Raw genomic sequence first — 55,358 nt, 5'->3', positions numbered from 1 at the left:
CTGGTAACGTCCGCCGGCGGTAATTTAACCGATAGCTGATGACTTTTGCCGCTGGTCTTGCTAAGTCCGCGACACTCTTTTGCAACAGATTAAAGTCCTTATCCCATGCCCGATCTTCTGCTTGAACTTCGCTCCGAGGAAATCCCCGCACGCATGCAGCGTAAGGCGGCGGGCGATCTGAAGAAACTCGTCACTGACGCCTTGGTGGAGAGAGGGCTGACCTATGAGGGTGCGCGCGAATATTGGACGCCGCGCCGCCTGACGCTGGATATTCGGGGCCTCAACGCCCGCTCCGCCGATGTGCGTGAGGAAAAGAAGGGTCCGCGCACCGATGCCAACGAAAAGGCGATTGAGGGCTTTCTGCGCGGCGCTGGCCTTAATGATGTCTCCGAGGCTCAGGTCGTTTCCGATCCGAAGAAAGGCGATTTCTACATCGCCATCATCAACAAGCCCGGCCGCCCGGCGGAAGAGATTATCGCCGAGGTGATGCCCGGCATCATCCGCTCCTTCCCCTGGCCGAAATCCATGCGCTCCGGCCCGGCCTCCATGCCGAAGGGTTCCAGCTATGCCGGCATCGAAGGCAAGGGCTCGGAGAGCCTGCGCTGGGTGCGCCCGCTGCAATCCATCGTCTGCCTGTTCGGCCCCGAACATGACGAAACCCAGGTCATTCCCTTTGTCATCGACGGCATCGTCGCTGGCAACGTCACCTATGGCCACCGTTTCCATGCGCCGGGTCCGATCACCGTGCGCCGTTTCGAGGATTATGTCTCCAGCCTTGAAAAGGCGAAGGTCATTCTCGATGCCGACCGCCGCAAGGATATCATCCTGCACGATGCCAAGGATCTGGCATTTGCCAACGGCCTTGAGCTGGTGGAAGACGAAGGCCTGCTGGAAGAAGTCTCCGGCCTTGTTGAATGGCCGCAGGTGCTGATGGGCACTTTCGAGGAGGATTACCTGCAAATCCCGGCGGAAATCATCCGGCTGACCATCAAGACCAACCAGAAGTGTTTCGTCACCCGCAATCAGGGTGCGGAAGAGGGTCTTTCCAACCGCTTCATCCTGATCTCGAACATCGAGGCAAGCGACGGCGGCAAGGAAATCATCCATGGCAACGGCAAGGTCGTCCGCGCCCGCCTGTCGGATGCCCGCCATTTCTGGAACCGTGACCAGGGCGATCTGCCCGATCTGGAGACGCTCAAGGATTCGGCTGCGAAATTTGGCCTCGATCTCAAGAAGCCGCTCGACCAGCGCATGGCCAAGCTCGATGCGCTGAACGTTACCTTCCATGCCAAGCTCGGCACTCAAGGGCAGCGTGTGGCCCGCATTCGCGAACTGGCCAAGGCTCTGGCCCCCGTCGTCGGTGCCGATGCTGCTCTGGTGGACCGCGCCGTGGTGCTGGCGAAAGCCGACCTGCGCACCGAAGCTGTCGGCGAATTCCCCGAGCTTCAGGGCCTGATGGGCCGAAAATACGCAACCTTGCAGGGCGAAAACGAAAGTGTCGCCGCGGCGATCGAGGATCACTACAAGCCGCAGGGTCCCTCCGACCGCCTGCCCGCCGACAAGGTGGCGATCACGGTTGCTCTCGCCGACAAACTCGACACGCTCGTCGGCTTCTGGGCCATCGATGAAAAGCCTACCGGTTCGAAGGACCCCTTCGCGCTTCGCCGTGCGGCGCTGGGCGTGGTTCGCATTCTGCTTGAAAAGAACGTGCGCCTGTCGCTCTTGAGCGTCGCGAAGGATACTGACCTCCTCTCCTTCTTCCACGACCGCCTGAAAGTCTATCTGCGCGACCTCGGCGCCCGTTACGATCTGATCGACGCCGTCCTGACGCCGGAATCCGACGACCTGCTGATGATCGCCCGCCGTGTCGAGGCGCTGACCGCCTTCATCACCGGCGAAGATGGCCGGAACCTGCTGGCCGGTGCAAAGCGCGCCACCCAGCTTCTGGCCGCAGAGGAAAAGAAGGGCACCGTGGTTGCGAACAGCGTTTCAGAAGAACTGCTGAAGCTCGACGCCGAAAAGGCGCTTTACGCGGCGATCAAGACCGCTTCCGCCGATGCCGCAAAGGCCGTCGAGACGGAAGATTTCCGCTCCGCCATGCAGGCGCTCTCGACGCTTCGCGCGCCCGTCGACAAGTTTTTCGAGGATGTTCTCGTCAACGATGAGGACGCGGCCATCCGCGCAAACCGTCTGGCGCTGTTGAAGGCCATTCGTGAAGCCACCGGAACGGTTGCGGATTTCTCGAAGATTACCGGCTGAGACAGGCTTGCCAATGGTAATGTTTATGTTACCATTGGCCCATGAAGGTCGTTGAATATCTGGACCCGAACGGATCGAGCCCATTTGGGCGATGGTTCGTAAAGATCGAGGCGCTTGCCGCGTCGAAGGTAACGATTGCCGTGACCCGGATGGGGCAGGGCAATCTCTCCAACGTAAAATCCGTTGGCTCCGGTGTTCTCGAATACCGGATCGATTATGGTCCCGGATATCGTGTCTATTTCGGTCGTGACGGCGATGAGCTGGTGATCCTGCTGATTGGCGGAACCAAGGCCCGGCAGCAGAACGACATCGAAGCGGCCAAGGCCTTCTGGCAGGATTATAAATCCAGAAAGGGCGCCCGAAAGGGTGCCGGGACGGGTGAGTGACATGGCGCTAACGCGGGAATTCAAACAGACAGTCAAGGCGAGGGCGGAAAAAGACCCAGCCTTCCGGGCGGCTCTCTTGTCGGATGCTGTGGAACTGTTGCTGGAGGGAGATGTCGAAACCGGCAAGTCGGTATTGCGAGATTTCATCAACGCCACGATCGGTTTCGAGACTTTATCCAAACACGTGGATGTGCCTGCGAAAAGCCTGATGCGCATGTTCGGCCCGAAGGGAAATCCCCGGGCCGATAATCTGTTTAGTGTCATTCAAGCGCTTCAGAAGAACTCGGGTATACATCTCGCTGTCGCAGCGGCCTGATGATCACCAAAATCCTAATCAGCGCCTGCCTTCTCGGCCACCCGGTCAGATATGACGGCAAGGGCAAACCTCTCGTACACCCGGCGATAGACCGCTGGCGGGATGAAGGCAGGCTGGTGGCGATCTGTCCGGAAATGGCGGGCGGCATGTCCGTGCCGCGCCCGCCGGCGGAAATTGAGAATAGCGCTTCCGGTCTCGATGTGCTGGAAGGCCGCGCCCGGGTGCTGGAAGTAACCGGCGGCGATGTCACGGCGGAATTTATTGCCGGTGCGGAAAAGGCGTTGGCCCTTGCTAAAGCCAATGGCTGCACGCACGCGCTGTTGATCGACGGCAGCCCGTCCTGCGGATCGGTCGCGATCTATGACGGCTCGTTCTCCGGCATCAAACATGCGGGCAATGGCGTGACGGCGGCACTGCTTGAAAGAGCGGGAATTACGGTCTTTTCGCCTGCCGATATCGACCGGCTGGATACTCTGACACGTTGAAACAAAAAACGCCGGAGTTTCCTCCGGCGTTTTCGTTTATCCATCACCTCAGCGTCTATCACCCCGCCATGCGCATCTGCTCTGCCATGCCGTGGAATTGGTTGCCGGAGGAGACGCGGAAGCCGCGGATGAGGTTCAGCAGCTCTTCGGTATCGACGGCCAGCGCTTCCGCCGAAGCCGTAGTCTCTTCCGCCATCGCCGCATTGTGCTGGGTGGCGACGTCGAGCTGGTTGAGCGATGTGGAGATAGAGCGCAGCGTCGTGTCCTGTTCGGCCGCCGAATGGGCGATCTTGCCGACGATCTCGTTGGCGGATTTGATCTGGTCCGAGATGCGTTTCAGCGCGTCACCGGCTTCGCCGACAAGACGCACGCCGTTTTCCACCTGGTTGGAAGAGCGGGCGATCTGGTCCTTGATCTCCTTGGCGGCGGCGGCAGATTTCTGCGCCAGTTCGCGCACTTCCTGTGCCACCACGGCAAAGCCCTTGCCCGCTTCCCCGGCACGCGCCGCTTCCACGCCCGCATTCAGTGCCAGAAGATTGGTCTGGAAAGCGATATCGTCGATCACGCCGATGATGTTCGAAATCTGATCGGAAGATTGTTCGATGCCGCTCATCGCCGCAATCGCTTCTTCCACCACCCGGTCGCTGCGCATCGCTTCGGAACTGACTGTCGTGACGCGCTTGGCGGCGTCGGCTGCACCTTCAGCCGTCTGGCGTACCGCAACCGTCAACTCGTCGAGCGCGGCAGAGGTTTCCTCTAGATTTGCCGCCTGTCGTTCGGTGCGCTGCGAAAGCTCGTTGGAGGCCTTGCGGATTTCTTCCTTCGAGCCGCCGATATCGATGCTCTTGGAATTCACCTTGGCCATGGCGGCGTCGAGATGGGTCAATGCCTCGTTGAAATTGTCGCGCAGCGCGGCGTAACGGTTGCCGAGATCGGCGCAACGCACGGTCAGATCACCGCCGGCGAGTTTTTCCAGCGCCTCGCCAATGGTGGTGACGACACGCGCCTGCAATGCGGCCTCGTCGCGCTGCATGTCGAGGTTGTTCTGGCGCTCGGCGTTGAGCTGCTGCTGCTGTTCTTCCTCCCGGCGCTGCATGGCGTGGCGCTCCCGCACCTTGTCCTGAAGCGAGGCCGTGGCCTTCGCCATCATGCCCACCTCGTTGGTCAGCCCGGTATGGGGTATGGTGAGCGAGACGTTCTCATTGGCGACTTCACCCAGCGCCCTGTGAATGTCGCCGAGCGGCTTCGAGATCCCCCGGATAACGTAGAAGGCGGCGGCAAGTGCCAGCACGAAGATGGCGGCACCGATGGACAGCGCCCTCATCACCTCGCCACGAACCTGGGCATTCAGATCATCGATGTAAACGCCGGTCACGACCACCACCTGCCAGGGCTCAAAAGCAAGGGCGTAGGAGCTTTTGGCGTAGTCATTGCCTTCCATGCCGGGCTTCGGACCGTAGAAATCCGTCTGGCCGCCGCCGTTGCGGCCAAGCCGTACGAGCTCGTCACGATACTGGAAGCCCTTGCTGTCCGGCTTGCCCTTGTAGTTCTCGCCGACACGCTTCGCGTCGGGATGGAATTTCATCGTCACGTCGTAGTCGTAACCGAACAGATAGCCATCCGGAGTGAATCGCATGGCGCTGACGGTGGCGAAGGCCTGCCTCATGGCGTCTTCGCGTGAAAGCGCCCCGGCCTTTTCCTTGTCGTGGAAGGATTGCAGGATGGAAATGGCGGATTGCACCTGTGTCCGCAGCATGCCGTAGCGTTCTTCATAGATCGCGTCGGTGGCAGATTTCAGCTGGTAAAACGTTGCTGCTGCGAAGGCGGCCATAAGGGCCACCACGAGCACGATCAGCTGACGGGAAATGGAAAGATTCTTCATGGGCGCTCACAAGCTTTTGCGTCGCGAGCCGGAAAAAGCCGCGCGCTGCCGAAGTTTCGAAAATGGGAAGGCGCCTGATGCGCTGTGATCAGCCTGAAAGCGAAAGTCCGCTCCAAGTCCTCATGTCGTGCTGCATCGCACTATGAGGTCACTTAGCGGCAAAAAATTTGAATAAATATTTAATTAGCAAAAGCTTTATGAGCGTGCTTGGCAGAATAATGGATGCATAATTTATTATTCACCGGATGGTTGCCGTGCACTTCGAAAAATGCAGCGATGACGCGATTATTTGACTTTTGTCATCAAAGACGCCGCCGACACTGTCGGTCAATTGCCGCGCAATTTGAAATCCTGGAAATCGGGTGTCGCTATTACTGATGCGCTTGACGGTGCCGTGGCATTGGCCGCCGAAATTGTCTTCGTCGCTGCCGTGGTCGCGGTCATGTCTATGCCTGCTGGCGTGGCTGCCGTTTCCTCGGCGGGAGTGCCAGCTTCACCCTCATCATACGTGGCAATTGCGGTGCCAGGGGTTTCCTGCGGCATCCAAGCGGGATTGGTGCTGACGAAGGTGACGGGCGCGCCGCCAAGCCAGGCCTCGGTGCGCACCAGCGTGCGCTTACCCTCGATTTCACGCATTTCCGTGTGCTGCGTGCCCGGCTCGATGGAGGGGATGGCAAAGCCCTCGGGGGCAGGGTTGTCCTTCACGGGCTGGCAGCGGGCGCAGTCGAGGCGAACGAAGCTGCCATTGCTGGTGTGGGTGCCGTTTACATATTCGATGGAAGACGCCATCGCAGACCCGCCGGTCAGCGCGACAACCGCTGTCAAAAGAAGACGACGCATCGAAAAACCCCCGAAATGACGGCGCAGCCTCACGATCGAGACAGAATGCGCCTTTCAATGTTCGGCAGATATTATCGGTCTTTCGTTTCCATCAGGTCAGCAAACTTGGTAAAAATTGAGCGAAATCTGCGCCCCGGCCGCTGTATGCCTTGAATGGTCAGACTTTTTCGCGCGCCACGGCCTGCCAGCCGATATCGCGACGGCAGAAGCCGTTTTCCCATTCCACCTTGGCCGCCAGCGCATAGGCGCGGGCCTGCGCTTCCGTCACGTTCTTGCCAAAGGCGGTGACATTCAGCACGCGTCCGCCCGTCGCCACCAGTCTGCCGTCCTTCAGCGCCGTCCCGGCATGGAACACCTTTGCCTCTTCGCTGGCATCGGGAATATGGGCGATGGGCGTGTTCTTGTCGTAGGCACCGGGGTAACCCTTGGAAGCTAGAACAACCGTCAGCGCCGCATCGTCGCGCCATTCCGCTTTTACCTTGTCCAGCGTGCCGGTAGCAGTGGCGTAGAGGATCGGCAGCAGGTCGCTCTTGAGGCGCATCATCAGCACCTGACATTCCGGATCGCCGAAACGCACATTGTATTCGATCAGCTCGGGGCCTTTGGCGGTGATCATCAGACCGGCGAAAAATACGCCGGAGAAGGGATTGCCGTCTTTCGCCATGCCAGAAATCGTCGGTTCGATGATTTCTTTCATGGTGCGCTCCACCATGGCTGGTGTCATCACCGGGGCGGGGGAATAGGCGCCCATGCCGCCGGTGTTGGGGCCGGTGTCGCCATCACCCACGCGCTTGTGGTCCTGGGCTGTTGCCAACGCCAGCGCGGTTTTGCCATCGGAAAGGCAGAAGAAACTGGCTTCCTCACCGTCGAGGAAAGCTTCCACCACAACCTCGGCGCCGGCAGCGCCAAAAGCGCCGTCGAAACAGTCGTCGATGGCGGCAAGCGCTTCCGCCTCGCTCATGGCAACCGTTACGCCCTTGCCGGCGGCAAGCCCGTCGGCCTTGATGACGATGGGTGCGCCCTGTTCACGGACATATTGCTTTGCGGGTTCGGCGGTCTTGAAACGCTGATAAGCCCCGGTTGGAATATCGTAACGGGCGCATAGATCCTTCGTGAACCCCTTGGAACCCTCAAGCTGAGCGGCTGCTTTCGAAGGCCCGAAGGTGGCAATACCAGCCGCACGCAGATCATCTGCCAGACCGGCAACCAGCGGCGCTTCCGGTCCGACGACGACGAAGTCAATCGCCTTTTCCCTGGCAAAGGCGATAACGGCGGCGTGGTCTTCCACGTCAAGCGAAACGAGTGTCGCATGGTCGGCGATGCCGGGATTGCCGGGAGCGGCATAAAGTTCATCGAGCAGGGGAGACTGGGCGATTTTCCACGCCAGCGCATGTTCGCGTCCGCCGGAACCGATCAACAGAACTTTCATGGTCAACACCCCTGCAAATTCGCCTGTAACCTTGTTTGAGGGGCGTTAAGGGCAGGGGGGCGAAAGGTCAAGGAGAAAGCGCCTCAAATGCCCGTCTTTCCCTCGAACTCAGCCTTTCCTGTGGAATCGTTGCCGCCTCTTGTTGTCACGCCACAATCAGACATTATGTTCGCCGCTCCAGATGTGACATCAGAGAACCCCATGACCGCAGATAATGCCCGCCTCGCCACGCTCATCGCCTCCGAAATCAACGCCCGCGCCGATCAGGTGAAGGCGGCAGTGGCGTTGCTGGACGAGGGAGCGACCGTGCCCTTCATCGCCCGTTACCGCAAGGAAGCGACGGGAGGGCTGGATGATACCCAGCTTCGAACGCTTGCCGAACGCCTCGTCTATCTGCGTGAACTCAATGCGCGCCGCGCCTCCATTGTGGATACCATCAACAGTCAGGGCAAGATGACGGACGCCCTGATGGTCAAGATCATGCAGGCGGGCACCAAGGCGGAGCTGGAAGACCTTTATCTGCCCTACAAGCCGAAGCGCCGCACCCGCGCCGAAATCGCCCGCGAGCGCGGTCTCGGTCCGCTGGCCGAAGCGATCTGGGCAAACCGCGCAGCCGATCCGGCAAAGCTTGGCGAAGCCTATGTGCAGGGCGAGGTGGCGGATGTGAAGGCAGCGCTTGAAGGCGCGCGCGACATCGTGGCGGAAACCATGACGGAAAACGCCGATCTTCTTGGACGCCTGCGCGACTATATGCGCCAGAACGCCATTTTCCGCGCCAAGGTGGTCGATGGCAAGCAGGCGGCAGGCGAAAAATTCTCCGATTATTTCGATCATTTCGAGCGCTGGGCGACGGTGCCGGGACACCGCGCGCTGGCCATGCTGCGCGGCTGGAACGAGGAGATTCTGACGCTGACCATCGATGTCGATGCGGATGATCCCTCTCCGGTCAAACCCGCGCAGCGTACCGTCGCGGCCGCCTTCGATATCCGCAATGCCGGCCCCGCCGATCAATGGTTGAAGGAAGTGGCAGGCTGGACCTGGCGGGTGAAGCTCTCCATGTCGCTTTCGCTCGATCTCATGCGCGAATTGCGCGAACGTGCGGAAGAAGAGGCGATCAATGTTTTCGCCCGCAATCTCAAGGATTTGCTGCTGGCCGCACCGGCGGGCTCACGCGCCACCATGGGGCTCGATCCGGGCATCCGCACCGGCGTCAAGGTGGCCGTGGTGGATGGCACCGGCAAGCTGCTCGACACCACGACGGTCTATCCCTTCCAGCCGAGGAACGACGTGCGCGGCGCGCAGGCGGAACTCGCCATGCTCATCCGCAAGCACAATGTCGAGCTGATCGCCATCGGCAACGGCACGGGCAGCCGTGAGACGGAAAAGCTGGTCGCCGATCTGCTGACACAGATGCCGGCTTCGGCTTCCGGCGCAAAGCCCACCAAGGTCATCGTTTCGGAGGCGGGCGCATCTGTCTATTCCGCGTCGGAACGGGCGGCGGCGGAATTCCCCAATCTCGACGTGTCCCTGCGTGGCGCGGTGTCCATCGCCCGCCGCCTTCAGGACCCGCTGGCCGAACTGGTGAAGATCGAGCCGAAATCCATAGGCGTCGGGCAGTATCAGCACGATGTCGATCAGGGCCGTCTCAGCCGTTCACTCGACGCGGTCGTGGAAGATGCGGTGAATGCCGTCGGTGTCGATCTCAATACCGCCTCCTCGCCGCTTCTGGCGCGGGTTTCCGGCCTCGGTGCTTCGATTGCCGATGCCATCGTCGCACACCGCGACCAGACCGGCCCCTTTGCCAGCCGCAAGGAGCTGTTGAAGGTGCCGCGCCTTGGCCAGCGCACCTTCGAGCAATGCGCCGGCTTTCTGCGTATTCCCAACGGCAAGGAACCGCTGGATTCGTCCTCCGTGCACCCCGAAGCCTATGGCGTTGCGAAAAAGATCGTTGCCGCCTGCGGTCGCGACCTGCGCACGCTGATGGGTGACAGCGCCACGCTGAAGGGGCTGGATCCGAAGCGCTTCATCGACGAGCAATTCGGCCTGCCCACCGTCAAGGACATCATCGCCGAACTGGAAAAGCCCGGCCGAGACCCGCGCCCAAGCTTCAAGACGGCGACCTTTGCTGACGGCGTGGACGAGATCACCGATCTGAAACCGGGCATGTTGCTGGAAGGTACCGTCACCAATGTCGCCGCCTTCGGCGCTTTCGTGGATATCGGTGTGCATCAGGACGGGCTCGTGCATGTCTCGCAGCTGGCCGACCGTTTCGTGAAAGACCCGCATGAGGTCGTGAAAGCGGGTGATGTCGTCAAGGTCCGTGTCGTGGAAGTGGATGTGAAGCGCAAGCGTATTGCCCTCACCATGCGCAAGGACGGCGGCGAGGCGGCACCCCAGCCAATGCGCGAAAAGGGCAATGCGGGCGCCATGCGCCACGCGAATTCCAAACCGCAGGGACACAACGAAGGGTCGCAATCCGGTGGTGCTCTTGCTGCGGCTCTGGCCGAAGCGATGAAGCGACGCTGACCTCCGGTTGAAATGATTTCTATGGAAAAGCCCTGCCAGAAACACCGGTGGGGCTTTTTGCTTGATGAAATCGTTCAATTTTTTTGAAATAAGACTATCTTGAAACTTGTGCTGAAAGGAATACGGTCAGAAAAATTGATAAGTGAGACTTAGCAATTGGGGGTGCCATGGCGTCGTCTCTGCATGTTCTTCTCGAAAAGATAATCAAGAACGGTAATCTTGTCGTCAATAGCCCGGGTGGTAGCCGTACATTTGGTAACGGTACCGGAACAAGGGTGGTTCTGAATTTCACCGACGAAGCTGCCATGCAGGAGATCGCTGCCGATCCTGCGCTGAAACTCGCCGAAATTTATATGGAAGGCCGTATGCAGGTCGTCGAGGGCGACATCTACGACTTTCTGGCGCTGGTTAAAAGCAACACGCTAAGCGAGGCGCTGTCCTTCGGCATGGTGTGGCGTGGTATGGCCCGCATCATCGCCGCCCGCATCAGGATGCATCTGCCGGTAAACCACAACAAGAGCAACGTCGCCCATCACTATGATCTGAGCGCCAAGCTGTTCGACATCTTCCTTGATGAGGACTGGCAATATTCCTGCGCCTATTTCAATCCGCCGGGCATCAGCCTTTATGAGGCGCAGGTCGCCAAGAAGCGGCACATCGCCGCCAAGCTGATGACGGAGCCGGGCCAGAGCGTACTGGAGATCGGATCCGGCTGGGGCGGCATGGCGATGTATATTGCCGAAAGTGCAGGTGCCGATGTGACCGGGATCACGCTCAGCGAGGAGCAACTGCGCGTTTCCCGCGACCGTGCAGCAAAACGTGGGCTTGCCGGCAATGTTCGTTTCGAATTGCAGGACTACCGTTACCTGCCTGCCTCGAAGAAATTCGACCGTATCGTCTCGGTCGGCATGTTCGAACATGTCGGGCCGACCCATTACCGCGATTATTTCGACAAGGTGGCGGAGGTTCTGGACGACAAGGGCGTAATGGTGCTGCATTCCATCGGCCAGCCCAGTCCGGCACTTGCAACCAATCCCTTCATCGAAAAATATATTTTCCCCGGTGGTTACATCCCCTCGCTTGCCGAGGTGCTGCCGGCCATCCAGAAGTCTGGGCTGCTGGTGAAGGATATCGAAATCCTGCCCATGCATTATGCGCATACGCTGCGGCACTGGCGCGAACGTTTCGTGGCGCGCAAGGCCGAGGCGGTAGCACTTTATGACGAACGTTTCTTCCGCATGTGGGAATTTTATCTGGCGGGGTCCGAAATGGCCTTTACCCACGAAAATTTCCATATTTTCCAGATCCAGCTCGCCAAGGATCGCGACGCCGTTCCGCATAATCGCGATTACATTGCCCGCAACGAGGAAAAGCTGCTGGAGTTCGAAAAGACGCGGCCGCCGCTTGAGAAGGTTATGTTCTAAGGCTTGTCCATTCGCCATCGTCAAGCCGGACCTGATCTGGCATCCAGCCAGCCCAAGTCCTTGGGCTGAAAGAAGGCTTCCTGCCGCGCAGACGCGCGACGTCTGAATTCCGGCTCAGGGCCGGAATGACGGAAGAGCTAATCGCCGCCTTCTCGCGCTGGTTAATGGAATGGAAACGGAATCCCTCTAATTCTACGCTTACCTGTTTGTATTGCGTTTCCTGGGGTTATTTTCATGTTCAAGCCATCAGCGGCCGTCGCCGCTTGTGTTTTATCGCTTTTTGCCGTCGGTAACGCCCATGCCGATGGCTGGTTTTCCGGCGACTGGTATTTGAAGCTCGGCGGTTCGGGTTTTTCTGCGCCGAAATATCAGGGCGACAACAAGAACGAATTCGGCTTTTCGCCCATCATTTCTCTCGGCCGTCAGGGTCAGGGCGCGCGTTTCACGTCGCGCAACGACAGCGCCTCGATCTCGCTGCTGGACAATGGCCCGATCAGCATGGGTCTTGCGGGAAAGCTGGTGTCTCCGCGTGACCAGAAGGATTCGGCCGATCTGAAAGGCATGACCCGCATCAAGCGCGGCGGCGAGCTTGGCGGTTTCGCCGAGGCTTATCCCACCGACTGGCTGCGTATTCGCGGCGAAGCCCGTCAGGGCATCCGCAGCCATAGCGGCGTGGTCGCCGACCTCTCGGCCGACGTCTTCACCGATATCGCCCCCGGTATCCAGATTTCCGCCGGTCCGCGCGCCACATGGGTCAGCAGCAAATACAATGAACGCTATTACGGCGTAAGCGCCGCGCAAACAGCGGCCGGCGCGCCATCGCCCTACAGCCCCGGCGGCGGCCTGCATTCCGCCGGCGTCGGCGCCGCCATCACCTGGAAGGTCACGGAAGCCGCTGAAGTTGGTTCCTTCGCCGAATATCGCCGCCTGACGGGCGATGCCGCCGACAGCTCGCTCGTGCGTGAGCGCGGCTCCAAGAACCAGTTCGTCGTCGGCGTCCAGGCAAGCTACAAATTCGGCTTCACGCTGCCCTGAGGCGGGCGAGTATGCCCACCCCAAGCCCCGCCGCGAAAGCGTTGCGGGGCTTTTTTGTGTCTGCGGCCAAGTGCTGAAATCGATTCCGATTCGCCTGCCGATGCTGTAGAACCATCGCCATGGTTCACCACAGCGATTTGTCAGACCGCGTCTCCGACGCACCATCCAACAACTGGGTCTATCGGATTTTGCCGAGACCCCTCTGGCCCTATGCGCAGCTGGCAAGATGGGACCGCCCCATCGGCTGGCAATTGCTGATGTGGCCGTGTTTCTGGTCCGCAGCACTCGCGGCCAATGCCGCGGTAGCAAGCGGCGGTTTTTCCTGGGGCACGCTGATCTGGCATTTGGCGCTGTTTTTCATCGGATCGGTGGCGATGCGCGGTGCAGGCTGCACCTATAACGATCTTGCGGACCACAAGATCGACATGGCCGTTGCGCGCACGCGCTCGCGGCCGCTGCCATCTGGTCGCGTGAGCAGGGCGCAGGCGAAGGTCTTCATCGTGTTGCAGGCGCTCGCCGGACTCGTGGTGCTGTTGCAGTTCAACGGATTTGCGATTGCCACCGGCATATTCTCGCTGGTCTTCGTGGCAATCTATCCCTTCGCCAAGCGCTTCACCAACTGGCCGCAATTTTTTCTCGGCCTTGCCTTTTCCTGGGGTGCGCTGATGGGCTGGGCCGGGCAGTTCGGGTCCATCGCCTGGCCAGCTGTCCTGCTTTATGTCGGCTCCATCGCCTGGACGATCGGTTATGATACAATCTACGCCCATCAGGACAAGGAAGACGACACGGCTGTGGGCATCGGTTCAACTGCCCTGCTGTTTGGAGACAACACACATCGCTGGCTGGTTTTTCTTTATGGCACAGCCCTTGTCATGATCGCCCTGTCCTTCTGGGGAGCGGGCGTTAACCTGATCGCCTATAGCGGCCTTGCCGCCGCCGCCATCATGCTTTTCCGGCAGGTCTGGGTGCTCGATATCGACGACGTGGCGCAATGCCTTGTGCTGTTTAAATCCAACAACCGCGTCGGCGTGCTGATTTTCGCCGGTCTCATTCTGCCGCTTCTGTTGGCGTGAGGTTGTTGAAAGGCAAGATGCAAAAAAGCCCGGGCGCGATATCCGCGCCGGGCTTTTTATTGTTTTGTCTGAAGATTATCAGCTGCGAGCGATGATTTCCTTGCCCTCGATCTTCATGCTCATGCCGAGAGAACCGGTGGAGCGGCGCACGAGGAAGCGCGGGCGACGATCCGCGAAATAGGAGTGCCGGCGACGGGGGCGGCTGTTCTTGGTGCGCACCTTGCCGAGATGTTCTTCCAGCGGACGGGCGACGCCATCGGCCTCCACCATCAGCATCGGAATACGATAGGCCTCGGACCAGCTGCGCCAGTCGGCGGCGATGTCGCAAAGATCATGGGCGACGAGAAGCGGAACGCAAAGTTCCGGATCGTCGTGGTGAAGCTCCAGCGTCACCGTCACCTGTCCATCACCATGGTCGATGGCGCGGGCGGCAACGCCCTTGAAAGCGCGGGCTGGCAGGGCGAAGGACAAAGGCAGGCCGGAAGAGGACAGGACCTTTCGCAGAACGGCGCCCCGTTCATCGAGCGTGACGGCAACATCGGTTGCGCCATTGCCCCTGCCATAGGTGACCTGTTGCGGAAAACGTGCCGGGTCGAGTCTGAGTGTGGCGACGGCCCAGTCGGGCTTCAGAACGGTCTTGGTCATGTTTATTCTACCCTTGTTTTACCTGAGAGCCGGTTTCCGGTCTTCTCATCGGGACTTTTCGTCCTCTGATGTCAGGAGAATATCCGCCGCATGTTCGAGACTGCTTAAAAATCGCGGTTAAGAAAACTTTGCATTCCCAAATGGTTAGCAAAACCCACCGTGGCATGGTTTCGCTGAGGTAAAGCCGATTGAGACAATGCGATTTTTCTCAGTCCCGAAACTGTGCTCTTTCAAGCTCCGGGCAAGGCGCGTCATGCACAGTCGCGCCAAGGCCTGCCGTGCGTCCGGATGGAGGTGTGGTGGGCGAATTCAAAACCGGAGCCGGCCGTATCCAGCGTGATGCGCGGTGCTCCATGGGGCATTCGCATGGTATCGACTTTTCTGAGCTACGACCTCATCAACCGCGATATGAAGGCAAGCATTTCACGCGTGTCGCAGCAGGGGGTCGTCGAGCGGCAGACGAAATATTACAAGGAAAACATCGGCAATGTAAAAAGCGTCGACGAGTTCCTCAATAACTACCAGCTCTATTCCTATGCCATGGATGCCTTCGGTCTCGGCGAGATGACCTACGCCAAGGCCTTCATGAAGAAGGTGCTGGAAAGCGACCTGAACGACCAGAACAGCTTTGCCAACAAGCTTACCGATGAACGTTATCGCGAATTTGCCGCATCCTTCAACTTCACGCAGTCCACCACCACGGTGCAGACGGAGGCGCAGCTCGATAAGATGATCGGGCTTTACGACACCTCGATCACCAACCTCGATGACAGCCTGTCCGAAGAAACCCGTTATTATAAGGCGATCATCGGAACGGTCACGAACGTGGACCAGCTGCTTCAGAACGATAGAACCCGCGCCTACATCTTCGAGGTCTTCAGCATTGATGAGAAGACCTACAGCTATTCCCACATCAAGGGATTGATGACGAGCGATATCGATGACCCGAACAGCTATCTGAACCAGAAGTTCGGCGCGGCCTATTCCGCTGCCGTGGAAAAGCTTACGACCAAGGGCAATATCGAGTTGCATGGGGATGTGACGGATCGGATAACGGCCATCGATACCGCGCTGGCTGATGCCACGCTGACCGCCGAACAGCGAACCGCCCTTGAAACAGAGAAAACCACCCGGCAGGATCAGCTCACCCAGCTTGAAGCCGTGCTGCCGCCGAAGGACCAGTGGGCGGCGACCCTTGCCTCCATCACGGCGGAGCAGACCCAGCTATCGAATACCGTCTCGCAATATAATACGATGGCGCAGATGGCCCAGGCTTTCGAATTTGCCAATGACGGTAGCGTTGCGGCCGGCCAGGCGCAGACGGCCGACAACGTCAAGATCCTGACCCAGGCCTATGTCGGCAGTGCCCCGCGTGTGACCCCGACCGTTGCCACCTTGAACAGGGATTATTTCGAATCGAAGATCGGTTCGATCAAGACCGTCGATGAGTTAATGGCAGACCCGCGTCTGGTGAATTACATCAAGGTCGCATTCGACCTGAATGACTTGACCATAGTCAATGCGACGATCGAGAACATTTTGACCAGCGATCTCAGCGATCCCAACAACTATATCGCCAAGTTCGGCAATGGCGACAAACGTTACATCGCATTGCGTGAAGCGTTCAATTTCAAGGCGGATGGAACGCTGCCGGACGGTACGGCACCACAGACGACGACCCAGACCGTTACCACGACCAACGGGTACATGAACCATTATAACGACAAGGACGAAGCCGCTGACGAAAACGCTTTGAAGCTGTTCAAGAGCGATATTGCCAACGTCAAATCCGTTGCGGACTTCCTGGAAAGCAGCGCGGTCTACACCTATGCGCTCAAGGCGGTCGGCCTAGATCCGGCGAAGGTGAATATTGCGGACGTTCGTAGAGCCTTGACCAGCGACCTGCTGGACAAGAAGAGCTACGTTTATGCGCTGAAAGACGACCGTTACGTCAAACTCGCTGAACTCTTCAACTTCAAGTCTGACGGATCGCCAGGCTCTCCGGTTCTTGCGCAGTCCGAACTTGAAATTCAGAGCATGTCGGTCGACTACATCAAGAAGAAATCAGCCTTCGGAACAGACCAGGAAAAGGAAGCCGCCAAGAAGGAGGCGGAATTTTTCCGTTCGGAGCTACAGAAGGTCAAGACGCTCAGCGATTTTCTGGGGAATGATCGCCTGACGAAATTCGCGATGGAATCGCTTGGCATCGACCCGACGAAGGTCACCAAGGACCAGCTGCAAAAAATGTTCACGTCCAATCTGGATGACAAGGACAGCTATCTAAACAAGGAGATGGACCCGGCTTTTCGCCGTCTCGTCACCGCGTTCAATTTCGACACGGACGGTAATATCCTGCGCGAGGATCGAAGCTCCATCCAGACTCGTCGCGGCCTCTACGAGACGCTGGACAATTATCTGACGCAGACGCTGGAGACGCAGGCAGGTGAAGAAAATGCGGGCGTGCGTCTGGCGCTCTATTTCAAGCGAATGGCGGCGGGAACAACGTCCTATTACTCCATTCTCGCCGACACCGCGATCCAGAACTTCATCACGACCACCTTTGGCATTCCCGATGAACTCGGCAATGCCGGGGTCGATACGCAGGTGGCGATGATGAAGAAATATTTCGACATCGAGGACTTTCAGGACCCCGATAAGGTCAAGAAGCTGATCGCCCGTTTTACCATCATGTATGACGACAAGCAGAACACCACCAACCCGATCATGATGCTGTTCAACGGCAGCGGCTCGGTGGGCATCAGCGGCGACACGCTGCTGGCTGTCGCATCGCTGCGTGCGCGGTAGGCTGGAAAGCGAGGACGGACGATGGAAAGGCCGAGCTTACCCGGTTAAGGTGTCTCACACGACCGCATTTGCGGACCCATTCACCAGCCCGGCAGCATGTGCCCGGCGCGCAGGCGCGGCATCTTCGGGTAGGTCTTCACATCGTTATCCAGCTCATCGGCGACGTTCATCGGAGAGATGTTGTCGAGGCAGGCGGTGATGTGGTCTGTAATGGCGTTCACCAGCGAGGGCGATAGGCCCGGCCGTTTCATCAGGCCGATCTGGACCGGCGGCAGCGGTGGGAAACCGTCCGAGGCGGTCAAAACCTTCATGCCGGTACGCAGCGCCGATTCCGGCAGCACGGAAACCGCCATGCCTGCCAGCACGGCGGCGGCAACCACGGTGGAAGACCAGCTGGTGAACAGCACCTGATAATCCCGCCCGTCGGCATCGAGCGCCGAGCAGGCAAGTTGGCGCCAGTGACAGTCGCGCCGGCCGACAGCCAGCGGCACTGGCGCATCATCCTTCAGCGGATGGTTCGCGGAGGTGACCCAGCAGAGTGGCTCGGTGCGCACGACATCGGAGGAGCGGGCGCGGGGATTGTGGGTGACGAGTGCTATATCCAGCTCGCCGCGCGCCATTTTTTCGGCAAGGCTCACCGAAGGTTCGCAGACGATGTAAAGCTCGACATTCGGATGCGTCTTGGCGAAACGCCCGATGATCTCTGGCATGTAGCGGTCGGCATAGTCGTCCGGGGTGCCGATACGCAACGTGCCCTCTAGCCTGTTGTCATCGAAGGCCGCAATCGCCTCGTTGTTAAGGCGAATGATGCGGCGGGCATAATTCATCAGTTTCTCGCCCTCGGCCGTCAGGCGGTTGCCGCGCCCGTCCTTTGCAAAGAGCTGTTTGCCGATCCGCTCCTCAAGCCGCCGCATCTGCATGGATACGGCGGATTGCGTCTTGAAAACGCGCTCAGCGGCCTTGGTAAAGCTGCCGGTATCGACAATGGCGATGAAGGTGTGCAGCTGGTCTATGTCGAGAGGTGCGGACATTGATACTCATCCATCAGAATGATTGATGTCTCACATTAGAAACATTCGTTGGACTGATCAATAGTCTTGCGACATTTTGACACCCAGCAAATCAATCTCAACCCCGGGGCGGGCACATCGTCAGGCCCCCAACCCAAGGCAGCTTCCCGCGCACGGTGCGTCGGGAGCGGTGCCGCATCGTGCCGTTACGGAAGGATCATTGTTATGCGCACGGCAGAACGGAAAATGGAACTGGAATTCGCAACCGGCCAGCAGAGCGACACCCTGCGTCGCATCGCTTTCGGTGTTGCTTCCACCGTGAAAACGTTTGTGCAGCGCATCTACAATCGTATCGTCGCAAATGGTCTCACGGAGCTTGACGATCGCCTGCTCGCCGATATCGGGCTGGCGCGCTCGGATGTGACCAACGCGCTCAATACCGGCTTGCTCGAAGATCCGACCGCCCATCTGACCCGCGCCGCACGCACGCGCTCAGTCACGCGGTTCAAGACGCTCTAGGCTTGTGTTCGTGCAATTCCGGCGTACCTCCAGACGCCGGGATTGCTTGCGAACCGATAAGGTTTTCCCCGCAGGGTGATTTGCCAATAACCCTGCCTTTGCCCGGTGTCAGGCCCCTCGGCCGCACCGGGTTTTTTTATGGCAACGCCTTGCCTGTCTTGCGCATTGTCCAGACATAAAGCCGCTGCGCAGTTTCAGCGAAATGCTTTAATACTGATATTCATCGAATACTGGCAGCACCGATCCACCCCAGCGGCCGTTATAGAGCGCAAGCAGGTCTTCGGCGAGCGTGGTCTTCTTGGCAAGGACCTCGTCCAGCGAGGACAGGAACACGGTTTCGTCCTGGCCTTCGCCGTTCAGCCGGTTGCGGTTCTTGAGGCCGGTGCGGGAAATGTCGAGCACCTCGCGGGCGAAACCGAGAAGCGGCTTGCCGGCGATCTCCGCGGCCAGCCCCTTGGCCGGCACGGTATTACGAAGGGCGATGACCTCATCGAAACTCCAGTCGGCTGTCAGCGCATCGGCTGCGTCAAGCGCTTCCTGATTATAGAGAAGGCCGACCCAGAAAGCGGGCAGGGCACAGATGCGTCTCCATGGGCCGCCATCGGCACCACGCATTTCCAGAAAGCGCTTCAGGCGCACATCGGGGAACAGCGTGGAGAGATGGTTCGTCCAGTCACCCATGGTCGGTTCCCATTCGGCGATTTCACCCTTCAGAGCCCCGTTCATGAACTGGCGGAAGGTGACATGGGTGCAATCGTGATACTTGCCGTCGCGCACGATGAAATACATCGGCACATCCAGCGCCCATTCGACATAATCCTTGAAGCCGAAATCGTCATTGAAGGTGAAGGGCAGCACGCCGGAGCGGCGATTGTCGGTATCGCGCCAGATATCGCCACGCCAGGAAAGCAGGCCGTTCGGCTTGCCTTCGGTAAAGGGCGAGGATGCAAACAGTGCGGTGGCCAGCGACTGGAGCTTCATGGAAACGCGCATCTTCTGGCGCATATCCGCTTCGGAAGAGAAGTCGAGGTTAACCTGAATGGTGCAGGTACGGTACATCATGTCGAGACCCTTGGTCCCGACCTTCGGCATGTAGCGCGTCATGATCGCGTAGCGCGATTTCGGCATGCGCGGTGTTTCGTCATAGCTCCACAGCGGGCTGCCGCCAATGCCGAGAAAACGGATACCCATCGGCTCCGCCACTTCGCGCAGGGTCGCCAGATGCTGGTTGGATTCCTTGCAGGTCTGATGCAGGTTCTCGAGCGGGGCACCTGACAGTTCGAACTGGCCGCCCGGCTCGATCGATATGGCGCCCATGCCGTGCTGTTCGCCAAGTCCGATGATGTTTTCACCATCCATGATCGGCTCCCAGCCGAGCTTTTCCTGCATGCCCTTCAGCAGAGCGGAAATGCTGGCCTCGCCGAAATAGGGAACCGGCCGGTTGCCCTCGCGGAAAAAGGCGAATTTCTCGTGCTCGGTGCCAATGCGGAAGTCGGCTTCAGCTCTGCAACCGCCGGCCAGATAATCTGTAAGCTCCGTGACGGAGGAGAGGGGTGTCTGGTCGGTCGTATCGCGTGCCATGGCTTACCTTGTTATGACGTCTCTGTTGCGGCGAGGCATATGTGTGGCAGATAGAGCCGGATCGTATCCGGAGGCAAATGAATTTCTTTTAAAGATGCATGAAGCGCAATGGTTCAGCGCATGTCGCGTAAAACTGTGCAGCGGTTTTGCGATAAAGACATGTGCCAGATAGGTCAATTCCAGTCGCCGATCGATGCCTGAATGACCGCAAGGGCTGCGACCGCAGCCGTATCGGCCCTGAGGATACGCGGCCCGAGCGGAATGGGGGTGACGAAGGCAAGGCTGCGCAGCAACTCTCTTTCCTCTTCGGAAAACCCGCCTTCCGGGCCGACCAGAAGAGCGATTTTGCGTTCCTTGATGGATTGCAGGACAGGCAGCGGATTTTGCCCCGCGTCGCCCTCGTCGCAATAGATGATCCGTCGATCCTGGGGCCAGGTCTCGAGCATGTCTTTCAGTTTCACCGGCTCGGCCACGCCAGGCAACGACAGGATGCCGCATTGCTCGGCGGCCTCGATGGCATTGGCGCGCAGCTTTTCGGTATTGTGGATCTTGCCCTGCACATGCTGGGTCATCACCGGCTGAAAAAGACCGGCCCCCATTTCGACCGCCTTCTGCACCAGATAATCCATGCGTCCGACTTTCAGCGGCGCAAACAGGTAGTGCAGATCTGATGCCGACGGCTGGGGCCGTGTCTGTTCCAGAGGGATGAGGGTGATCTTCTTGCGGCTTGGAAAGGAGAGTCTCGCCTTCCATTCCCCGTCGCGGCCGTTGAACAGCAGGATTTCCGCGCCATCGGTCATGCGCAGCACATTGGCGAGATAATTGAACTGTTCAGTCGTCGCTTCCTGCGCCGCGCCCGCGACAAGCGGGGTTTTGACGAACAGGCGTTGCATCCGGAAATTTGCGCGCATGGGACTTTTCTGTTTCAGCGTCAGAGAAAGAGGAAGGACATAAGCCAATATAACAGTGCTGCAAGCGTAGCACTTGCGGGAACGGTTACCAGCCAGGCGGCGATGATGGTCATGAAGTGGGATCGCCGGACGAGATAACGGCGGCGTATCTCGGAAGGATTGTCCAGATATCGATCGGCCCGGCGGATTTGACTGGTGCCGGCCTGGACGAGTTCCTGTCGCCGTCGAGACGCCTGCGTGTACCATTCGCGGAAGAAGCCGACGCCGAACACGGCGCCGATCGCCGTATGGGTGGTGCTGACCGGCAGGCCGAAGCGTGAGGCGACGAGAACCGTCAGAGCCGTAGCCACGGAAACGCAGAAAGCGCGCATCGGGTTGAGCTTGGTGATCTGTTCACCGACAAGGCGGATGAGGCGCGGGCCATAGAGAAGAATACCGCAGGAAAGCCCGAATGCGCCGACCAGCATCACCCAGAGCGGCGCGCGGGCGGACGTCTCCACTGCCTCGTCGTGCAGTGCCCGCACGATTGCCACCACCGGGCCGATGGCGTTCGAAACGTCATTTGCCCCATGCGCAAAGGACATGAGGCCAGCCGCAAGAACGAGCGGCCACTGGAACAGGGTTCGAAGCGACTGGTTGCGGTTTTCCAATCCCACGGATTGTTTGCGGATGATCGGCACGCACAGCCGCCAGGCGACGAGGCCGGTCAAAAGCCCGATGCCGCTTGCATGGCCAAGCGAGACATGCACGATCTGCCTCAGCCCCACCCAGATGAGATAAGCGGTGAAGACCCCGGTCATGATGCCGATCAGAACAGGAACCCAACGCTTCGCGGCGTCGATCTTGTCCTCCCGGTAGATGATAAATTCCTTGATGAAGGCAAGGAGGGCGATGGCGATGGCCGCGCTTATAAAGGGCGCTAGAACCCAGGCAAAGGCGATGCTGCCAAGCGACAGCCAGTCGACTGCCCGGATGCCATAGGCCGCCATTCCAGCCCCCGCAACGCCGCCAACCACCGTGTGGGTGGTGGAAATCGGCGCTTTCGTCCAGGTCGAGATATTGACGAGAAGGCCGGCGGCGAGAAGGGCCGACAACATAGCCCAGGAAAACACGGTGCGGTCGGGAATGGTCTGGATGTTGATGATGCCGCTGGAAATGGTCTCGACGACGTTGCCGCCGGTGATCAAGGCACCCGCGATCTCGCAGATGGCGGCGATGATGAGTGCCGCTGCAAGCGGCATCGCCTTGGCGCCGACCGCCGGGCCGACATTGTTTGTCACATCGTTCGCGCCGATGTTGATTGCCATATAGGCGCCGATGGCAACGGCTGCGATGATGATGACGGCGCCCGCCGTGCCCGTGACGAAGGCGCCGGCAAATATCGCCGCCAGAACAACAAACATCACCCCCGCACCAAGGCCGGCAAGCTGCTGCGTGACGTGCAGCGTCGCCTCTTCGACACGGGTGATCTTCTCGAGATCCTTGTCGAGCGTCGGCTTCATGTTCGGTGGCGGCTTCATTGCCATTCAGACCTCGTTCGCCAGCATTCCCATTCGTCCGGCAATGTCGCGGGCTGAAGGCAATTTACAGAAAGACTGTTACATCTCGCACATCTTTCCAAAATGAAAGACAGTAAAAGCCATGTTGGAAAAACAAACTGCAGATTGCCACTATTCGGGCGAGGACGCTATTTCGAAAGCGCCATCCGCTTGTCGAAAGTAAGCATGAGCGCTTTCAGTTCCGGCTCGTTAACCCGTTTGGCGGCCTCTTCGGGAGTAACCCATTCAAGCCGTCTGGAATCCTTCTCGGGAAAGCTGTCCTGCAGCTCCGCCACTTCGAGCAGATGTACCTGAACCTTGCACAGCACATTGATGCCGCTGTTCAGCTTTTTCTCATACTCATAAAAGCCGAACGGGGCCTTATCCACCCTGCCTTTGACACCGGCTTCCTCGTAGGCTTCCTGTTCGGCAACGGCATGCGCCTTCTTGTTGGCCATGGGCCAGCCTTTGGGAATGACCCAGCGCCCCGTATCCCTGCTTGTCAGCAACAGGACTTCCGGCTCACGATGTTTTTTGGACGATCGATAGCACAGCGCTGCGTATTGCTGTCGCGGCGGTCTGCGCAACATCAAGCCTACATCTGTCGCCAATCGATTCAAAATCTTCAATCCGTGTGGATCCTTCTTCGCCTGTTAGTCGTAACTGCTAATATAGATATCCTTTATGTCCCGCCAATCCCCTCTCACGCATAACCCACGATTGTCTTCATGCGGTTGAAGATCGTAGGCAGCAGGGGATGTGGCAGGGGTGCGAACGAAGGCTTTGCCCGGTACGTAACCGTCAGCGACCGATCGCGGAAATACTGCATTTTTTCTGTTTTACGCTATTCAGAACGCAAAACCGCTATGAATTATTGCCGGAACTGCGTTGGCCAGCGTGCAATCCCCAATTCTGGAGACCTTCGATCACACCGTCAGCTTCGGTCGCGCGCGAGAGGAAAAAACGGCTGTCATGGTTCGCCAGCGAAAGAAGCTCCGGCAAGGCATTGCCAACGATCACACCGCGAATACCATTCAACTCGAACATCGCCCGATCATTGCCAGTATCGCCCGCAACCACTGATTCGTCGAGACCAATGTGCAGTTGTCCACATAACCACGCCAATGCCGCACCCTTGTCCGCGGCCTTGGGTAATATGTCGAGGTCGCGGTTGCTGGAATAGACGATCCGGGCATCGATATCCGCCGCAACGAGCGTGTCTTCGATATCACTGAGCGTCTTCTCATCCGCACCATGCAGGAACCAGCTGGATTTGAGTCCATGCTGATAGCGTTCCGCCTGCATGGTCACACCCGGCAAGCCGGCCATGACATCGGCGATCTTTTGCCGGTCGAAACCCGTACCGAGCGAATGCGTATAGGCGCTTTCAAGCTCGCCCCGCTCTCTTGCGTGCAGCATGGTGCCGACCCCGCCGATAATGTAGTCGGGCCTCGGCAAGGGAACGTCTTCCAAGAGGGCGAGCTGGTCATCGACCAGCCTGCCGCTATTGAAGACCAGAACCGGGCGAAGATCGTCCGGCAGCGAATGCCAGAAATCGCGGAACCGGCGCGTAGCGGCGTTATCGCCGACGACGGTTCCGTCGAGATCGGTGGAAAACAGGCGAAGCGGTTTCAATCGCCGTCGTTCCATGGCTCTGCCCAATCGGATTCTTCCAGAACCGGCATCAGCGGCCTGCCTTCCACCAGCGCCAGCAATTGCTGCGCGATTCCCGTCCAGGTGAAAAGGCTACGCGCCTTGTGGGCCCCCATGCGGGAAAGCCGCCCATACAGCCGCTCGTGCTTGAACGGCTTCATCATGGTGATGCCGAGGTCTTCCTTATCGAAAGGATCGGCAAACAGCGCGTGGCGGCCGTAGCTGACGGCGCGGAACAGCCCGCCGTGGATGGTTACCACGGTCGGAGTTCCGCTCGCCATCGCCTCGATTGCGGTCATGCCGAATGGCTCGTAACGGCTCGACAGAACGAAAAGATCGGCTGCCCGGTAGATATCAGGCAAATCCTCGTCCTCGACATAGCCGGAAAACGCCACCTTGTCCTCCAGCCCGAGCGATTTGACCCGCTCTTTCAGCTGATTGAGAATGGTGGTCTCCTGCTCGTCCATATTCTCGCCGCCGACGGCCAGATGAAGGCGGGCTTCCGGTTCGCGCGCCGCGAGAACCGAGAAGCCGTCGATCAAAAGGTCGTAACCCTTGTTGGTGGCAAGGCGTCCAAGCGCCAGCACCACCTTGCCCTCGAAACCGAAACGCTGCCGGATCATTTGCCGCGTTGCATCCGAGACGGGGAAGAATCGGTTGTCGTCATAACCCGGCGGGATCATGTGGATGTGCTTGCGCTTCAGACCGTAATCTTCGATCAGGACGTCGAGCTGCACCGGCGTCGTCGCAATCACCATGTCGCAACTGCGATAGATGATGAGTTCGTGCTGGATACGTTCCTTGAAATTGAACTCAAGTTCGAAGGTATCGGCCTTTTCCGGGTAATCGGTTTCCATCTGGCGTTTTTTCCAGAGGCCGAGCGAGTGCGGCGTGTGCAAATGCGGGACTTTCAGCGCCTCGGAAAGCCGCTGCCCGGCAACACCCGCATCCCAGTAATGGCTGTTGATGAAAGAGTAGTTGAGGTTGTTTTTCTTGATGAAGCGCAACGCGTTTTCGCACCATTCCATCAGGTGGCGGTGCAGATATTCCTTGGGAATGAAATCGCGCCCGCCGCAGGGAATGCGCACCACACGCACGCGCTCGTCAACCTCGTCGAATTCCGGCTGGTCTTCGAAGCGGCGGGTATAGAGATCAACGGTGTAACCGAGCTGGCCGAGTTTGCGTGCAAGCTCAAGCACATAAACCACTTGTCCCCCGGTGTCCGCTGCGCCGAGTGGCGGGTGCGCGGCGACATAGCCATGCGTCGATATGAGAGCTATCCTTGGATAGCGTTCAGTTTCGCTCGTGGTCGTCATGGGTCCCATCTTGGTAAATTTTTCCAATTAACCCCAGAAAAAGACCAAAGAGGACAAAAGGTTCCATAAAAGCTGAAGAAAAGCGATGCCGCATTTCGTCTAAAGCTGTTTTCAGGCGTTGCGCTGCTGTTGTCGCAGGCGTGAAATCCGGTCCCATTCCCTTGCCTGATGCGCCTTTGATGTGGTGTCCACGATGAAATCGATATGGGTTTCCGCCGCAGCCCTTGCCCCTGCCGCATTACCGCCCGCAATGGCCTCGTGGATGGCGATATGCTGTCTCAGCACCTCGTCATGCGCACCTGCCACACTGAATATGAGATGGCGGTTATAGAAGATGTCGTCGCTCAGGAGCCGGTAGCAGGACCGCAATGTGTGCATCAGCACGATATTATGTGCCGCCTCGCCGATGGCGTTGTGAAATTCCACATCGCTTGCAAGTTCTTCTTCGAAGCGGCCAGCCTCATGGGCCTCCCGCATTTTTTCGACGATAGCCGCAAGGTTGCGCCTGTCCGGCTCCGTCGCCCGCTGTGCCGCAAGTTCGGCGGTCATGCCTTCGATATATCGGCGATATTCCAGAAAATCCCGCGTTGCGCGGCTGTGGCGTGTGATCAGCGCGCTCAAGGGATCGGAAAAGACCGGCCCGACAATATCGGCCACATAAGTCCCACCGCCGTGCCGGCTGGTGAGAAGGCCGCGCGTTTCGAGTTCCTTCAGCGCTTCCCGCAGGATTGGCCGCGATACATCGAGCTTCTGCGCCAGTTCACGCTCGCCGGGCAGCCGGTCGCCATCCCGCAATATGCCGTCGAGGATGAGCTCCTCGAAACGTAAGATCACCTCCTGCGATGTGCGGCTGTGCTCTATTCGGGCGAACAGTGTTTCGTCCATCGCAACATTCTCCGGCGAAGTCCCGCCCCGTATTCGATGAGGCAAATTATCAGCGAAGCATCGCACTGGTCAAATATTCTGTCCAGTTCCGCCCTAAGCTCTGCGCCATGCCTGCGGCAACACGGCACCTGCCTTTTTAAACTGGCTTTTGTTAAAGCACCCGCACAGGGTGGTAATGGCGGTTTTCTCCGTCAGGTGCATCAAAACAATTACATATGCTTCGATTGCGGTGTCGTCATCGCGATGGATGTTCTAGAAAACCGGCGAAACAGGCGGGGACGATATCGCTATGGCCAAGGGTAGATTTGCTTTCGCAAGCGCGCCGGAAAGATCGCTGGCTCTCGGCGAGGTTCATGCGCGGCCGACCGTGCTTCTTGCGCCGTCGCGCATCATCGTCCAGCTTGCCTTCATGATGGATGGCGGTTCTGCCGTGCATCACTCGGTCATTGCGGAAATGTCGCGCAGCCGGGGTGTCGCGCCGCCGGAACGCGATGCCCGCCACCATGCCATGCCCTGGGGGCAGGGTACGCTGCGCTGGGAGCGGCATACCGAATTCTCGACATGGTTCTGGGATGGCCCCGCGCCGGAAAAATTCGGCGGCGATATTGTCGGCGATCCGTTCGGCGACGGTTTTTCACCACCCGGCTCCCTGATATCAGGCATACGGCTGGAAATCCGTCCAGAGGGCGCAACGGCCCCCAATGCGGAGACCATGTTCGAGCCGACGAGCCTCTGTTACAGCGACGTGCGCGACGGGCAGGCGGCGATCCTCACCGATTTCCGTCAGGATCGCGACGGGTTGACGCAGATATTGGTGATCGACCGTGGCTTGAGCGATTACAGCCGCGGTGCGCTGGTGCAGCGGTTGCTGGATATCGAGACCTATCGCACGCTCGCCATGCTCGGACTGCCGATGGCGCAGACGCTGTCGCCGGAAATCCGTCGCATCGAAGATGGCCTGACGGGAATCACCCAGCGCATGAAAAACGGCGCGCGCGACGAGGCCGATGCGCTGCTGGCGGAGATGACCCGGCTTGCGGCGGAACTGGAAGCCAATGCCGCGCTCAGCCTCTATCGTTTTGGCGCCAGCCGCGCCTATGACGGCATCGTGCATGAACGTATTCGCGCGCTTGCCGAAACGCCGGTTCAGGGGCACGAGACCATGGGCAGCTTTCTGGAAAGGCGTCTGGCGCCCGCCATGCGCACCTGCCAGTCGGTCGAGGAGCGGCAGGCCAACCTGTCGCGCAAGCTCTATCGCGCCACGGCACTCGTCAGAAGCTGGATCGACGTGGAACTGGAACGGCAGAACACGGTGCTCCTGAACACCATGAACAAGCGCGCCGCCATGCAGCTTCGCCTGCAGCAGACGGTGGAAGGCCTGTCGGTCGCCGCCATCTCCTATTACGTCGTCGGATTGATCGGTTATCTCACCAAGGCGATCAGCCACGACGTGCTGCCGGTTGATCCAGCCGTGGTCACCGGTCTTTCCGTTCCCTTTGCCGTGCTCGGCGTCTGGTGGGTGGTGCGCCGCATTCGCCGCTCCCATGTCGAGGGCGGGCACTGAATACCGGCGTCAATCATGCTCCCAATAGGGTGAGGGGCCGTAAAGTCCGGCGAGATAGTCGATGAACAGCCGCACCTTCGCGGGCAGGAACTGGCGGCTTGGATAGACCGCCGACAGCGTGACGTTTCGCGATCCCTCATAGCTGGGTAGAACCTGCACCAGCCGGCCGGCGCGCAATTCGTGGCCGATATCCCAGGTGGAGCGCAACGCAATTCCCAGTCCCGATATCACCGCCTCGCGGATCACTTCGCTGGAATTGGTGACCAGCATGCCTTCCGGGCGGATGCTGAGCGCCCCGCCCGGTCCTTCCAATCGCCAGATATCGTTGTTGTGGGCTGGCAGGCAGCGGTGCTTCTTAAGGTCCTCGATCGTCGCCGGCATGCCGTGGGCAGTGACATATTCCGCCGAGGCGCATAGCACGCGGCGCACCGGCGCCAGCCGGCGGGCGACGAGGCTGGAGGAATTGAGATCGGCGATGCGGATCGCCAGATCGTAACCGCCTTCGATGATATCGATGAATTCGTCGCTGAGCACCAGATTGACCGACAGGTCCGGGTGGCGCTCCATGAACCTCTTCAGATGCGGCGCAATATGCATGCGACCGAAGGAGGTGGGAGCTGAGATTTTCAGCGTGCCGTTGACGGTGTTGGCGCGCCCAGACACGAAATCCTCGGCATCCTCCAGCCCTTCCAGCACCGCAAGTACCCGTTCGTAAAAGCCCTGGCCCGCTTCGGTCAGTGAGATCTGCCTTGTCGTGCGCTGGAACAGCCGTGCGCCGAGCTTTTCTTCCAGCCGCTTGATGCGCTTGGAAATAACAGCGGGCGAATAACCAAGCTCCTTGGCGGCAAGCGACATGCTGCCGGAGGCGGCAACGGTTGCGAAGACCTCCAGGTCGCCCAGATTTGTCACAGTTGCCTCCCGATTATTTCCAGAACGGAAAAAATCCTTAGCATTTGATTGCGCTCCTTCAAAGTGGTAAAGAAACAATACCACTTGGCAAGACGTGCATGGAGGAGGGGGCGGTGACGCAGCCGATCAAGTTTCTGGAGCCGCGTGCGGCGGTTTTATCGGGCCGTGACCGCATCATATCCGATCTGAAGGATATCCTGGCCGAGGACTGTCTCGTGCACGAGCCGCGTGAGCTCGTGCCTTTCGAGACCGACGCTTTCGTCTCCTACCGCCGCCTGCCGCTGGCCGTCGCCTTGCCGAAGACCACCGAAGAGGTCGCAGCGGTACTGAAATATTGTCACCGTTACGGCATTCCTGTCGTGCCGCGCGGCGCGGGTACCTCGCTTTCCGGCGGCGCCATTCCGCAGGAAGATGCGGTGGTGATCGGCCTTTCGAAGATGTCCGCGATCCTCGAACTCGATTTTTACAATCGCACGGCAAGGGTACAGGCGGGCGTCACCAATCTCTCCATTTCCGATGCGGCCGGTGCGGAAGGCTTCTTTTATGCGCCGGACCCAAGCTCGCAGCTTGCCTGCACCATCGGCGGCAATGTCGGCATGAATTCCGGCGGTGCGCACTGCCTGAAATACGGTGTCACCACCAATAATCTGCTCGGCGTAAAAATGGTGCTTGTCGATGGCACGGTGCTGGAGCTGGGCGGCAAGCATCTTGACGCTGCCGGTTACGATCTTCTCGCCCTCGTTTGTGGTTCGGAAGGCCAGCTCGGCATCGTCACCGAGGCGACGGTGCGGCTGATTGCCAAGCCGGAGGGCGCGCGCCCGGTGCTGTTTGGTTTCGAAACTTCCGAAGAAGCTGGCTCCTGCGTGGCCGATATCATCGGCGCGGGCATCATTCCTGTCGCCATCGAATTCATGGACAAGCCGGCAATCGAGATTTGCGAGGCCTTCGCCAAGGCCGCATATCCGCTGGATGTCGGCGCGCTGCTGATCGTCGAGGTCGAAGGCTCGGAGGCGGAAATGGACGCCATGCTGGCCGATATTGTCGCCATTGCGAAAAAACACGGCGTGAAGACGGTCAGGGAATGCCAGTCGGCCATGGAGGCCGCGGCGATCTGGAAGGGCCGGAAATCCGCTTTCGGCGCAACGGGCCGCATCGCGGACTATATCTGCATGGATGGCACGGTGCCGCTTTCCCAGCTTTCCTATGTGCTGAAAAAAACAAGCGAAATCACCGACCGCCTCGGCCTTCGCGTCGCCAATGTCTTTCATGCGGGCGATGGCAACATGCATCCGCTGATCCTGTTCAACGCCAACGATCCGGAAGACGCCGCCAGGGCCGAAGAGGCGGGCAATGAAATCCTGAAGCTCTGCGTCGATGCGGGCGGTTGCCTCACCGGCGAACACGGTGTCGGCATCGAAAAACGCGACCTGATGCGGCACCAATATGCCGAGGCTGATCTTGCCCAGCAGATGGCGGTTCGCGCTGCTTTTGACGAGGGTTGGTTGATGAACCCTTCCAAGGTGTTTCCGCTGGAGGGGAGGGGATGATGCACTTTAGCTTTGTAGCCTTGGTGGGTGCGGCTCACCCCTCCGTGCCCGGCAGGGCAGAGGAGGGTATCTCTTGCTCGGAGCGCACCCCATGCTGACCCCTTATGCAGAAACCCAGGTCGCCGACATCATCCGCGACCACACAACCCGAAAAACCCCGCTGAAAATCATCGGCGGCAACACCCGCTCCGGTTTCGGCAATGCGGTCGAGGCAGATGAAACGCTTTCCTCCCGCGCAATGTCTGGCATCATCGCCTACAACCCCGCCGAAATGGTCATGACGGTCAAAGCAGGCACACCTCTCGCCACCGTCGAGGCCGCCCTTGCCGAAAACCGGCAGATGATGGCCTTCGAGCCGATGGACCACCGCCCGATCATGGGAACCACAGGCGAGCCGACCATCGGCGGCGTCTTTGCTGCCAATGTTTCCGGCCCGCGCCGTTATGTGGCTGGTGCGGCGCGTGACAGCCTGCTCGGCATCCGTTTCGTCAATGGAAAGGCGGAAGTCATCAAGGCGGGTGGCCGGGTGATGAAGAATGTCACCGGGCTAGATCTCTCGAAGCTTCTGGCGGGTTCACACGGCACGCTCGGTTTTCTCACGGAAGTAACCTTCCGCGTGTTGCCGAAACCGCCAGCGGAAAAAACCGTGGTTGTCTGCGGTCTGGACGACGAGGCCGCGACGCGGATCATGGCGGCGGCGATGGCGATGAGCGTCGAGGTTTCCGGTGCGGCCCATCTGCCGGAAAGCGTTCGCTCCCATTTCATCGCAGGCGCGCTGCCGGAAGGTCCGGCGACAATCCTGCGGTTGGAAGGGCTCGGGGCTTCCGTCGAGGCGCGCGCGGCGAAACTCCTTTCCGTCATGGATCGGGTTGGCCCATGGGCGCTGCTGGAAGGCGAGGAGAGTGCTGTTTTATGGCGGCAGGTGCGGAATGTCGCGCCCTATGCCGGGCAAGATGCCAAACCGCTCTGGAAAGTCTCGGTCGCGCCGAGCGAAGGCCACAGGCTGGTTGCTGCCTTGCGCATGGAAGCGGGTATCGATGCCTTTTACGACTGGCAGGGTGGTCTCATCTGGATGCAGATGGAGGCGGACCCCGAAGCGGAATTGCTGCGCGGTGCCATCCGCGCGCTCGGCGGCGGGCACGCCACCTTGATGCGGGCGAGCGACGCGGTGCGCGCCACCGTGCCGGCATTCGAACCGCGCCCGACGGCGGAGGCCATATTGTCTGCGCGCATCAGGGAAAAGCTCGATCCGGCGGGCATCTTCAATCCTGGCAAGATGGGAAGGGCCGTCTGAACCATGCAAACATCCTTCACGCCCGAGCAACTGGCTGATCCGCATGTGGCGGAATCCGAAAAAATCCTGCGCAAATGTGTGCATTGCGGCTTCTGCACCGCCACCTGTCCCACCTATGTCACGCTTGGCAATGAGCTGGACAGTCCGCGCGGCCGCATCTACCTCATCAAGGACATGCTGGAAAATAGCCGCCCGGCGGACCGCGAAGTCGTCACCCATATCGACCGCTGCCTGTCCTGCCTTGCCTGCACCACCACCTGTCCGTCCGGCGTCGACTACATGCATCTGGTCGATCACGCCCGCGCCCATATCGAACAAACCTATAAACGTCCCTTCATGGACCGCCTGACCCGCAATCTTCTGGCTGCGGTTCTGCCTTATCCCGGTCGCTTCCGGCTGGCCTTGCATCTGGCACGGATCACGCGACCCTTCGCCGGTGTGCTCGCGAAGTTTCCCGCGCTGAAACCGCTGCAATCCATGCTCGCTCTCGCCCCGGCTTCCGTGCCCGCCGTTTCAGCTTCTGCCCGTCCGGGTGAACGGTCAGCCGAAGGTGAAAAGCGTGGACGTGTCGCCATTCTTACCGGCTGCGCCCAGCCGGTGCTTGACCCTGGTATCAACGAGGCGACGCTGCGTCTTCTGGCGCGGCTTGGCGTGGAGGTTGTCGTGCCTAAGGGGGAAGGCTGCTGCGGATCGCTGGTGCATCATATGGGGCGCGAGGCTGAGGCGCTCGCCGCCGCCCGCCGCAATGTCGATGTATGGATGCGTGAAATGGAAAATGGCGGCCTCGATGCCGTCATCATCACCGCATCCGGCTGCGGCACGACCATCAAGGACTACGGCCATATGCTGCGGCTTGATCCGGCCTATGCGGACAAAGCCGCACGGGTATCGGCACTCGCGAAGGACATCACCGAATATCTTGCCACGCTCGACCTGCCACAAAAGGAAAGCCAGGGCCTGACGGTTGCCTATCATTCGGCCTGCTCCATGCAGCATGGCCAGAAGATCACCATGGCGCCGAAGCAATTGCTGAAAGCGGCTGGTTTTACCGTCCGCGATCCGGCGGAAGGGCACCTCTGCTGCGGGTCGGCCGGAACCTACAACATCATGCAGCCGGAGATCTCAGGAAAGCTGAAGGCGCGCAAGGTGAGGAACATCGAGGCCACACGCGCGGATGTCATTGCCACCGGCAATATCGGCTGCATCACGCAGATCGCGACTGGCACGGAAATGCCGATCCTGCACACGGTCGAGCTGCTGGACTGGGCTTATGGCGGACCGAAACCCGCGAGGCTTTTGGCTTAGAGCGCCGTTCGCTTGTAAGGGCCATGGGACCCGACACAAGGTTCGGGCCGGTGCGTCGTTCGCTCTGCTCATCCTGTGACAAGCACAGGAGTGGGGTTTGAGGGTAGCTTGGCACCCTGTCGGAAAGCGCCCTCTATTTCCATCCCAGCTTTAGAACTTGTAGGCCACGCCGAAGTTCACCGCATTGGTCATGATATCGGTTTTCAGCTTGCCGCCATTGTCGATATCCACGTCGATAAAGGAGTAGGTGCCTTTATATTCCACGAAGGTCGACCAGTTGTCGGTTATGCGGTAGCTAAGGCCGGCCTGCGCCTGCAGGGTTGCGCCACCGAACTGGTATTCGAAGGTTTTGCCGGAAGCCCGGGTAACCTCCACATGCGGCACGTTGATGCCAACGCCCGCGCCCACGTAAGGCGTCAGGCGCCAGGTCTCCAGCGGGAAACGATAGAGCGCGTTCAGCGTCAAAAGGTTCAGGCCGTCGGTGAACTCGAAATGCGACCAGCCGGAACGCGCCAGCGTCTGGTCGTCGGCATAGACCTTGTCATGGGTGTAATCGAGCGAGATGCCGAGATTGTTGAGCTGGCCTTCCTCGAACCAGTAGGTGCCGCGCACCCCCCAATAGGCAGGGCTCGAAAATGACTTGCCTTCCCACCCCGCCCGGAAGTCCGTTCCGTCCGAAACCGTGACATCGCTGTGCGGGGCGCTTTGCCAGCCGCCGTAACCGGAAAATTCAAATTCCCCCGCGATTGCGGAAGAGAAGGAAACGCCGCTGAGCAGCAGGGCGCAAAGAATGGAAACGCGGCGCAGCATGGGGAGAATCCAGTTTGGTGTTGAGGACACACCAAACCGCTTTTTAGTAACATTTAAATGACAGAAACGAAAAACGGGCGGTCAGTTGACCACCCGTTTCAAGGCCGTTCCATCATCCCCCTGAGAGAGGTCCGGCGCCTGGCGTCCCCCGCCAAGTCTCCTTCAATCAATCTAGTAGCGATTGTACCGCTGCGGGGCATCAATTCAAGCGCGATCTGCCGTGGTGTCGGCTGCAAGTCCGCGTATTAGCGGCACCGTTGCCGTCATATCACAATGACTGTTGTTCCGACGTTCACACGCTCGTAAAGATCGGTGACATCCTCGTTGCGCATGCGGATGCAGCCTGAGGAATTGTTGCTGCCGATCGTCCAGGGCTGGTTGGTACCGTGGATGCGGTAAAGCGTGGAGCCGAGATACATGGCGCGCGCGCCCATCGGATTGGCAGGGCCGCCTTCCATGAAAGCCGGAAGGTAGTGTCCCTTCGTCGCTTCGCGGCTGATCATTTCTTTCGGTGGCGTCCAGCTCGGCCATTCCGCCTTGCGCGTCACCTTGTGCGTTCCGGCCCATTCGAAACCGGGCTTGCCGACGCCGACGCCATAACGGCGGGCCTTGCCATCCGCCATGACGAGATAGAGGAAGCGGTTCGGCGTATCGATGACGATGGTGCCGGGCTTCTGGGTGGTCTGGTAGCTCACGATCTGGGGCAGGAATTGCGGGGCGATCTGCGTGCGCACCGGCGCATTCGGGCGAACGGCGGCGTTCTGTACCCGGGCCGGGCGCTGCGAGGTGACGCCGGAGCTTGGGCGCTGTGGCATGGTGGCCTGGCGCTGTTGGAAGAAAGGCTGGCGGGCTGCTGGCGCGCGCGGGTAAACCACGGGCCGCACATTGCCGCCACCAAGCTGCGTTACCCAGGGGGCGGAAAGGTCTGGACTGACGACGACAGGCGGGCGCTCCCGGTAACGCTCACCGGCTGCGGCGGCCGGGGCGGCGAAGGTGGAAACGAGGCTCAGCGCCAGAAAAACGGACTTCATCGTCATCGGGTGGACTCTCTCTGCGGTATGTCGCAACAATAGCAATTGCGGGATCATTCGCCCGCCTTGCCGGCTACGTTCGCACCTTGACGCCAGCGAATCGTAAATGGCTGTTCATTAAAAAGCGCTTGATTAGAAAAAGCTGGATTTAAGGTTAGCGACCCGTTTTGAAACGTGGTGAATGAGTGGTAAGTGCGCGCATCACGCCGGTCACGGGCGGGAGCGAAAAAGGGTGGTTGCGGGATGAACGAGGCGGGACTTGAAACGGGCGCGGATGGCCGCGTGCGGTGTTTCTGGCAGCAGGGACTTGAGGATTACAGCCGCTACCATGACGGAGAATGGGGTTATCCCGTCACCGACGATCGCCGCCTGTTCGAGAAGATATGTCTCGAGGGCTTCCAGTCCGGGCTCTCTTGGCTGACGGTGTTGCGCAAGCGCGAGGCTTTCCGTCTTGCCTTTGCCAATTTCGAATTCGAAAAAGTGGCGCAGTTCGGTGAAGCCGACATTGAGCGCTGTGTTGCGGACAAGGGCATCATCCGCCATCGAGGCAAGATCGTGTCGACCATCAACAATGCCCGTCGCGCCATAGCGCTCCGGGACGAATTCGGTTCGCTTGCCCATTATTTCTGGGGGTTCGAGCCTTCCGCCGCAGAAAGGCCGCAAAGGCTGGACTATGCGACGTTAAGGGCCAACCCCACCAGCGACGCGTCCATTCGTCTTTCCAGGGATTTGAAAAAGCGCGGCTGGACCTTCGTCGGCCCGACGACCGTCTATGCATTCATGCAGGCCATGGGTATGGTCAACGATCATATCGAAGGCTGTCATTGCCGTGAGCCGATCGAGGCCATGCGGCGGGAGTTTGTACGTCCATGAAAGCAAAGTCCCTTCTTCTGGCTTTTGCCATGGCCGTGGCGGCCGTACCGCATCCATCCCTTGCGGAAAGCCGCAACGTCGACGGCATCTGGCTGGACGACGGCGAAAGGCTCAAGGAGGTTGCCCTGCCGCCCACCGGGCCGTTGAAACTAGATGGCTGGACACGGCGCGGCCGTGGCGATGTCTACCGCCTGAAGGTCAAGGCCGGGCAGACGATGAAGGTCGAGCTTACCTCTTCCAGCGAATTTGTCCTGATGGCGATCTTTGATTTTTCGACGCCGGATCAGGACGCGATCTTTTTCAGCGACTCCGAAGGTAAAATCGCCACGTTGACGCCGAAGGCGGATACCGAATGGCTGATCCGCCCGACGCTTATCCTGGGATCACCGCGTCGCGGGCTCGGCGCGCATTATATCCTGACGGTCAGCACTCAGAAATAACGGCCCGCCGCACCTTCAGGCCGTTTGCGTCAGCGCGATCAGGCCGAAGCTCAAGATTCCAAGCAGCACGAGCGAGAGGCTGGCGGCGACGATGACCTTGCCCCCGGCATGGCGAAGGCTGCGAATGTCGACCGACAGCCCAAGCGCCGCCATCGACATGATGGTGAGGATGTTGGAGAGCGAGGCGAGGGGGCCGAGCAGAACCTCGGGAATAAGGCCGAAGGAACGGGCCATGATCATCAGCACGAAGCAGATGATGAACCACGGAACCATCTGCTGCAACTTCAGCCGGCCCTTGCCGGACTGGCCGTGGATGACGGAGAGGGCAGCAATGACCGGCCCCAGCATCAGGACGCGTATGAGCTTGACGATTGTCCCGGTCTGCACCGCAACGGCGCCGAGCGGGGCGGTGGCAGCTAGCACCTGCGGTACGGCATAGACCGTCAGGCCCGCGAAGATGCCATATTGGGTGGCATCAAGACCGAGAAGCTGCGGCAGAAACGGCATCAGCAGAACGGCGGCGACACCGAGAACGGCTGTAAAAGCAATCGATGCGGCGACATCTTCTGGCTTGGCGCCAATGGCGGGCGCTGCCGCCGCAATGGCCGAATTGCCGCAGATGGAATTGCCGCAGGCGATAAGGGTTGCGAGTTTGGGTGGCAGCCCCAGCATCCGCCCGGCGGCATAGCTGAAGATCAGCGACAGGGCGACGATGACAGCGATGCCGCCGATCAGCAAACCGCCGGCGCCTTTTAGAATGGCAAGGCTCAAGGATGCGCCAAGAAGCGCCACCGCAATCTCGAGCAGGGTCTTGGCACTGAACTTGATGCCGGCCGAAGCAACCGCTGGCAGCGACACGAGCGAACGCAAAAGCGTACCGATCAGAATAGCCAGCACCAGATCGCCGAGCCATGCGTGTCCGGCAAGCCGCACCTGAAAGCGTTCCGCCAGAATGGCAGCGCAACTGACCGCCGCGCAAAGCAGAATGCCCGGCAGAAGCGGGTTCAGCGAGCGAAAAGAAGACTGGAAGGGATGAGTGAGGGTGCGATGCTGTGCCATGGCCAGACAATGCCGGAATGGCCTGTTTTATTCTATCAAATAATATGGCATATATTATTCGATAAAATCGAATGAAAAAGCCATGACCTTCGAACAACTCCGCATTTTCATCGCCGTCGCCGAACGCGAGCACCTGACAAGGGCCGCACAGGCGATCGGTCTGACCGCCTCGGCCGTCAGTTCCGCTATCAAGAACCTCGAGGCATTTTACAATGTCGAGCTGTTCCATCGCGTCGGCCGCAATATCGAATTGACCGAAAGCGGACGGGTGTTTCTGGGTGAGGCCAGGGCGACGCTGGCGCGTGTGCGCAGCGCCGAACTGATTCTCTCCGAAATGGGCGGTCTGACGCGCGGCGAAATCACTGTCTGCGCCAGCCAGACCATTGCCAGCTACTGGCTGCCGCCGATCCTCATGCAATTCAAGAAGCTTTATCCGGGTGTTACGCTGAAACTCGATATCGGCAATACGAAAACGGTAACGCAGGCCGTGCTCGATGGGCTGGCTGAGGTCGGCTTCATCGAGGGCAAGATCGACGAGCCGGCGCTGATGGTGCAGCCCGTGGTATCCGACAAGCTTCTGGTCGTCACCGGCTCCGCCCACCCCTTCGCCGACGGCCGTTATCTCACCGCCCTCGATATTCTATACGGAACGTCCTGGGTGTTGCGCGAACAGGGTTCCGGCACCCGCTCCGCCTTCGAGGCGGCGGTGCGGCAGATGGGTGTCGACCCGGCAGATCTTTCCGTGATGCTGGAACTGCCCTCCAACGAGGCCGTGGTGATGGCGGCACGCTCCGGCGGCGCGGCGACGGCGGTTTCCGCCTCCGTCGCCTCCCTCTTCTTACGCCAGGGATTGTTGGTCCGCGCCGGCATCGATCTGCCCGCCCGCAATTTTGCTCTGTTGCGCCACAAGGAACGTCACACCAGCCGTGCCGCCATGGAACTGGAACGCCTCAGCCGTGCCGCCTCGGAGGACTACAAGGCCGGTCTTGCCGGTTTGTAGGTCGAAAGGCCGCGCGGCATTATCGGGATCGCGGTGCGCGGGCAGAGCCTATCACGTCAGCTCATGCGCAACGACGTGATGAACGATTCGATAGTCCCTGCTTTCCTCTCCCAACGGAGCGAGTGGCCATTCCCATGCGGCGGCCGGCGCGGACAGATCAACGCCATGCAGCAAGTCCTCGTGCTGGTGCAGGCTGCCGTCTTTGCCGATAACGTCAAAGGATGTGTCCGTTACCAGGCACACCTTGCAGGGAAGGGCGGCCAGCGCATCCAGATGCGTCTGCATGAGCCTCGGCAAAAGGTCATCAGGCGCGCCGGCAATCTTCTCCCGCTCCAGCCGATGCCGCGCGCCGGTGCCGATCTGTGACAGGAGGTTGGCCGAGACGACGAAATCCAGATAGGGCACCCGCCGCAGGAACTCGAGCGGTTCCGGTTCTTTACCTGCAACGATATCGTCAAAACCGGAAAGATCGCGGTTGACGATGCGCACATTCTTTTTGGAATTGAAGCGTAGCTTCGCCTGCACGCTGGCAAGATGCACCAGATCGACCAGAACCACGGTATCGAACATCGCCACCAGCGCATCGTATGGCACGTCGCGCAGCAGACCCGACCCGAGCACCACCGCCGTCCGTCTCTGTTTGAGTTTTCTCACCGATTGCAGCACAAATTGCTGGCTGTTGTTTTCATGCTCCGCCCATGCTGTTGCGCAGCGATTGGCGCGCGCCCATAGATTGACGGAATAGCGGATATGCGGCCGGAATGGTTTCGGCGTGGCCGCACGCGTGGCGGCATATTGCAGGGCTTCGAGGATCATTGATGCCTAACGGTAAATTTCGCGGCGATGGCCAATTTCCACCACCAGCACGACAAGCTTGTGGTCCTGTATATCGCAGATGATACGGTAATCGCCTACCCGGTAACGCCAGAAGCTGCCGAGTTCTGAGCCTTGCAGGGCGGCACCTGTCTGGCGGGGATTGTCGAGCGCCGCTACTCGGATACGCTGACGCGTCTGCGGATCGATTTTCCGCATCTCTTTCTGGACAAGAACATCGTATTCAATTGTCCAGATCACGCCAGAACTCCTCGGCGCTTACCACCTTTGATTCACCGCGCTGGATGCGCCGCGTCGCCTCTTCGGCTAGATAGAGATCTTCCATATCCTCAATATGTTTCTCAATCGCCTCGCGGATATAGTATGCGGACGTACGGCCCGTGCGCTCGGAAAGCGCTTTCAGCCGTTCATAGGTCTCGTCCGGCAGGCGGATGGCAGTCTGTTTGCTCATTGCTTGCGCCCTTTTCGACTAAAATGGGATACATGCATCCCATATAGCATTGTTTGCCCCGTGCGGCCAGTAGAACCAGAGGCTTTGCGGCTTGCCGCACCGGGCTTCATCATCTAATACACCGGCATAATTTCAGGAAAATATCGGATCGGCATCATGAGCGAAAAAGCAAAAAAGCCTCAGAAACTGAAAGCCCGCCTGCCGCGTGGCTTCGTGGACCGTTCTGCTGCCGATATCCATGCCACCAATGAAATGATCGACAAGATCCGCAAGGTCTACGAGCTTTACGGCTTCGATCCGGTGGAAACACCGCTGTTTGAATATACCGATGCGCTCGGCAAATTCCTGCCTGATAGCGACCGTCCGAACGAGGGCGTATTTTCGCTGCAGGATGACGACGACCAGTGGATGAGCCTGCGTTACGATCTCACTGCACCGCTTGCCCGCCATGTCGCGGAAAATTTTAACGAAATCCAGCTGCCCTACCGTACCTATCGCGCCGGTTATGTGTTTCGCAATGAAAAGCCCGGCCCCGGCCGCTTCCGCCAGTTCATGCAGTTCGATGCCGATACGGTCGGTGCTGCCGGTGTGCAGGCCGATGCCGAAATGTGCATGATGATGGCCGATACGCTGGAAGCGCTTGGCATTGCGCGCGGTGACTATGTCATCCGCGTCAACAACCGCAAGGTGCTGGACGGCGTCATGGAGGCCATCGGCCTTGGCGGCGAGGAAAATGCCGGTCGTCGCCTGAACGTTCTGCGCGCCATCGACAAGCTCGACAAGTTCGGCCCGGAAGGCGTGAGACTACTGCTCGGCCCCGGCCGCAAGGATGAATCCGGCGATTTCACCAAGGGTGCGGGTCTTGATGACTATGCGCGTGAAAAAATCATGTTGCTTTTTACCCACAACGGCGACCAGTCCGCGGACTATTTTGCTGCTATGCAACCGTCCGATGTTTTGCCCTCTGACGCATTGCTGACAGGAGGACAAAGCTCACTGCCTTTGGTTATAGCGAATCCAAGTTTTCTCGATGTATTTGAGCAACATTTCCCAGACGCTGATTTGTTTAGAGAAGGTCTTGATGAACTACGTAAGATCAGTTCTCTCGTTCGTGCGGCAGGTTATGGCACTCAACAAATTCGCATCACTCCTTCCGTAGTGCGTGGCTTGGAATATTATACAGGTCCTGTATTCGAGGCAGAACTTACTAAAGCCATTCCGAATGAAAAAGGTGAGATCGTGCGCTTTGGCTCGGTTGGCGGCGGCGGGCGTTATGACGGTCTCGTCTCGCGCTTCATGGGGCAGCCGGTTCCGGCCACGGGTTTCTCCATCGGCGTGTCGCGACTGATGACGGCCTTGAAGAACCTCGGCAAACTCGGTCAGGTCAAGCCGCTCGCCCCGGTTCTCATCACCGTCATGGATGGCGATGTGGACAGCATGGGACGTTACCAGCGCTTCACACAGGCGCTGCGTGCCGAGGGCATCCGCGCCGAAATGTACCAGGGCAACTGGAAGAAATTCGGCAATCAGCTGAAATATGCCGACCGTCTCGGCTCCCCCATCGCCATCATCCAGGGCGGTGACGAGCGCGCCGAAGGCGTCGTGCAGATCAAGGACCTGATCGAAGGCAAGCGCCTGTCAGGTGAAATCGAGGACAATGCCAGCTGGCGCGAAGCGCGGGTGGCACAGATCACCGCGCCAGAAGCCGAACTGGTGGCGAAGGTTCGCGAGATTCTGGAGCATCATGCAGAGGACGTTCGCCGCGCCGCTGAAGGGCACTGAGGCGATGGCGATCCTCGCGCTCGATCACCTTCAACTGGCGATGCCCGTCGGCCGGGAAGACGAGGCGCGCGCATTTTATGGCGACCTGCTCGGCTTTGCGGAGCAGGCAAAACCCGCCAATCTGGCGGCGCGCGGCGGATGTTGGTTCTCATCTGGACCGATAAAACTCCACCTCGGCATCGATCAGGATTTCAGACCTGCCAGGAAAGCCCATCCTGCCTTTCTGGTAGACGATCTCAGTATCTTGCGAAAAACACTTGAAACTGCAGGCTACCATGTGGTTGAGGATGAGCCGCTCGAAGGATATCACCGGTTTTATGTCCTTGATCCCTTCGGAAACCGCATCGAAATGATGCAGCCGCTCGAACCGTGACGAAAAGTACCGTTCCATGCCCCTGATCGACATGCCGGAATTTTCCGGAGAGCTACTGGAAGAATTCGCCGCGCGCCGCACAAGTCGTGTGAACACGCCTGTCATCCAGCCTGCCGAACCGTTTCTGGATATGGCGGGCGAGGATTTGCGCCGGCGTATTTTCATGACGGAGAGCGAGACAGGCGAAAGCCTGTGCCTGCGCCCCGAATTCACTATTCCCGTCTGCCTGCGCCATATCGAGACAGCGACGGGTACGCCGAAGCGTTACTCCTATCTGGGTGAGGTCTTCCGCCAGCGCCGGGAGGGTGCGAACGAGTTTTATCAGGCCGGCATCGAGGATCTTGGCGATACCGATATCGCCGCCGCCGATGCCCGCGCCGTGATTGATGCAACCGCCATCCTGAAACGCCTTCTGCCTGGCCGTTCGCTCGCCGTCACGCTGGGCGACCAGCAGGTGTTCGAGGCGGTCGTTGCAGCGCTCGGCCTGCCGCTCGGTTGGCAGAAACGGCTGGTGCAGGCTTTCGGCGATATGGCGCAGCTCGACGCGCTGCTGGAAAGCCTCGTGCACCCCAAGCCCATGACCGGCCTTGACGCGCGGGTCGCTGGACTTCTGGCAACGGGCGAAGAGGCGGTGCTGGTCGATTATCTCGACACGGTAATGCAGGAAACCGGCTATTCCACCAATGCCAGCCGCTCGCCGCAGGAAATCGCCCGCCGTCTGCGGGAAAAGCTGGCGCTTGCCGCCACGCGTCTGCCGGATGAGAGTTTCGAACTGCTCAAGCAGTTCCTGGCCTTGCAGGCGCCCTTGCCGCAGGCCTCGCAAGTTCTGGCCGATTTTGCCGCAAAGGCTAAGCTGAAACTGGACGGTGCGCTTTCCGCTTTCGATAAGCGTGTCGCGGCCCTTGCGAATGCCGGGGTCGATCTCGAAACAGTCAGCTACGGCGCGGCCTTCGGCCGTCCGCTCGATTATTATACTGGCCTCGTTTTCGAGGTGATGGAAGAAGGTAGCGATAGCGTTTTGGCCGGTGGTGGCCGTTTTGACCGGCTGCTGACGCTGCTTGGCGCGCAGGAAAAAATACCGGCCGTGGGCTTTTCCCTCTGGCTGGATCGCATCGAAACGGTGCGCGGGAGCGATAAGCCATGATCACCATTGCCTTGCCCTCCAAGGGCCGGATGAAGGAAGACGCCTCCGCCGTTCTCGAACGCGCCGGGCTGAAGGTCGCCGCTGTCGGTAACGACCGGTCCTATCGCGGCCGCATCGAAGGGCGCGACGATATCGAGATTGCCTATCTCTCAGCCTCCGAGATCGCCCGCGAAATTGGTGCTGGCAGCGTGGATTTCGGCGTGACGGGTGAAGACCTGGTGCGAGAGGGGCTGACCAACGCCGATGCGCAGGTGGAATTCTGCGCCCGCCTCGGTTTCGGCCATGCCGATGTCGTTGTCGCCGTGCCGGAAATCTGGCTGGATGTGGACAGCATGGCCGATCTCGGCGATGTGGCCTCGGAATTCCGTGCCCGTCATGGTCGCCGTTTGGCAATCGCAACCAAATACTGGCGGCTGACGCAGCAGTTCTTTTCGCGCCAGCACGGCATTCAGCTTTACCGTATTGTCGAAAGCCTTGGCGCCACCGAAGGTGCGCCGGCGGCAGGGCAGGCGGATATCATCGTCGATATCACCTCCACCGGCTCGACGCTGAAAGCTAACCACCTGAAAATCCTCTCCGACGGCATCATCGTCCGCTCGGAAGCCTGTTTCGTGCGCGCCCGCAAGCCGGAGCACGAAGGTGATCCGGCGGTTCAGGAGATCGCGGCGCGAATAAAAGCGGCTGTCTGAAAGCATAAAAGAAAAAAGCCGCCGGATCGCTCCGGCGGCTTTTTTCTTGGTCAGCCTATGGGCTCAGGCGCGGGCGGCAACGAAGCCGCGCTTTGCGTCGACGGAGTAGGCGCCTGCACCGAAGGTTGCGAGCAGGATATAGGCGCCGGCAAGGGTGATGTTCTTCATCAGCATGATGCCGTTCAGCGTGTTGATCCAGCCGAGAGCAGGCTCAGGCCAGCCGGGAACGGCAACGGTGCCGCTGTGGAATACGAGGCCGGTGAACACGCAGAACGCTGCAAGCGCCCATGCGGCGATCTTCGTCTGGAAACCGGCGAGAATGGCAAGACCGGCAACGAGTTCGAACAGGCCGGCAAGATAGGCAAGCGCGGTTGCGCCAGGCATGCCGGCGCCCGAGATCATGCCGGCAGTGCCAGCCGGATCAGTGAGTTTGCCGAAGCCGGAATAGATGAAGATGAAGGAAAGCAGAATGCGGGCGATGAGAACGAGAGCGTTCTGGCTGCTGGACATGGAGTATCTCCGGTAAGTGATCGGCGTGTCGCCGGTTAAACTGCAAGGTGATGTCTGGAGATATCAATGACCGAAAATCATGCATCTATAAAGATGAACAATAGAAGACAAATTGTCTTCATTTTGTGAACGACCAACAATGTCGTTCAATGACATAGAGCGCGCATCCCGTTTGAACGGGACCATTCGACTCGATCTATCTAATTGTTTTAACAAATTTTCCTGACATAAAGCCGCTGCGTAGTTTTACCGGAAACGCTCTAGGCGGCGAAGCGCATATCCTCGAAACGCGGAAACAGGAAGAGCCCCGAAATGCGCCCTTGCTGGCCGATCTCGAAACCCGAGGATTCGCCCATGCAAATAAGCGGCTGCCGCATTGCCGGCAGGGTAAACAGGCCGGTGGAAAAGCAGAAGCGTGAGGGTGCGGCGGAAGCCTGTTCGAAAATTTCGAGCACGCGGTCGTGGTGACCCCGATCATAACAGCGGATCAGGCTGAGCAGGCCGCACTCACCCTGCGGCAGCCCATGCATGAAAGATGCATGTTCGCCAAGCTTGATGACGCCGCTCGAAAGATCGCCGCTCCATTCCTCCGAAATAAAGAAATGCGACAGGGTCTGAGTATCCGGCATGGTTGTCGCGGCCGCAGGCAGAGCATCGTTGCGTCTTGATATTTCGAACAAATCGCGCCCCCGCATGAACATCGTACCAGCGCTGCAATCTCAAGCGTCGCTGCCAAGTTGATTTTTCATCGCCATCCGCATTCGAGCGTGCCTGCCAAGCATCGAACCCCTTCAATGCTTGCATCCCGCCGCTGCACCCTCACGGGCGCTGACTTATAGTTTATTTTCTTCTACCCACAACAACCTGTCAGAGAGAAAATCAAAAATAATATGTATTCCTTCATCGTAATCGCGAAATATATGAAAAAAAGACAACTAGATGTCGTGCTTATAAACTGGAGAGGGCGAAAATCCGCCCCATCGGCAATTGTGATTCGCCTCTATCGGCACCCGATTATTGCACGCGCTGCCAAAAACAAGCTGACTAAAGTTATCGCTGTTTCAAAAAGAGACAATATTTTTTAAGCCCGATCCCGGCAAGTGAAGATATCGCGCCAGCTCTCACAAGGGGCATGGGCGCCAACGAAAAAAGGGCGATCCGAAGACCGCCCTTTCGTATTCCAGTGACAGGACTGATTAGAAGTCCATGCCGCCCATGCCGCCGCCAGGCATCTGGGGCATTGCCGATTCCTTCTTAGGAAGTTCGGCGATCATGGCTTCGGTGGTGATCAGCAGCGAAGCAACCGAAGCTGCGTTCTGCAGAGCCGTGCGAACAACCTTGACCGGGTCGACGATGCCGAGCTGGATCAGGTCGCCATATTCGCCGGTCTGTGCGTTGTAGCCGTAGTTGTCTTCGTTCCGGTCGAGGATCTTGCCAACAACGATGGAAGCTTCGTCACCTGCGTTTTCTGCAATCTGGCGAACCAGAGACTGCAGAGCCTTGCGGACGATGTTGATGCCGGCTTCCTGGTCGTCGTTCTCACCCTTGACGGTGATCTTCGTGGAAGAACGCAGCAGGGCAACGCCGCCGCCCGGTACGATGCCTTCCTGAACAGCAGCGCGCGTCGCGTTGAGAGCGTCGTCGATGCGGTCCTTCTTTTCCTTCACTTCAACTTCCGTCGAACCGCCAACGCGGATCACGGCAACGCCGCCAGCGAGCTTGGCAAGACGTTCCTGCAGCTTTTCGCGGTCGTAGTCGGAAGTGGTTTCTTCGATCTGCGCCTTGATCTGGGCAACACGGCCTTCGATGTCGGACTTCTGGCCAGCACCGTCAACGATCGTGGTGTTTTCCTTGGAGATCGAAACCTTCTTCGACTTGCCGAGCATGTCGAGGGTAACGCTTTCGAGCTTGATGCCGAGATCTTCGGAAATGACGGTACCACCGGTCAGGATGGCGATGTCTTCCAGCATGGCCTTGCGGCGGTCGCCGAAGCCAGGAGCCTTGACGGCAGCGATCTTGAGGCCGCCACGCAGCTTGTTGACGACGAGCGTTGCAAGGGCTTCGCCTTCTACGTCTTCAGCGATGATGACGAGCGGCTTGCCGGTCTGAACGACAGCTTCGAGAACAGGCAGCATGGCCTGGAGGTTCGAGAGCTTCTTTTCGTGCAGAAGGATGTATGCGTCTTCGAGGTCCGCAACCATCTTTTCCGGGTTGGTCACGAAGTAAGGCGACAGGTAGCCGCGGTCGAACTGCATGCCTTCGACGACTTCGAGTTCGGTTTCAGCGGTCTTGGCTTCTTCAACGGTGATGACGCCTTCGTTGCCGACGCGCTGCATTGCTTCAGCAATGTCGAGACCGATCTGACGCTCGCCGTTTGCAGAGATCGTGCCGACCTGTGCAACTTCTTCCGAAGTGTTGATCTTCTTGGCCTTGGCCTGAAGGTCCTTGACGACTTCTGCAACGGCCAGATCGATACCGCGCTTGAGGTCCATCGGGTTCATGCCGGCAGCAACTGCCTTTGCACCTTCGCGAACGATGGCCTGGGCCAGAACCGTTGCGGTGGTGGTGCCGTCACCGGCGATGTCGTTGGTCTTGGAGGCAACTTCGCGAACGAGCTGTGCGCCCATGTTCTCGAACTTGTCTTCGAGTTCGATTTCCTTGGCGACAGAAACGCCGTCCTTGGTGATGCGCGGTGCGCCGAAGGACTTGTCGATAACGACGTTACGACCCTTCGGGCCGAGGGTGACCTTCACTGCATCAGCGAGAATGTCGACGCCCTTGAGCATCTTTTCGCGCGCTGTGCGGCCGAATTTGACTTCTTTGGCTGCCATTTTCAAAACTCCTGGTTTCGAATGGCCGGACGGGGTCCGGCTTGAAATTTAAGGAAACGATGGGTGCGGCGAAATCAGCCGATGATACCCATGATGTCGGCTTCCTTCATGATCAGAAGGTCTTCGCCGTCGAGCTTGACTTCGGTGCCCGACCACTTGCCGAACAGGACGCGATCGCCAACCTTGACGTCGAGAGCGACGACCTTGCCGGCCTCATCGCGAGCGCCGGAACCGACGGCGACGATTTCGCCTTCCTGCGGCTTTTCCTTGGCGGTATCGGGAATGATGATGCCGCCCTTGGTCTTTGCTTCGGACTCAACGCGACGAACGACGACGCGATCATGAAGCGGGCGGAAATTGGTGCTTGTCATTGCCTAATCCCTCGATCAAATGACTTCAGGAACCTTTTGCAGGTTCACGTGATGGGTGTTAGCACTCCTCTTGTTGGAGTGCCAGCAAAGCCGAGATAAGGAGGCGTCCCCCCGGAGTCAAGAACGCACTGCCGGAAAAATTTCACGGCCTATGGTTACCAGCGTTCCATGACAGAAAATTTCCACGCTCTGACGGGCGAGGACAGATCGCTCTTTTTCAGGCAACCTTCGTTTTTGGCGTAGAGGGGTTTTATGTTCGGATGGTGGCCGGTGGGCCGGAGGCAGGTCTGGCACCGCTTTTTTCCTTGCCATCGGCGTCCTGCTTTGCCATGTGACGCACACCCTTTTTTCGCACCCGGAAAGCATATCATGGCCCATCGCATTCTCACCCTCGGCGAAATCACTGATGGGTTCGACGTTGTTCTTTCGGATGTCTGGGGCGTGCTGCATAATGGCGTTAGCGCTTTCCCGGATGCGGCGGTTGCGCTGCACGACGCGCGCAAGGCCGGCAAGACCGTGGTGCTCATCACCAATTCGCCGCGTCCGGCCCCCGGTGTCATCGCCCAGCTTCGCGTTCTCGGCGTGCCGGATGAGGCCTATGACCGCATCATCACATCGGGAGACGTCACCCGGGGCCTGATCGCGGAAGGCCCAAGAAAAGTCTTTCTGCTCGGCCCCGAGCGTGACATGCCGCTGCTGGAAGGTCTCGATGTCGAACGGGTCGGCGAGGCGGAAGCGGAATCCGTCGTCTGCACCGGTTTCTTCGATGACGAGACGGAAACGCCGGAAGACTATACGGAAATGTTGAAAGGCTTCATCGCCCGCAAGGCGCCGATGATCTGCGCCAACCCCGATCTGGTGGTAGAGCGCGGCGAGCGCATCATTCCCTGCGCCGGCGCCATGGCCGCATATTACGAACAGCTTGGCGGCGAAGTCCGTATTGCCGGCAAACCGCACGCGCCGATCTATGAAGCCTGCCTCGCGGCGGCGAAAGAAGTGCGCGGCGATTTCCCGAAGGATCGCGTGCTCGCCATCGGCGATGGCATGCCGACGGATGTGAAGGGCGCAATTGCGAGCGGCCTCAACCTTCTTTATATCAGCGGCGGCATTCACGCCGCCGAATATACGCTGAATGGCCAGACGGACGAGGCGCTTCTGAACGCCTATCTGAAGGGGCAGGGCGCGGCTCCCGGCTGGTGGATGCCCCGCCTTGCCTAGGAAACGTCTGGCGTAAGCCGGCGTAAACAATGGATCGACTGCAATGACCGTCTTTCATCGCAATGAAAAAAAGGAGCCGCTGCCTGAAGGCTTGCGCGGCGGCGTCATCGCGATCGGCAATTTCGATGGTGTGCATCGCGGCCACCGTGCCGTTCTGGACCGTGCGCTGGAACTGGCCGAGGCGCGTGGCGTACCGGCCCTGGTGCTGACCTTCGAACCGCATCCCCGTTCCGTCTTCCGCCCCGAAACGCCGGTCTTCCGCCTGACGCCTGCGCCGTTGAAGGCACGTATTCTCGAGGCCATCGGTTTCCGCTCGGTCATCGAATACCCCTTCGACCGCGAGTTTTCGCAGCGCTCGGCGGAAGAGTTCGTCAATTCCATTCTGGTCGACTGGCTGGGCGCCAGCGCAGTCGTCACCGGCTTTGATTTTCATTTCGGCAAGGGCCGCGAAGGTGGCCCGGCATTTCTGATGGCGGCCGGCAAGCGCAACGGCTTCGACGTGACGCTCGTGGATGCCTTTCGCGACGAGGGCGCGGATGTCGTCTCCTCGAGCCGTATCCGCTCGCTTCTGTGCGAAGGAGATGTGGCAGGTGCCGCCGGACAACTCGGGTATCGTTTCACGGTGGAAAGTGAAGTCATCGGCGGCCAGAAGCTGGGGCGAACTCTGGGTTACCCAACGGCCAACATGGCGCTTTCACCCGAAACGGAGCTGAAAGCCGGCATCTATGCCGTGCGGTTCCGCCGCCCCGACGGGGCGATTTACGATGGCGTTGCAAGCTTCGGTTACCGCCCGACGGTCACCGATAACGGTGCGGCACTTCTGGAAACCTACGTCTTCGATTTTTCCGGTGATCTCTACGGTGAGGTGTGTTCGGTATCCTTCTTCGGGCACCTGCGTAACGAGCTGAAATTTGACGGCTTGGACCCGCTGGTCGCGCAGATCAGGCGGGATGAGGAAGAGGCGCGGGCGATGCTGTCAGGCGTGCGGCCGCTCAGTGAATTGGATGCGAAGATAGCATTTTGAGCGGGCAGATAATCCTGTCCCGGATTGTCGTCGCTTTTCACTTCCTTTTTGCCGGAAAACCGCATAAACAACCGGCCATGTCCCAATACCGGTTGCTGTTTAAAGTTCAGATAGGCCGAATTATTGGCCCGGCCTTCCGCCCGCTCTGAAGAGCCGGAAGGTCCGGGATTTTGGCGCTCGTCATGGCATTTGACATGGCGCTTTCCGTATTTGCCCTCTTTGAAATTGAGACGGCGCGACCGACACGGCGCGCAACAACGGTACAATTATGAGCGACACCGCAGAAAAATTCGACTATTCCTCGACCCTCTATTTGCCGCAGACGGATTTCCCGATGCGTGCCGGCCTGCCGCAGAAAGAACCGGAAACGGTGAAGCGCTGGCAGGAAATGGGCCTGTATAAAAAGCTCCGCGCATCCGCCGCCGGTCGCGAGAAATTCGTGCTGCATGATGGCCCGCCCTATGCCAACGGCAACATCCACATCGGCCATGCGCTGAACAAGATCCTGAAAGACGTCATCACCCGCTCGTTCCAGATGCGCGGTTTCGACGCCAATTACGTGCCTGGCTGGGATTGCCACGGCCTGCCGATCGAATGGAAGATCGAGGAAGCCTACCGCGCCAAGGGCAAGAACAAGGACGAGGTTCCGGTCAACGAATTCCGCAAGGAGTGCCGCGAGTTCGCTGCTGGCTGGATCAAGGTTCAGTCGGAAGAGTTCAAGCGCCTCGGCATCGAGGGTGACTTCGAAAACCCCTACACAACCATGAACTTCCACGCGGAAGCCCGCATCGCCGGCGAACTGCTGAAGATCGCCAAGAGCGGCCAGCTCTATCGCGGTTCCAAGCCGATCATGTGGTCGGTTGTCGAGCGCACGGCGCTGGCGGAAGCCGAGGTCGAGTATCACGACGTTGAAAGCGACATGATCTGGGTGAAGTTCCCGGTGAAGGACGCTGCGCCAGCTCTTTCCGGCGTCTCTGTCGTCATCTGGACAACCACGCCGTGGACCATCCCCGGCAACCGCGCCATCGCCTTCTCCTCGAGGGTCGAATATGGCCTGTTCGAAGTCGAAAGCGCGCAGAACGATTTCGGTCCGCAGCCGGGTGAAAAGCTGATCTTCGCCAGAAAGCTTGCCGATGAGGCTGCTGCCAAGGCGAAGGTGACCTTCAAGTTCGTGCGCGATGTGAAAGCTGAAGAACTGGCCGCCATCACCTGCGCCCATCCTTTGGCGTCGCTTGGCTACGATTTCCCGGTTCCGCTTCTCGATGGCGACCATGTCACCGACGATGCAGGCACGGGCTTCGTGCACACCGCGCCGAGCCATGGCCGCGAGGACTTTGACGTCTGGACCGCGCATCAGCGTGAGCTGGAAGCGCGCGGCGTTTCGCCGGCCATCCCGTTCCCCGTTGGCGATGACGGTTTCTATACCGAGGACGCACCCGGTTTCGGCCCGTCTGCCGAAGGCGGTGCGGCCCGCGTCATGGATGATAACGGCAAGAAGGGCGATGCCAACGAGCGCGTCATCAAGGCGCTGATCGCGGCCAACAACCTGTTCGCGCGCGGCCGTCTGAAGCACAGCTATCCGCATAGCTGGCGCTCCAAGAAGCCGGTGATCTTCCGCAACACGCCGCAGTGGTTTGTCTATATGGACAAGGAACTGGGCGACGGGACGACGCTGCGCTCGCGTTCGCTTGATGCCATCGACCAGACCCGTTTCGTTCCGGCATCCGGCCAGAACCGCCTGCGCGCCATGATCGAAGGTCGGCCCGACTGGGTTCTGTCGCGCCAGCGCAGCTGGGGCGTGCCGATCGCGGTCTTCGCCGACGAGCAGGGTGAGGTTCTGGTCGACGAGGCTGTCAACGCCCGCATCCTCGAGGCCTTCGAGGCTGAAGGTGCGGATGCCTGGTTCGCCGAAGGCGCCAAGGAACGTTTCCTCGGCAATGACCATGACCACGCCAGATGGCAGCAGGTCATGGACATCCTCGATGTGTGGTTCGATAGCGGCTGCACCCATACCTTCACGCTGGAAGACCGCCCGGACATGAAGTGGCCGGCGGATGTCTATCTCGAAGGCTCGGACCAGCATCGCGGCTGGTTCCATTCGTCGCTGCTGGAAAGCTGCGCGACGCGTGGCCGCGCGCCTTATAACGCCGTCGTCACCCATGGCTTCACCATGGACGAGCAGGGCCGCAAGCAGTCCAAGTCTCTCGGCAACGTTGTTGCACCACAGGACGTGATGAAAGAGTCCGGCGCGGATATCCTGCGCCTGTGGGTCATGACGACCGATTACTGGGAAGACCAGCGTCTGGGCAAGGCCATCATCCAGACCAATATCGACGCGTATCGCAAGCTGCGCAACACCGTGCGCTGGATGCTCGGCACGCTTGCCCACGACAAGGGCGAGGAGATCGCCTATGCCGATCTGCCGGAACTGGAAAAGCTGGTGCTGCACCGCCTGTCCGAGCTGGATAAGGTCGTGCGCGACGGGTACGACGCCTTCGACTTCAAGAAGATCGCCCGCGCCCTGATCGATTTCGCAAATGTGGAGCTGTCGGCTTTCTACTTCGACATCCGCAAGGACACGCTTTATTGTGACGCGCCGTCGTCGCTGAAGCGCCGTGCATCGCTGTCGGTCATCGCCAAGCTGTTCGATTGCCTCGTCACATGGCTTGCGCCCATGCTGCCCTTCACCACTGAAGAAGCATGGCTTTCGCGCTATCCGGATGTGGAATCGGTGCATCTCGCCCAGTTCCCGGAAATTCCGGCGGAGTGGAACAACGACGCGCTGGAAGCGAAGTGGGAGAAAATCCGCAAGGTCCGCACGGTCGTCACCGGTGCGCTCGAAGTGGAACGTCGTGAAAAGCGTATCGGCTCCTCGCTTGAGGCAGCGCCCATCGTGCACATTGCCGACGCCGATCTTCTGGCGGCTCTCTCCGGGCAGGATTTTGCCGAAATCTGCATCACCTCGGCCATTTCGGTGGTCGGCGATGAAGGCCCTGCCGATGGCTTCCGCTTGCCGGAGGTCGCAAAGGTCGTGGTCGAGCAGAAGCTGGCGGAAGGCGCAAAATGCGCACGCTCCTGGCGTATCACCACCGATGTCGGTTCCGATCCGGACTATCCGGAGGTTTCGGCCCGTGATGCGGCGGCACTGCGCGAGCTTGCCGCGCTGGGATGATTTAAAGCTGCTGCGCATCGTTCCTGTCGAAAAATCGATTTCGAGTTTCGGGCCGATGCGCGAGGAAAATGGCCGGATGAATTGCGCTTTAGCTCTTCATCCGGTACACCTGCCTGAAAATGGCCGGATTTGCACGGCAATGCGGGCTACCGCCTGCCGAAAGACGATGTCTGGCGCAATGGGACGGACGGCTGGAAGGGTTTTTATGAAGACGATGAAGGCTTTTGGGCAGGATAACGCGCAGGGTTTGAGCATGTTCCGCACGGTTGCAGGTATCACGGCGATAGGCGTGCTGCTCAGCGCCTGCACGAGCCCGACCTATGGTACGGGCAAGACTGCGGCAGAACAGCTTGTAGACGACCTCGGCAACGCGACTTCGATCACCGGCAACGATCAGGAAAAACGCAACCTGAAATACAGCCCGCGTCCGGGTCTGGTTGTCCCCGCCCAGTCCCGCGCCGAGCAATTGACGACGCCGCAGCAGAACATGGCCAGCCGCGAAAACAACCCGCAATGGGTCGAATCGCCGGAAGAGACCCGTGAACGCCTGCGCGACGAGGCGGATGCCAATAAGAACAATCCGCATTACCGCTCACCGCTGCTTGCCGGCAACGGCACGGCCGGCCAGATGACCGAAAGCCAGAAATGGGAAGCCTTCCGCAAGGCCAAGGCAGATGCCCAGGGTGGCTCTGTCGTCAACGCCCAGCGCAAGTTCCTGACTGATCCGCCGCAGGAATATCGTAGCGTTCCGCAGGATCAGCTGACTGACCTCGGTGAGCCGGAGCAGAAGAAGGAAAAGCGCCGTAAGAAAGAAGCGGCGATGGCAAACACCGGCAAACCCTGGTGGAACCCCTTCTGATAAAATGAAGGGCTTATGGCCTGCGGGAAAGATTGCATCTCCCGCCGGCTGCTTATTCGTCGAGACGTTTCTCGCGAAAGAATTTCCGCAGAATTTCAGCACTTTCGCTTTCCGCCAGCCCCGAATACACATCAGGCGCGTGGTGGCATGTCGGCTGGCTGAAGAAGCGCACGCCACTATGCACCGCGCCGCCCTTCGGGTCTTCCGCACCGTAATAGAGACGACGGATGCGGGCAAACGAGATCGCCGCCGCGCACATGGTGCAGGGTTCCAGCGTTACATAGAGATCGGCACCGGGCAGGCGTTCTTGTTCCAGCGCCTCGCAGGCCATGCGGATTACGGCGATTTCGGCATGTGCCGTCACATCGTTCAATTCACGGGTGCGATTGCCGGAACGGGCGATGACGCGACCGTCCATAACCAGGACTGCGCCGATCGGAACCTCCTGCCGCTCACCGGCGGCACGGGCTTCCGCCAGCGCCAGTTCCATGAAATGCGTCCTTTCGGCCATTGCGTTTCAATTTCCTCTTAACCCTTGTGCTTGGACCTGATAGGACAGCCCAAACAACAGGCAAACAGCAAATGACTTTTAAAGACAAGCCGAAGCGTGACGGTGGCAAGACTTTTAGCCGCGACAAGAAGCCGAAAGGCCCCGGCAAGCCCGCCGCAGAGCGTGAAAAGAAACCGGTAGAAGCCAAGGCGGCTCCGGTGCAGGAAGCCGTTATGGGCACCAAGCCAGAGCGCATTTCCAAGATCATGGCGCGCGCCGGCGTTGCCTCGCGCCGCGATATCGAGCGCATGATCATGGAAGGCCGCGTGTCGCTGAACGGCGTCAAGCTGGACACCCCGGTGATGAACGCGACTCTTTCCGACAAGATCGAAGTGGATGGCATGCCCATCCGCGGGGCTGAGCGCACGCGCCTGTGGCTTTACCACAAGCCCGCTGGCCTGGTGACGACCAATTCCGACCCGGAAGGCCGCCCGACCGTTTTCGACAATCTGCCGGGTGAATTGCCGCGTGTGCTCTCTATCGGCCGCCTCGACATCAATACCGAAGGCCTGCTGCTGTTGACCAATGATGGCGGTCTCTCCCGCGTGCTGGAACTGCCGACGACCGGCTGGCTGCGCCGCTACCGCGTGCGCGCCCATGGCGAGGTCGATCAGGCAGCGCTCGACAAGCTGAAGGAAGGCATTGCCGTCGACGGCGTGCTTTATGGCGCTATCGACGCGACGCTCGACCGCACCCAGGGTCACAACGTCTGGATCACCATGGGTCTGCGCGAAGGCAAGAACCGCGAGATCAAGAACGTGCTCGGCGCGCTCGGCCTTGAGGTCAACCGCCTGATCCGTATCTCCTACGGCCCGTTCCAGCTTGGCGATCTGCCTGAAGGCAAGGTGCTTGAAGTGCGTGGCCGCATGCTGCGTGACCAGCTTGGTCCGCGCCTCATCGAACAATCCGGCGCCAATTTCGACGCGCCGATCTACGATGCGCCTGTCGCCGACGATGAAGAAGAAAATACGCCCAAGCGCGCGCCCCGGTCCGAATGGGCAAAGAGCGATGCGCCGGAAGGCAAGCCGCGTTTCGACAGGGCTGCCGGCAAACCGGAAGATCGCCGCGAAAAGGCGCTCGGCCGTCTCGACACCAAGCGCGGTGACAAGCCAGCCGGCAAGTTCGGTGGCAAACCTGCCGGGAAATTCGGCGCGAAAACCCGTGGCGAAGAGGATGGCGAAGAACGCCGCCCCGCCCGCC

The 55,358-nt window shown here is 59.5% G+C and carries 50 protein-coding genes; 26 read left to right on the top strand and 24 right to left on the bottom strand.

Features of this window, described 5'->3' with window-relative positions; genetic code table 11:
- Nucleotides 1–105: 105 nt before the first annotated feature.
- From glyS to GH784_RS24510, 4 genes are read left to right on the top strand one after another with little or no spacing between them, the layout of a single operon-like run.
- Nucleotides 106–2,259, top strand: a complete 2,154-nt coding sequence (glyS, locus tag GH784_RS24525; protein ID WP_065703859.1) for a glycine--tRNA ligase subunit beta — start codon at nucleotides 106–108, stop codon at nucleotides 2,257–2,259.
- Nucleotides 2,260–2,300: 41 nt separating this feature from the next.
- Entirely contained in the window at nucleotides 2,301–2,645 is a 345-nt protein-coding gene (locus GH784_RS24520) for a type II toxin-antitoxin system RelE/ParE family toxin (RefSeq protein WP_025592539.1), read from the top strand.
- 1 nt (nucleotide 2,646) lies between these two features.
- Nucleotides 2,647–2,961, top strand: a complete 315-nt coding sequence (locus GH784_RS24515; protein ID WP_003515190.1) for a helix-turn-helix domain-containing transcriptional regulator — start codon at nucleotides 2,647–2,649, stop codon at nucleotides 2,959–2,961.
- A complete protein-coding gene (locus GH784_RS24510) occupies nucleotides 2,961–3,446 on the top strand; it encodes a 2-thiouracil desulfurase family protein (protein WP_065703861.1) in 486 nt (161 codons plus the stop codon). Before GH784_RS24515 ends, GH784_RS24510 begins: the two co-directional genes overlap by 1 nt.
- Before the next feature lie 58 nt (nucleotides 3,447–3,504).
- Here the strand turns inward: GH784_RS24510 and GH784_RS24505 are convergent, their stop codons facing one another.
- From GH784_RS24505 to purD, 3 genes are all read right to left on the bottom strand, one after another.
- Nucleotides 3,505–5,328: a methyl-accepting chemotaxis protein gene (locus tag GH784_RS24505; RefSeq protein ID WP_065703862.1), complete on the bottom strand. Its 1,824-nt coding sequence runs from the start codon at nucleotides 5,326–5,328 to the stop codon at nucleotides 3,505–3,507.
- Nucleotides 5,329–5,655: 327 nt separating this feature from the next.
- Nucleotides 5,656–6,168 carry a plant virulence effector HPE1-like domain-containing protein gene (locus GH784_RS24500; RefSeq protein ID WP_153793922.1) on the bottom strand — a complete coding sequence of 171 codons (513 nt, stop codon included), beginning with the start codon at nucleotides 6,166–6,168 and terminating at the stop codon, nucleotides 5,656–5,658.
- A gap of 157 nt (nucleotides 6,169–6,325) precedes the next feature.
- Nucleotides 6,326–7,597 carry a phosphoribosylamine--glycine ligase gene (gene purD / locus GH784_RS24495; protein ID WP_065661341.1) on the bottom strand — a complete coding sequence of 424 codons (1,272 nt, stop codon included), beginning with the start codon at nucleotides 7,595–7,597 and terminating at the stop codon, nucleotides 6,326–6,328.
- A gap of 201 nt (nucleotides 7,598–7,798) precedes the next feature.
- Here purD and GH784_RS24490 point away from each other — a divergent pair, with 201 nt between their 5' ends.
- The 4 genes from GH784_RS24490 (at nucleotide 7,799) to ubiA (ending at nucleotide 13,655) form a co-directional block, all read left to right on the top strand.
- Nucleotides 7,799–10,123, top strand: a complete 2,325-nt coding sequence (locus tag GH784_RS24490; protein ID WP_153793921.1) for a Tex family protein — start codon at nucleotides 7,799–7,801, stop codon at nucleotides 10,121–10,123.
- A gap of 167 nt (nucleotides 10,124–10,290) precedes the next feature.
- Nucleotides 10,291–11,547, top strand: coding sequence for an SAM-dependent methyltransferase (locus GH784_RS24485; RefSeq protein ID WP_003515197.1), 1,257 nt, complete (start codon nucleotides 10,291–10,293; stop codon nucleotides 11,545–11,547).
- Between the two features lie 234 nt (nucleotides 11,548–11,781).
- Nucleotides 11,782–12,582, top strand: coding sequence for a MipA/OmpV family protein (locus tag GH784_RS24480; RefSeq protein ID WP_003515199.1), 801 nt, complete (start codon nucleotides 11,782–11,784; stop codon nucleotides 12,580–12,582).
- Between the two features lie 119 nt (nucleotides 12,583–12,701).
- Complete coding sequence (gene ubiA / locus GH784_RS24475; RefSeq protein WP_003515201.1) at nucleotides 12,702–13,655, top strand: 4-hydroxybenzoate octaprenyltransferase; 954 nt, start codon at nucleotides 12,702–12,704, stop codon at nucleotides 13,653–13,655.
- Nucleotides 13,656–13,733: 78 nt separating this feature from the next.
- Here the strand turns inward: ubiA and GH784_RS24470 are convergent, their stop codons facing one another.
- Nucleotides 13,734–14,300 carry a DUF6101 family protein gene (locus GH784_RS24470; protein WP_003515202.1) on the bottom strand — a complete coding sequence of 189 codons (567 nt, stop codon included), beginning with the start codon at nucleotides 14,298–14,300 and terminating at the stop codon, nucleotides 13,734–13,736.
- 366 nt (nucleotides 14,301–14,666) lie between these two features.
- On the opposite strand from GH784_RS24470, the gene GH784_RS24465 reads away from it, so the two are divergent.
- On the top strand, nucleotides 14,667–17,105 hold the full coding sequence (locus tag GH784_RS24465; RefSeq protein WP_065703929.1) for a DUF1217 domain-containing protein: 2,439 nt from the start codon (nucleotides 14,667–14,669) through the stop codon (nucleotides 17,103–17,105).
- Nucleotides 17,106–17,185: 80 nt separating this feature from the next.
- On the opposite strand, the gene GH784_RS24460 is transcribed toward GH784_RS24465, so the two are convergent.
- Nucleotides 17,186–18,136 carry a LysR substrate-binding domain-containing protein gene (locus GH784_RS24460; protein WP_003515204.1) on the bottom strand — a complete coding sequence of 317 codons (951 nt, stop codon included), beginning with the start codon at nucleotides 18,134–18,136 and terminating at the stop codon, nucleotides 17,186–17,188.
- A 204-nt stretch (nucleotides 18,137–18,340) separates the two neighbouring features.
- Between GH784_RS24460 and GH784_RS24455 the strand changes: the two genes are divergently transcribed.
- A complete protein-coding gene (locus GH784_RS24455) occupies nucleotides 18,341–18,634 on the top strand; it encodes a DUF1127 domain-containing protein (protein WP_003515205.1) in 294 nt (97 codons plus the stop codon).
- 207 nt (nucleotides 18,635–18,841) lie between these two features.
- Here GH784_RS24455 and GH784_RS24450 read toward each other — a convergent pair whose 3' ends face one another.
- From GH784_RS24450 to GH784_RS24420, 7 genes are all read right to left on the bottom strand, one after another.
- Nucleotides 18,842–20,215, bottom strand: a complete 1,374-nt coding sequence (locus GH784_RS24450; RefSeq protein WP_013635532.1) for a glutamate--cysteine ligase — start codon at nucleotides 20,213–20,215, stop codon at nucleotides 18,842–18,844.
- 173 nt (nucleotides 20,216–20,388) lie between these two features.
- Entirely contained in the window at nucleotides 20,389–21,126 is a 738-nt protein-coding gene (locus GH784_RS24445; RefSeq protein WP_194843006.1) for a 16S rRNA (uracil(1498)-N(3))-methyltransferase, read from the bottom strand.
- Nucleotides 21,127–21,146: 20 nt separating this feature from the next.
- A complete protein-coding gene (locus GH784_RS24440) occupies nucleotides 21,147–22,652 on the bottom strand; it encodes an inorganic phosphate transporter (RefSeq protein ID WP_035252035.1) in 1,506 nt (501 codons plus the stop codon).
- 161 nt (nucleotides 22,653–22,813) lie between these two features.
- Nucleotides 22,814–23,254 carry an NUDIX hydrolase gene (locus GH784_RS24435; protein ID WP_065658320.1) on the bottom strand — a complete coding sequence of 147 codons (441 nt, stop codon included), beginning with the start codon at nucleotides 23,252–23,254 and terminating at the stop codon, nucleotides 22,814–22,816.
- 274 nt (nucleotides 23,255–23,528) lie between these two features.
- Nucleotides 23,529–24,299, bottom strand: a complete 771-nt coding sequence (locus GH784_RS24430; protein WP_065703866.1) for an HAD-IIB family hydrolase — start codon at nucleotides 24,297–24,299, stop codon at nucleotides 23,529–23,531.
- Nucleotides 24,296–25,642 (bottom strand): glycosyltransferase family 4 protein, encoded by a 1,347-nt coding sequence (locus GH784_RS24425; RefSeq protein WP_004432251.1) that lies wholly within the window; start codon nucleotides 25,640–25,642, stop codon nucleotides 24,296–24,298. Before GH784_RS24425 ends, GH784_RS24430 begins: the two co-directional genes overlap by 4 nt.
- Nucleotides 25,643–25,744: 102 nt before the next feature.
- Complete coding sequence (locus tag GH784_RS24420) at nucleotides 25,745–26,518, bottom strand: FadR/GntR family transcriptional regulator (protein ID WP_004432249.1); 774 nt, start codon at nucleotides 26,516–26,518, stop codon at nucleotides 25,745–25,747.
- Between the two features lie 289 nt (nucleotides 26,519–26,807).
- On the opposite strand from GH784_RS24420, the gene GH784_RS24415 reads away from it, so the two are divergent.
- Nucleotides 26,808–28,082, top strand: a complete 1,275-nt coding sequence (locus tag GH784_RS24415) for a DUF3422 family protein (protein ID WP_013635538.1) — start codon at nucleotides 26,808–26,810, stop codon at nucleotides 28,080–28,082.
- Nucleotides 28,083–28,091: 9 nt separating this feature from the next.
- Here GH784_RS24415 and GH784_RS24410 read toward each other — a convergent pair whose 3' ends face one another.
- On the bottom strand, nucleotides 28,092–28,991 hold the full coding sequence (locus GH784_RS24410; RefSeq protein WP_065703868.1) for a LysR family transcriptional regulator: 900 nt from the start codon (nucleotides 28,989–28,991) through the stop codon (nucleotides 28,092–28,094).
- 98 nt (nucleotides 28,992–29,089) lie between these two features.
- On the opposite strand from GH784_RS24410, the gene GH784_RS24405 reads away from it, so the two are divergent.
- From GH784_RS24405 to glcF, 3 genes are all read left to right on the top strand, one after another.
- The gene (locus tag GH784_RS24405; protein ID WP_153793920.1) at nucleotides 29,090–30,538 is read left to right on the top strand and encodes an FAD-linked oxidase C-terminal domain-containing protein; all 1,449 of its coding nucleotides are present in this window, start codon (nucleotides 29,090–29,092) and stop codon (nucleotides 30,536–30,538) included.
- 91 nt (nucleotides 30,539–30,629) lie between these two features.
- Nucleotides 30,630–31,832, top strand: coding sequence for a glycolate oxidase subunit GlcE (gene glcE / locus GH784_RS24400; protein WP_065703869.1), 1,203 nt, complete (start codon nucleotides 30,630–30,632; stop codon nucleotides 31,830–31,832).
- 3 nt (nucleotides 31,833–31,835) lie between these two features.
- Nucleotides 31,836–33,137: a glycolate oxidase subunit GlcF gene (gene glcF, locus GH784_RS24395; RefSeq protein WP_004432239.1), complete on the top strand. Its 1,302-nt coding sequence runs from the start codon at nucleotides 31,836–31,838 to the stop codon at nucleotides 33,135–33,137.
- 150 nt (nucleotides 33,138–33,287) lie between these two features.
- Here the strand turns inward: glcF and GH784_RS24390 are convergent, their stop codons facing one another.
- Both GH784_RS24390 and GH784_RS24385 read right to left on the bottom strand, forming a co-directional pair.
- The gene (locus GH784_RS24390) at nucleotides 33,288–33,947 is read right to left on the bottom strand and encodes an outer membrane beta-barrel protein (protein WP_065703872.1); all 660 of its coding nucleotides are present in this window, start codon (nucleotides 33,945–33,947) and stop codon (nucleotides 33,288–33,290) included.
- Nucleotides 33,948–34,210: 263 nt separating this feature from the next.
- A complete protein-coding gene (locus GH784_RS24385) occupies nucleotides 34,211–34,984 on the bottom strand; it encodes a L,D-transpeptidase (protein WP_065658316.1) in 774 nt (257 codons plus the stop codon).
- A 237-nt stretch (nucleotides 34,985–35,221) separates the two neighbouring features.
- On the opposite strand from GH784_RS24385, the gene GH784_RS24380 reads away from it, so the two are divergent.
- Both GH784_RS24380 and GH784_RS24375 read left to right on the top strand, forming a co-directional pair.
- Nucleotides 35,222–35,851: a DNA-3-methyladenine glycosylase I gene (locus GH784_RS24380; protein WP_004432231.1), complete on the top strand. Its 630-nt coding sequence runs from the start codon at nucleotides 35,222–35,224 to the stop codon at nucleotides 35,849–35,851.
- Nucleotides 35,848–36,291, top strand: coding sequence for a hypothetical protein (locus GH784_RS24375; RefSeq protein ID WP_013635544.1), 444 nt, complete (start codon nucleotides 35,848–35,850; stop codon nucleotides 36,289–36,291). The genes GH784_RS24380 and GH784_RS24375 overlap by 4 nt, the downstream gene beginning before the upstream one ends.
- A gap of 15 nt (nucleotides 36,292–36,306) precedes the next feature.
- On the opposite strand, the gene GH784_RS24370 is transcribed toward GH784_RS24375, so the two are convergent.
- On the bottom strand, nucleotides 36,307–37,350 hold the full coding sequence (locus GH784_RS24370) for a YeiH family protein (protein WP_065703874.1): 1,044 nt from the start codon (nucleotides 37,348–37,350) through the stop codon (nucleotides 36,307–36,309).
- Between the two features lie 82 nt (nucleotides 37,351–37,432).
- On the opposite strand from GH784_RS24370, the gene GH784_RS24365 reads away from it, so the two are divergent.
- Nucleotides 37,433–38,350 carry a LysR substrate-binding domain-containing protein gene (locus GH784_RS24365; protein ID WP_004432220.1) on the top strand — a complete coding sequence of 306 codons (918 nt, stop codon included), beginning with the start codon at nucleotides 37,433–37,435 and terminating at the stop codon, nucleotides 38,348–38,350.
- A gap of 51 nt (nucleotides 38,351–38,401) precedes the next feature.
- On the opposite strand, the gene GH784_RS24360 is transcribed toward GH784_RS24365, so the two are convergent.
- The 3 genes from GH784_RS24360 to relB are packed head-to-tail and all read right to left on the bottom strand — an operon-like array spanning nucleotide 38,402 to nucleotide 39,635.
- A complete protein-coding gene (locus GH784_RS24360) occupies nucleotides 38,402–39,166 on the bottom strand; it encodes a hypothetical protein (protein ID WP_065703876.1) in 765 nt (254 codons plus the stop codon).
- 6 nt (nucleotides 39,167–39,172) lie between these two features.
- Complete coding sequence (locus GH784_RS24355; RefSeq protein WP_065703878.1) at nucleotides 39,173–39,424, bottom strand: type II toxin-antitoxin system RelE family toxin; 252 nt, start codon at nucleotides 39,422–39,424, stop codon at nucleotides 39,173–39,175.
- Nucleotides 39,408–39,635, bottom strand: coding sequence for a type II toxin-antitoxin system RelB family antitoxin (relB, locus tag GH784_RS24350; RefSeq protein ID WP_013635548.1), 228 nt, complete (start codon nucleotides 39,633–39,635; stop codon nucleotides 39,408–39,410). Before relB ends, GH784_RS24355 begins: the two co-directional genes overlap by 17 nt.
- 156 nt (nucleotides 39,636–39,791) lie before the next feature.
- Here relB and hisS point away from each other — a divergent pair, with 156 nt between their 5' ends.
- From hisS to hisG, 4 genes are read left to right on the top strand one after another with little or no spacing between them, the layout of a single operon-like run.
- Nucleotides 39,792–41,417 (top strand): histidine--tRNA ligase, encoded by a 1,626-nt coding sequence (gene hisS, locus GH784_RS24345; protein WP_065703880.1) that lies wholly within the window; start codon nucleotides 39,792–39,794, stop codon nucleotides 41,415–41,417.
- Between the two features lie 4 nt (nucleotides 41,418–41,421).
- Nucleotides 41,422–41,790 (top strand): VOC family protein, encoded by a 369-nt coding sequence (locus tag GH784_RS24340; RefSeq protein ID WP_026330619.1) that lies wholly within the window; start codon nucleotides 41,422–41,424, stop codon nucleotides 41,788–41,790.
- Between the two features lie 16 nt (nucleotides 41,791–41,806).
- On the top strand, nucleotides 41,807–42,934 hold the full coding sequence (locus tag GH784_RS24335; RefSeq protein WP_004432209.1) for an ATP phosphoribosyltransferase regulatory subunit: 1,128 nt from the start codon (nucleotides 41,807–41,809) through the stop codon (nucleotides 42,932–42,934).
- Nucleotides 42,931–43,623: an ATP phosphoribosyltransferase gene (hisG, locus tag GH784_RS24330; protein WP_004432208.1), complete on the top strand. Its 693-nt coding sequence runs from the start codon at nucleotides 42,931–42,933 to the stop codon at nucleotides 43,621–43,623. Before GH784_RS24335 ends, hisG begins: the two co-directional genes overlap by 4 nt.
- Nucleotides 43,624–43,686: 63 nt before the next feature.
- Here the strand turns inward: hisG and GH784_RS24325 are convergent, their stop codons facing one another.
- The 4 genes from GH784_RS24325 to groES all read right to left on the bottom strand — a co-directional run bounded on the left by GH784_RS24325 (nucleotide 43,687) and on the right by groES (nucleotide 47,335).
- Complete coding sequence (locus GH784_RS24325) at nucleotides 43,687–44,133, bottom strand: DoxX family protein (protein WP_065703882.1); 447 nt, start codon at nucleotides 44,131–44,133, stop codon at nucleotides 43,687–43,689.
- Between the two features lie 260 nt (nucleotides 44,134–44,393).
- Nucleotides 44,394–44,828 carry a hypothetical protein gene (locus GH784_RS24320; protein WP_025592588.1) on the bottom strand — a complete coding sequence of 145 codons (435 nt, stop codon included), beginning with the start codon at nucleotides 44,826–44,828 and terminating at the stop codon, nucleotides 44,394–44,396.
- A gap of 501 nt (nucleotides 44,829–45,329) precedes the next feature.
- On the bottom strand, nucleotides 45,330–46,964 hold the full coding sequence (groL, locus tag GH784_RS24315) for a chaperonin GroEL (RefSeq protein ID WP_004432205.1): 1,635 nt from the start codon (nucleotides 46,962–46,964) through the stop codon (nucleotides 45,330–45,332).
- A gap of 74 nt (nucleotides 46,965–47,038) precedes the next feature.
- Nucleotides 47,039–47,335: a co-chaperone GroES gene (groES, locus tag GH784_RS24310; protein ID WP_003494080.1), complete on the bottom strand. Its 297-nt coding sequence runs from the start codon at nucleotides 47,333–47,335 to the stop codon at nucleotides 47,039–47,041.
- Nucleotides 47,336–47,704: 369 nt separating this feature from the next.
- On the opposite strand from groES, the gene GH784_RS24305 reads away from it, so the two are divergent.
- From GH784_RS24305 to GH784_RS24290, 4 genes are all read left to right on the top strand, one after another.
- Entirely contained in the window at nucleotides 47,705–48,553 is an 849-nt protein-coding gene (locus GH784_RS24305; RefSeq protein ID WP_004432196.1) for a TIGR01459 family HAD-type hydrolase, read from the top strand.
- Nucleotides 48,554–48,596: 43 nt separating this feature from the next.
- Nucleotides 48,597–49,577 (top strand): bifunctional riboflavin kinase/FAD synthetase, encoded by a 981-nt coding sequence (locus tag GH784_RS24300; RefSeq protein WP_065703883.1) that lies wholly within the window; start codon nucleotides 48,597–48,599, stop codon nucleotides 49,575–49,577.
- 268 nt (nucleotides 49,578–49,845) lie between these two features.
- The gene (gene ileS / locus GH784_RS24295; protein ID WP_065703885.1) at nucleotides 49,846–52,749 is read left to right on the top strand and encodes an isoleucine--tRNA ligase; all 2,904 of its coding nucleotides are present in this window, start codon (nucleotides 49,846–49,848) and stop codon (nucleotides 52,747–52,749) included.
- 205 nt (nucleotides 52,750–52,954) lie between these two features.
- Nucleotides 52,955–53,608 carry a hypothetical protein gene (locus GH784_RS24290; RefSeq protein ID WP_019564237.1) on the top strand — a complete coding sequence of 218 codons (654 nt, stop codon included), beginning with the start codon at nucleotides 52,955–52,957 and terminating at the stop codon, nucleotides 53,606–53,608.
- 52 nt (nucleotides 53,609–53,660) lie between these two features.
- Here GH784_RS24290 and GH784_RS24285 read toward each other — a convergent pair whose 3' ends face one another.
- On the bottom strand, nucleotides 53,661–54,119 hold the full coding sequence (locus GH784_RS24285) for a nucleoside deaminase (RefSeq protein ID WP_013635558.1): 459 nt from the start codon (nucleotides 54,117–54,119) through the stop codon (nucleotides 53,661–53,663).
- 71 nt (nucleotides 54,120–54,190) lie between these two features.
- On the opposite strand from GH784_RS24285, the gene GH784_RS24280 reads away from it, so the two are divergent.
- The coding region (locus GH784_RS24280; protein ID WP_153793919.1) for a pseudouridine synthase at nucleotides 54,191–55,358 on the top strand (1,168 nt) is incomplete at its 3' end.

This window comes from Agrobacterium tumefaciens (assembly GCF_009649785.1).
Classification (GTDB): domain Bacteria; phylum Pseudomonadota; class Alphaproteobacteria; order Rhizobiales; family Rhizobiaceae; genus Agrobacterium; species Agrobacterium tumefaciens.
This window is presented reverse-complemented; position numbering and strand designations above follow the sequence as displayed.

Excerpts from the sequence above, each read along its gene's own strand:
- relB (WP_013635548.1), bottom strand. The coding sequence starts at position 39,635 with ATGAGCAAACAGACTGCCATCCGCCTGCCGGACGAGACCTATGAACGG.
- GH784_RS24320 (WP_025592588.1), bottom strand. The coding sequence starts at position 44,828 with ATGCGGGGGCGCGATTTGTTCGAAATATCAAGACGCAACGATGCTCTG.
- GH784_RS24385 (WP_065658316.1), bottom strand. The coding sequence starts at position 34,984 with ATGACGATGAAGTCCGTTTTTCTGGCGCTGAGCCTCGTTTCCACCTTC.
- GH784_RS24440 (WP_035252035.1), bottom strand. The coding sequence starts at position 22,652 with ATGGCAATGAAGCCGCCACCGAACATGAAGCCGACGCTCGACAAGGAT.
- GH784_RS24435 (WP_065658320.1), bottom strand. The coding sequence starts at position 23,254 with ATGTTGCGCAGACCGCCGCGACAGCAATACGCAGCGCTGTGCTATCGA.
- GH784_RS24405 (WP_153793920.1), top strand. The coding sequence starts at position 29,090 with ATGGAGGAGGGGGCGGTGACGCAGCCGATCAAGTTTCTGGAGCCGCGT.
- GH784_RS24425 (WP_004432251.1), bottom strand. The coding sequence starts at position 25,642 with ATGGGACCCATGACGACCACGAGCGAAACTGAACGCTATCCAAGGATA.
- GH784_RS24335 (WP_004432209.1), top strand. The coding sequence starts at position 41,807 with ATGCCCCTGATCGACATGCCGGAATTTTCCGGAGAGCTACTGGAAGAA.
- hisS (WP_065703880.1), top strand. The coding sequence starts at position 39,792 with ATGAGCGAAAAAGCAAAAAAGCCTCAGAAACTGAAAGCCCGCCTGCCG.
- GH784_RS24480 (WP_003515199.1), top strand. The coding sequence starts at position 11,782 with ATGTTCAAGCCATCAGCGGCCGTCGCCGCTTGTGTTTTATCGCTTTTT.
- GH784_RS24370 (WP_065703874.1), bottom strand. The coding sequence starts at position 37,350 with ATGGCACAGCATCGCACCCTCACTCATCCCTTCCAGTCTTCTTTTCGC.
- GH784_RS24360 (WP_065703876.1), bottom strand. The coding sequence starts at position 39,166 with ATGATCCTCGAAGCCCTGCAATATGCCGCCACGCGTGCGGCCACGCCG.
- GH784_RS24375 (WP_013635544.1), top strand. The coding sequence starts at position 35,848 with ATGAAAGCAAAGTCCCTTCTTCTGGCTTTTGCCATGGCCGTGGCGGCC.
- GH784_RS24300 (WP_065703883.1), top strand. The coding sequence starts at position 48,597 with ATGACCGTCTTTCATCGCAATGAAAAAAAGGAGCCGCTGCCTGAAGGC.
- GH784_RS24340 (WP_026330619.1), top strand. The coding sequence starts at position 41,422 with ATGGCGATCCTCGCGCTCGATCACCTTCAACTGGCGATGCCCGTCGGC.
- GH784_RS24455 (WP_003515205.1), top strand. The coding sequence starts at position 18,341 with ATGCGCACGGCAGAACGGAAAATGGAACTGGAATTCGCAACCGGCCAG.
- ubiA (WP_003515201.1), top strand. The coding sequence starts at position 12,702 with ATGGTTCACCACAGCGATTTGTCAGACCGCGTCTCCGACGCACCATCC.
- GH784_RS24305 (WP_004432196.1), top strand. The coding sequence starts at position 47,705 with ATGGCCCATCGCATTCTCACCCTCGGCGAAATCACTGATGGGTTCGAC.
- GH784_RS24515 (WP_003515190.1), top strand. The coding sequence starts at position 2,647 with ATGGCGCTAACGCGGGAATTCAAACAGACAGTCAAGGCGAGGGCGGAA.
- ileS (WP_065703885.1), top strand. The coding sequence starts at position 49,846 with ATGAGCGACACCGCAGAAAAATTCGACTATTCCTCGACCCTCTATTTG.
- GH784_RS24415 (WP_013635538.1), top strand. The coding sequence starts at position 26,808 with ATGGCCAAGGGTAGATTTGCTTTCGCAAGCGCGCCGGAAAGATCGCTG.
- GH784_RS24420 (WP_004432249.1), bottom strand. The coding sequence starts at position 26,518 with ATGGACGAAACACTGTTCGCCCGAATAGAGCACAGCCGCACATCGCAG.
- glyS (WP_065703859.1), top strand. The coding sequence starts at position 106 with ATGCCCGATCTTCTGCTTGAACTTCGCTCCGAGGAAATCCCCGCACGC.
- GH784_RS24490 (WP_153793921.1), top strand. The coding sequence starts at position 7,799 with ATGACCGCAGATAATGCCCGCCTCGCCACGCTCATCGCCTCCGAAATC.
- glcF (WP_004432239.1), top strand. The coding sequence starts at position 31,836 with ATGCAAACATCCTTCACGCCCGAGCAACTGGCTGATCCGCATGTGGCG.
- GH784_RS24450 (WP_013635532.1), bottom strand. The coding sequence starts at position 20,215 with ATGGCACGCGATACGACCGACCAGACACCCCTCTCCTCCGTCACGGAG.
- GH784_RS24365 (WP_004432220.1), top strand. The coding sequence starts at position 37,433 with ATGACCTTCGAACAACTCCGCATTTTCATCGCCGTCGCCGAACGCGAG.
- hisG (WP_004432208.1), top strand. The coding sequence starts at position 42,931 with ATGATCACCATTGCCTTGCCCTCCAAGGGCCGGATGAAGGAAGACGCC.
- GH784_RS24445 (WP_194843006.1), bottom strand. The coding sequence starts at position 21,126 with ATGCGCGCAAATTTCCGGATGCAACGCCTGTTCGTCAAAACCCCGCTT.
- GH784_RS24460 (WP_003515204.1), bottom strand. The coding sequence starts at position 18,136 with ATGTCCGCACCTCTCGACATAGACCAGCTGCACACCTTCATCGCCATT.
- GH784_RS24510 (WP_065703861.1), top strand. The coding sequence starts at position 2,961 with ATGATCACCAAAATCCTAATCAGCGCCTGCCTTCTCGGCCACCCGGTC.
- GH784_RS24285 (WP_013635558.1), bottom strand. The coding sequence starts at position 54,119 with ATGGCCGAAAGGACGCATTTCATGGAACTGGCGCTGGCGGAAGCCCGT.
- groES (WP_003494080.1), bottom strand. The coding sequence starts at position 47,335 with ATGACAAGCACCAATTTCCGCCCGCTTCATGATCGCGTCGTCGTTCGT.
- GH784_RS24390 (WP_065703872.1), bottom strand. The coding sequence starts at position 33,947 with ATGCTGCGCCGCGTTTCCATTCTTTGCGCCCTGCTGCTCAGCGGCGTT.
- purD (WP_065661341.1), bottom strand. The coding sequence starts at position 7,597 with ATGAAAGTTCTGTTGATCGGTTCCGGCGGACGCGAACATGCGCTGGCG.
- GH784_RS24325 (WP_065703882.1), bottom strand. The coding sequence starts at position 44,133 with ATGTCCAGCAGCCAGAACGCTCTCGTTCTCATCGCCCGCATTCTGCTT.
- glcE (WP_065703869.1), top strand. The coding sequence starts at position 30,630 with ATGCTGACCCCTTATGCAGAAACCCAGGTCGCCGACATCATCCGCGAC.
- GH784_RS24290 (WP_019564237.1), top strand. The coding sequence starts at position 52,955 with ATGAAGACGATGAAGGCTTTTGGGCAGGATAACGCGCAGGGTTTGAGC.
- GH784_RS24380 (WP_004432231.1), top strand. The coding sequence starts at position 35,222 with ATGAACGAGGCGGGACTTGAAACGGGCGCGGATGGCCGCGTGCGGTGT.
- groL (WP_004432205.1), bottom strand. The coding sequence starts at position 46,964 with ATGGCAGCCAAAGAAGTCAAATTCGGCCGCACAGCGCGCGAAAAGATG.
- GH784_RS24470 (WP_003515202.1), bottom strand. The coding sequence starts at position 14,300 with ATGACCAAGACCGTTCTGAAGCCCGACTGGGCCGTCGCCACACTCAGA.
- GH784_RS24520 (WP_025592539.1), top strand. The coding sequence starts at position 2,301 with ATGAAGGTCGTTGAATATCTGGACCCGAACGGATCGAGCCCATTTGGG.
- GH784_RS24485 (WP_003515197.1), top strand. The coding sequence starts at position 10,291 with ATGGCGTCGTCTCTGCATGTTCTTCTCGAAAAGATAATCAAGAACGGT.
- GH784_RS24465 (WP_065703929.1), top strand. The coding sequence starts at position 14,667 with ATGGTATCGACTTTTCTGAGCTACGACCTCATCAACCGCGATATGAAG.
- GH784_RS24500 (WP_153793922.1), bottom strand. The coding sequence starts at position 6,168 with ATGCGTCGTCTTCTTTTGACAGCGGTTGTCGCGCTGACCGGCGGGTCT.
- GH784_RS24505 (WP_065703862.1), bottom strand. The coding sequence starts at position 5,328 with ATGAAGAATCTTTCCATTTCCCGTCAGCTGATCGTGCTCGTGGTGGCC.